Source organism: Tateyamaria omphalii (assembly GCF_014651375.1).
Lineage (GTDB): Bacteria > Pseudomonadota > Alphaproteobacteria > Rhodobacterales > Rhodobacteraceae > Tateyamaria > Tateyamaria omphalii.
In genome coordinates this window covers 114,557-172,227 of sequence record NZ_BMWT01000007.1, presented here as the reverse complement: position 1 = coordinate 172,227, position 57,671 = coordinate 114,557, and the positions used below count along the sequence as shown (strand labels likewise).

The following is a 57,671-nucleotide window of genomic DNA, read 5'->3' as shown; positions in this document are numbered from 1 at the left end:
TTCGAAGCGACCGGGGCCCGGCACGCGTACCATATGTGTCCGGTTGTTGCCGGTCCATGTGACCGTGTTCGGCGCCCATGTGGCCCCCGACATCGTACGGGGGGCGTTGATGCGCTTGTAGCTGTTGACTGTCGGGTTGGTGATCGCTGCCAAGGCGCTGGCGTGTTTCATGATCCCGCCGAGGAAGTGACGGCCCTTTTCGGACAGGCCCAACTCAGCCGTCTGGCTGCTGTCATTGGGTTCCATCGCGAACACATTGGTTTTTGCGTCGGCGCCGGCAGCGTCCCAGACAGAGATGTGAGCGTGACAGCCGTTGCCGGTCAGACCTTCAACCGGTTTGGGCATGAAGGTGGCGCGGAAGCCGTGTTTTTCGGCCACGGATTTGGTCATGAACTTGAAGAAGGAATGCTTGTCCGCAGTGCGCAGAGCGTCATCAAACTCCCAGTTCATCTCGAACTGGCCATTCGCGTCTTCGTGGTCGTTCTGATACGGGCCCCAGCCCAGATCGAGCATGTAGTCGCAGATCTCACGCACCACATCGTAGCGGCGCATGACCGCCTGCTGGTCGTAGCAGGGCTTGGCCGCGGTATCGTATTCGTCGCTGATCTGCTCACCGTCTGGTGTCATAAGAAAGTATTCAGCTTCGATCCCGGTCTTGACGTGCAAACCCTCGGCCGCGGCCTCGTCGATCAGACGGCGCAACACGTTGCGGGGGGCTTGAGCGACGTCTTCACCCTCCATCACGCAATTGCCTGCCACCCATGCCACTTCGGGCTTCCACGGCAGTTGGATGACCGAGGACGGGTCCGGTACGGCCAGCATGTCGGGATGAGCGGGGGTCATATCGAGCCAGGTGGCAAAGCCTGCAAAGCCGGCACCGTCTTCCTGCATGTCGGCGATGGCTTGAGCGGGCACCAGCTTTGCCCTTTGACCGCCAAAGAGATCGGTAAAGGAAATCATGAAGTATTTGACGCCGTTATCCGCGGCGAACTTTGCAAGATCAGTCGTCATCTGTCCGTTCCTGTTGGTCTTCTTTTGTGATGAGGGCGCGTGCCGTGATGGCCGCGCCCTTCGTTTTGGTGGTCAATATGAGGTGCCGGGTTTGCCGGGGTACCAGTCGGTACCCGCCAGCGGGATTTTCGCCATCGCCGCCGCTTCTAGTGTCAGCGCGCAAAGGTCCTCCGGTTCGAGATTGTGTAGATGGTTCTTGCCGCAGGCCCGTGCGATGGTCTGGGCCTCAAGCGTCATGACCTTGAGGTAGTTGTTGAGCCGCCGCCCACCCTCGATAGGATCAAAACGAGCCATCAGCTCCGGGTTCTGCGTGGTGATCCCGGCGGGGTCTTGGCCCTCGTGCCAATCATCATAGGCGCCCGCAGTGGTGCCAAGCGCATTGTAGTCGGCTTCCCATTTGGGATCGTTGTCCCCCAGAGCGATCAGAGCGGCGGTGCCGATGGCGATAGCGTCCGCACCGAGGGCCATAGCCTTGGCAACATCCGCACCCGTACGGATACCGCCTGACACAACAAGCTGAACCTCGCGGTGCATGTTGAGATCCTGAAGCGCGCGGACGGCTTCGCGGATACAGGCGAGGATCGGTTGGCCGACATGTTCGATGAATACGTCCTGCGTGGCAGCAGTGCCGCCCTGCATTCCATCCAGAACAACCACGTCGGCGCCCGCTTTGACCGCTAGCGTGGTGTCGAAATAGGGCCGCGCCCCACCGACCTTGATGTAGATCGGTTTTTCCCAATTGGTGATTTCGCGTAGCTCGAGAATCTTGATTTCCAGATCGTCGGGCCCCGTCCAATCGGGGTGACGGCAGGCGGAGCGCTGGTCGATCCCCTTGGGCAGGTTGCGCATCTCGGCCACGCGGTCGCTGATTTTCTGGCCCAAAAGCATGCCGCCGCCGCCGGGCTTCGCACCCTGTCCCACGACGATCTCGATCGCGTCGCAGCGGCGTAGGTCGTTGGGGTTCATGCCATAGCGCGAAGGCAGGTATTGATAGACAAGCTTGTTGGAATGGCCGCGCTCTTCCTCTGTCATGCCGCCGTCGCCGGTTGTCGTTGACGTGCCCGCCATCGTGGCGCCACGACCCAGTGCTTCTTTCGCCCCGCCGGACAGAGCGCCAAAGGACATGCCTGCGATGGTCACGGGGATTTCCAACTGGATTGGGTTTTTGGCAAAGCGGGTGCCGAGGGTCACGTTGGTGTCGCAGCGTTCGCGGTAGCCTTCGAGCGGGTAGCGCGAGATGGAGGCCCCTAGAAACAACAGATCATCGAAATGTGGCAGCTTGCGCTTCGCCCCACCGCCGCGGATGTCGTAGATGCCCGTTGCCGCCGCGCGCCGGATTTCTGCGTTCACCGGGTTGGAGAACGTGGCTGACTGGATCGGAACCGTGCGCGGTGCGCCGTTGTGGTCGTCTTTCATGCTCTGGCCCCCTTAATACGCGTTGTCGATGTTGAAATTGTAGAGCTGCCGCGCAGAACCGTAGCGTTTGAACTCGGATGCCTTGGCGTCGCATCCACCCCGTTCGAGCAACTCTTCGAGAATGGCGATGTGTTCTGGCCGCATCTCTTTCTCGATGCAGTCGGCACCCAGCGATTTCACCGAACCGCGCACAAACAGGCGCGCTTCGTAGAGCGAGTCGCCCAATGCCTCGCCCGCGTCGCCGCAGACAACGAGATTGCCCGACTGTGCCATGAAGGCCGACATGTGCCCGATATTTCCGTGCACAATGATGTCGATCCCCTTCATCGAAATTCCGCAGCGCGACGATGCGTTGCCCTTGATCACCAGCGTGCCACCATGGCCCGTGGCCCCGGCATATTGCGAGGCATCCCCTTCCACGATGACTGTGCCGGACATCATATTTTCGGCCGTACCCGGACCGACGGAGCCATGTACATGCACGGTCGCCTGCTTGTTCATGCCCGCACAATAGTAGCCGGTGGAGCCTTTGATGTTCACCTCAATCGGTGCATCGAGGCCCACGGCGATGGCGTGGCTGCCCTTGGGGTTCACGATTTCCCAATGTGTCTGGTCGGTGTTGTCTGCCTGCGCGTGCAGGGTGGAATTGAGCGCACGAAGCCCCTGCGCTTCCAAGTCAAATGTTTGCATTTATGCCGCTTTCTCTTGCGCGGTTGGGGCCGCATTGTGCGACCAGAAATAGACGGTTGCAGGCTCGGGTTCCCACACCTTGGCGGTGTCGATACCGGGCAGGTTCACGAGTGCCCGGTATTCCGACCCAAAGGCCACGTATTGATCGGTTTCGGCCATGACTGCCGGTTTGCAGGCAATCGGGTCACGCACGACGCCAAACCCGTCCTTTGTGCCCACAACGAATGTGAAGAACCCGTCGAGATCATCAAGGCTGGAGGTCAGTGCCTCGCCCAGGGTCGAGCCGGTCTGCATTCTCCAGGTGAGGTAGGCCGCACCTACTTCGGTGTCATTTTCGGTTTCAATGTGGACACCACGGCGGCGCAGTTTGCGGCGCAGCGAGTTGTGGTTGCTGAGCGATCCGTTGTGCACAAGGCACTGGTCGATCCCGGTGTTGAACGGGTGCGCGCCCATCGTCGTCACCGCCGACTCGGTCGCCATGCGTGTGTGTCCGATCCCGTGCGTTCCGGACATTTTTCGGATGTCAAAGCGCTCTGCCACATTTTTGGGCAGTCCGACCTCTTTGTAGATTTCGACGGTGGTGCCGTGGCTCATGACCCGTACATCGGGGCGAATTTCAGACAGGATTTCACGCGCGTCTTTCACCTGATCGGCTTGGAGCGACAGGACTGCATGGGTGTCTTTGATGTCCATCGACACCTTGCCTTTGACCCGCTTGCGCAGGTCATTATCGAGCTTGTCAAAGTCAATATCCGGCGTGTTCGATTGAACCGTCAGCTTTGCGTTACCCGTTGTTTCATAGCCATAAATTGCGATCCCAGCACTGTCAGGGCCGCGATCCGTCATGGTGATCAGCATGTCCGTCAGCATGTCGCCAAGTTTCGGTTCCAACGCGGTGTCTTTCAGAAACAATCCGACAATCCCACACATGGCGAAGGCCCTCCTAAAAAGTGATCTGTCGTTCGAGTCGAACGCTAGCATCGTTGGATACTTCGCTCAACCAGAGGGAAACTAATTTGCACACCAGTTAAAAGTGAGGCCGCGAGTGCGTCATCCCACGTTGCGTGGCCCTAGCCTGATGGTCCCTTGATCGGTGTAGATTTTTTGGGGTTTGCTCGCCGGTCTGCCGCTTGCGAAGGGGTCTCAGGCGTTTTGGGGGTAGCTGATGATCGACAAGTATCGCGCGGGCAGGGTGACGAGAGTCTCTGGTCCGTGCGGCGCGTCGGCATCGAAAAACAGGGTGTCACCGGGTTGCAGTGGATAGACGTGATCGCCGTGACGATAGTCCACTTGACCTTCCAGCATGTAGATCGTTTCGATGCCGCCATGTTGGAATGCCGGAAACACGTCGGACTCGGCTGTCAGAGTGATCAGATAGGGTTCGACAATGACACCTGACGTGTTCGACCCGATGTGACCCAAAAGATTGTATTGATGATTGGCGCGTGTTCCTGCGCGGTCGATCTTCACGCCTTCGCCTGACTTGGTGTGAACCGCCGGGCGGCTTTCTTCGAACCGTCGGAAGAAGCTGGTCAAAGGCACCGACAATGCGTTTGCCAACAGTTGCAATGTGGTCAGAGAAGGCGACGTATTGCCGTTCTCGATCTTGGACAACATACCGATGGACAGGCCTGTCATCTGGGACAGGTCGGCCACGGTGATCTCCTTTTGTCGCCTGAACGTGCGCACTTCGCGTCCAATGGCGACTTCCAGCACTTTTTCCCGGTCGCCATCGCGGGGGCTGTGTGGATCTTGCGTGAGCTTGGTGACCATGTTGGCGTCTGTCTTTTCTATGTTCACAACGTCCACCCTTTGTGGGGCCTTAAAGTGCTGAGCACTTCTGTTCGCGGCCCATGCGCACGTACCATATTTCGGCTTTCCTGAGAGAGCAAAAGTATTGAACGTCAGTAATAGGTGGCGGTCGCTGAGCAACCTTTTCAACTTGGCGGTGGCGTGTCTGATGATGATCGTCAAACCGCTGTGTTGGGCGAGCGATACGGTCCTCGGGGTTTCATACGCAACCTCGTCGACCATTGCTTTTCACAGCGGTTTTTGTTGACGCGCAGTCGGGTCTGCCATGCTTTGCCGGATGCTTATTGGATGTCCCGGTTCCGCTGCGGGATCAGTGCACGCGGCAACGGGTATCCGGACAGATTGGGGTGCAGGTTTTTAGTAGAGGCGTGCGCCTTGGGTGTTGAAGTGATATGCGCTTTGCGGATCGAAGCCGAGGCGCAGATCCTGACCTTCCTCTACCGCGTGCTGACCGAAAAGTCGGGCCGTGATTTGGTGATCGTTCAGATGCGCAATCACGTTGGTATCACCGCCGAGCTTTTCGACATGACTAACGCGGGCAGACAGGATGCCGTCATCGGCAAGAAACAGGTCTTCGGGGCGGATGCCCATGATCCGGTCATCACCGCTTTGAACGATGCCAGCCGGGAAGAAGTTCATTGACGGTGAGCCAAGGAACCCCGCAACAAATTGATTTGCCGGATTGTTGTAAAGTTCCATTGGGCTGCCGATCTGTTCGACCCGCCCGTCGCGCAGAACAACAATCTTGTCTGCCAGCGTCATGGCTTCGGTCTGGTCGTGCGTGACGTAGATCATGGATGCGCCAAGCTGGCGGTGCAGGTTCGCAATCTCGATCCGGGTGTTCATCCGTAGGGCAGCGTCAAGGTTCGATAGCGGTTCGTCGAACAGGAACAATTTGGGTTCACGTACGATGGCCCGACCGATGGCGACGCGCTGGCGCTGTCCGCCGGACAGTTCCGAGGGGTAGCGGTCGAGATAGGGTTCGAGGTTGAGCATCTTGGACGCCGTCTGCACCCGCTCTTCGATCACCGACTTGGACTGGCCTTCTTGTTTGAGCGCCAGCGTCATGTTTCCCCGCACGTTCAGATGCGGGTACAGCGCGTAGCTTTGGAACACCATGGCGATGCCACGTTTGGACGGCGGTGTAAGGTTCATGACCTCTCCACCGATGCTGATTTCGCCCGATGTGGCGTCCTCCAGACCTGCGATCACCCGCAGCAGCGTGGACTTGCCGCAGCCTGAGGGACCGACAAAGACCACGAACTCACCTTCCTCAACATCAAGATTGATGTCTTTGAGGACATGGACCTTGCCGAAGGACTTATTCACGTTTTTCAGCGACAGGGCGGTCATTTCAGGGACTCCTCAAGCGAAATGGGTTGGCCGGACCGGATGCTTTCATCCGCGGCCAGACAGATGGCGAGCGATTGCACCGCGTCATTCATATGGCGGGTCAGGTCGATGTCCTCGGCAATGGCGCGCAGCGTATAGTGCTGTTCGGCATCGCAGAGAGCCTGGTGGCCGGGTTCGTCAGGCATGTCGATTTGCCGGTCTCCGGCAGGTGTGTGCACCAGAATGCCGCCCACCTTCGTGTGCCCGTCGATGTCTGCCGACGCACCCTTGTTGCCATCGGTGATCGAAACGGCGCCATTTGGGCTGACGATGTCTTTGACGAAGAATGCCGTCTCGGACATCATCGGGCCCCATCCAGCCTCGTACCAGCCAACCGATCCGTCGCTAAAGACGACCTGAAATTGGCCGTAGTTGTACATGTCCTCAGCGATTTCCTCCGACAAGCGCAGCCCCATTCCGTGCACGCGGATCGGGCGTGCGTCTGTGATCTGGCACATCACGTCGACATAGTGGACGCCACAATCGACGATCGGGCTGGTTGTTTGCATCAGCGCCTTGTGGGTTTCCCATTCGGCGCCGGACGACTGCTGGTTGAGGTTCAAACGGAACACGTAAGGCCCGCCAAGATCACGCGCTTCCTTGATCAGCCTCATCCATGATGGATGGTGGCGGAGGATATAACCAACAACGAGTTTGCGGTTTGTCCATTTCGCGGTTTCCACCACGCGCATTGCATCCGTGACTGTGGTTGCGAGCGGTTTTTCAACAAAGACATGCGCGCCGGTTTCCATGGTCTGACACGCCAGATCCGCGTGGCTGTCCGAGTATGTTGCGATCACGACCAGATCGGGGGCCGTGGCCAAGCCTTCCTCGAAGGTTGTGAACCTTGGATAGGTAGCGAGCTCTTGCGGCAGGGCAACGTCAGACCGATTGACCAAGCCCGTTATCTGCGCGTCTGGGTGATGATGGTGCGCCAGCGCGTGGCTCAGGCCCATATTGCCAAGACCCACAATCAGAACTCGCATCATTTGACTGCTCCGGAGGTGATGCCGCGGATCAGCTGCCGCGAAAAGATGATGTAGAGGATCAGCACCGGTAGGATGGCCATCGACAGGGCGGACAGGACAGCATTCCAGTCTGTCACGAACTGTCCGATGAAAACCTGAGAGCCGAGCGTCAGTGTTTTCGTTTCTTCGGCAGGTGCGAGGATCAACGGAAACCAAAGGTCGTTCCAGATCGGAATCATGTTGAACACCGCAACCGTTGCCATGGCGGGGCGCACAAGGGGCAGGACAAGGCGGAAGAAGATCGTGTATTCGCTCAGTCCATCGATCCGCCCGGCATTCTTGAGGTCATCCGAAACCTGCCGCATGAATTCGCTGAGGATGAAGACTGCCAATGGTAAGCCTTGGGCGGTGTAGACAAGGATCAAGGCCCAGAGCGTGTTCACAAGACCGGTTGCCACCATCATCTCGAGTATCGCAACGGTGCCGATGCGGATCGGGATCATGATGCCCAATGCAAGGTAAAGACCCATCAGCATGTTGCCTCGGAATCGGTATTCGCTGAGGGCGTAGGCCGCCATCGCCCCGAACAGCAGCACGAAGAACAGTGAGGCCACGGTGACGATCATGGAGTTCTGGAAGTAGAGGAAAAAGTCCCCTTGCTGCAGGACGGTTTCGTAGCCAATGGTCGAGAAGCTTTCGGAGTTTGGCAGGGCCAAGGGCTCACGAAAGATAGAGCGGCGGTCCTTGAAGCTATTGATCAGGATGATGAAAACCGGAAACAGGGCGATCAGGGTGTACAGGATAAGCGCCCCGTGCATTGCCACGGTGTTCAGAGGATTGGATCGTACCTTGTTCATCGCGGGGTCCTCAGAGCTGGTACCGGCGCATGCGCGTCTGGATGCCGAAAAGGTAGATGCAGACACCCACGAGAATGATGGCGAACATGGCGCCAGCGATGGCTGATCCCATATGCGGGTCCCCAAGCTGGAGCTGGAAGCCAAAGAAGGTGCGGTACATGAATGTACCCAGGATATCGGTCGAGAAGTCCGGCCCGGCCAGCGCACCTTGCGCGGCATAGATCAGGTCAAAGGCATTGAAGTTGCCGACAAAGGTCAGGATCGAAATGATCCCAATGGACGGCAGGATCAGTGGTAGCTTGATTTTCCAGAAAGCTGCCATGCCGGTGATGCCGTCGACCTCGCCCGCTTCCAGGATTTCTTCGGGAATGGTGAGAAGTGCCGCATAGATCAGCATCATCGGAATGCCGACGAACTGCCAGACCGAAACAAGCGCAAGTGTCGTCAGCGCGTATTCCTCTTTTCCGAGCCATGGGGCGTAGAGCGAGCCGAGACCCACGGCATCCAACATCGACGGTGCAATGCCCCAGATGGGTGACAGGATCAGCTTCCATGCAAAGCCGATGATCACGAATGACAGGATTGTCGGAATGAAGATCGCCGAGCGGTAAAGCGCGGCGAACCGCAATCTCGGATGACTGAGCAGCGCGGCAAGCGCAATGCCAATTGGGTTTTGAACCAGCATGTGGATCAAGAAGAACCAGAAGTTATTGCCCAGAGCGTTCCAGAACTGTTCGGCCCAAATCGGGTCAAAGAACAGCGTGCGGAAGTTCTCGAGCCCAACGAACACCCTTTCCTGATCGACCCGCGTGTAAAGTGCGAGCCGCAAGGTGTTGAAGAGCGGAAAGATCATCACGGCGGTGTAAACCAAGATGGCAGGCGCAAGGAACACGAGGATATGCCAGCGAATGCGGGCCTGTTTCATTGATCTCACTCCGGGAAATGTGCCCCGGGCTGTCTGATGTGCCCGGGGCTGTGCAGCAGGGGAGGTTACTGCTGCGGTTCGTACCAGCTGGCCAGACCGTCTTGCAGGCCCTGGCCAAGTTCTTCGGGCGTTGCGGTGCCCTTGATCGCGGCAACCGATGCACCCCATGTTTCGTTTTCAAGGTTTGGCGTGCCACGTGACAGGATCTGGTAGGTGGACCGGATCGTGGATTCACATTCGCCGCGCCAGCTTACGAATTCCTTGGCAAGCGGGTCTTCCAGCTCGACGGGCGTTTTCGACAGGGGGAAGAAACCCGGAAGCGCGTTGCCGAAGATGCCTGCGAATTCAGGGCTGGCAACCCAAGCCAGGAAGGTGCGTGCGGCTTCAGGATTGTCGGTCGCCGCATTCATACCAATCCCGATGTCGGTGTGATCCGAAATGTAGCACGTGTCGCCCGCGTTCTGGACTGGTGGCTTGAATGCGCCCATCTCGAAATCGGCCTGTGTGTTGAAGCCAGAGATTTCCCACGAGCCTGCCGGATAGATTGCCGCGCGACCCAATGTGAAAATGTTCTGGCTGTCGGGATAGGTCTGTGCCTCGTATCCCGCGCCGAGGTAGTCGCCCCAACGGGCAAGTGTGGCATAGGGTGCGACCCATTGCGGATCTGTCAGTGTCTGTTCGCCTGCAATCAACGCCAGGCGGCCTTCTTCACCTTTCCAGTAGTTCGGACCAATGTTGTTGTAGCCCATTGTCGCGGCTTCCCATTGGTCGTTGGTGCCCATCGCCATCGGGATATAGCCGCCGTCTTCCTTGATTGCGTCCAGAGCTGCAAAGAATTCAGCTTCCGTTTCCGGGATGCTCAGGCCCAGCTCTTCGAAGGCGTCCTTGTTGTAGATAAATCCGTGGATGACGCTTGCCATCGGAACACAGAAGCTGGCGGAGCCGTCGTCGGTCTGCCATGCAGACTTGGCCACATCCGAGAAGTTCGACATCGCTTCGAGGTCGCTGAGATCAGACAAATGGCCGGCATCGTAAAGGGCGAGGGACGCATCGAAGGGGCGGCAGGTGATCAGATCGCCCGCCGATCCCGCATCCAGTTTGGAGTTGAGCACGGCATTGTACTCGGCGGGTGCGGACGGTCTGAACTCCACTTTGATGCCGGGGTGTTCTGCTTCGAATGCCGGGATAATCTGGTCTTGCCAGAGTTTCAGGTCGTCGTTGCGCCAACTTTCGATGGTCAATGTAGTATCCTGCGCGTAAGCGCCTGTTGCCACCAACGCGGTCGTTGCAAGCGCCAGCCTAAATATGTTGCGTGTCATTTTTGATCTCCCCTAGGTTTTTTCGTCAAATTTTTCGCGCCAGTGCAGCGCGCAGGTTTCCTTCGGTTTCTCGAAGAATTTGTTGTGCCTGGTCCACCGAAATGCCGGTGGCGGCGATCAGAGCGGCTGGCTTGACCTCTCCCTGTGTCAGCGCCAGTGCGGATTCAGCGGCAAGCTGTTCGACTTTTGCGATCTGGCAGACCATGGACTGCGCGCGTGCGCGCAGTTTGATGTTGTCCGCGCGTACGTTGACCATCATGCCGTCGTGGATGTGGCCAAGTTCGGCGGCCATCAATGTCGACAGCATGTTCAGCGTAATCTTTTGTGCCGTACCAGCCCCCATGCGGGTCGATCCCGAAATCACTTCGGGCGGTGTGGCAAGGCAGATTGGATGGTCCGCAACATTGAGCAGCGCGGAGCCAGCGTTGTTCGCAATGGCCACAATCGTTGCGCCCGCCGCGCGGGCAATCTGTGCGGCAGCAAGGGTGTAGGGTGTCGAACCGCTGGCTGAGACGGCGATGATTGTATCCCGCGTGGAAAGATCCGTGAGTGATGCGTGAAGGTTGTCTGTTGCGTCTTCGGTATCGCCGGGCATTTCGACGCCCGTAGGTAATCCGCCTGCCATGTGGATGCGCAGCTGTGTCGGTTGAATAGAGAATGTACCGCCAAGTTCCTGAGCATCCGCAGCGGCCATTAATCCCGATGACCCAGCGGCCACATAGTGCAGGACGCCACCCATTCGGATCGTGTTTGCCATCGCGGTTGCGCCGTCCGCTATCACTGAAGTCGCGGCGCGCACGACTTCAGCTGCGGCGATCTGCCCGTTCGCTAGCACTCCGGCAATGTCAGTCAGAGGGCGCATGTCTAGCCCTTCTGCCATGTCGTGCAGTGCTTCCGTCTGTGGTTTGGCCATGCGAATCCCCCGCCTTTCGAAAAGAATACCTATATAATACCTTTTGTCTAGAATTTTCTTAACTAGCGGGAATTCAAGAGATATTGGTGCGAATTTGGGTTTAAAGGTACTATTTAGGCCTTTCAAATCATAAAAGGGTATTGTATTGGCATTACTATGAGTAACCCGCAAGAAACCCTTGTCATTGCCATTGATGGTGGAGGTACGCGATGCCGGATGGCATCGATGCAGCGCGGAAAAGTCGTATCTGTTGAAACCGGTTCGGCCAATGTGTCTTCGGATTTTGAGGGAGCAATCCAAGAGATCGCGCTGGGACTTCAACACCTTGCCGCGCGTATGGCGTGCCCTGTTGAGCAGCTGTCTGCCGCACCGACCTTCGTTGGTCTTGCCGGAGTTACCGGGCCGGATATGTCCGAGCGGTTGCGTGCAGAGTTGCCATTTCAGCGTGTTCGAATAGCGGATGATCGTCCCGCGGCTGTGCGCGGCGTGCTAGGCCAGAGGGATGGTGTCATCAGTCACTGCGGCACCGGTTCTTTTTATGCGTCGCAACTTGATGGCAACATCACACTGGCAGGTGGTTGGGGGCCCGTTCTGGGCGACGAGGCGTCTGCCCAATGGGTGGGTCGCAGGGTTCTTCAGCTGACGCTTGAAACTGTTGATGGCCGGGTTGACGCAACCCGGCTGAGTCGATGCCTTTTGACCGAAATGGACGGTGCTGGCGGCATTGTTGCTTTTGCGGGTAAAGCGCGTCCGTCTGATTTTGGTGGGTTGGCACCCAAGGTGACCCAGGCCGCAGCAGAGGGCGACTCCCTTGCACAAGGGATCATGCGGCAGGGGGCTGGCGAGATCGCCCGAGCGATCCGTTTTCTAGGATGGCATCCAAGTGTGCCAGTTTGTTTGACAGGCGGTATAGGCCCGTTTTACGGGTCTTACCTTCCCGACGATTTGCGTGCCTGTCTTGTGGGTGGCGAAGGCGAGCCGCTTGATGGCGCAGTGTCCCTTGCGCTGGATTTTGCACGGGAGATCACCGATGAGCACTGTTGAATTCCTGCGCCCTGACGGTTGGCTGGCGGCCAATGGCGGGCCAAGGTACGTGCAGCTGAGGCGACGGTTGGAAGAAGGAATTGGTTCAGGCGTCCTGCCGCCGAACTCGTCGCTCCCGCCTGAGCGTGAATTGGCGGACATTACAGATCTGTCTCGTGTGACGGTGCGCAAGGCAATCCAGGCGCTGGTTCAGGACGGGCTTGTCGAGCAACGGCAAGGGTCCGGTACATTTGTCCGAGAACCGGTTGCGCGCATGGAGCAATCGCTGTCGCACCTCACGTCTTTCACCGAAGACATGTCGCATCGGGGTCTCGATACCACGTCAAAATGGCTGGAGCGGGGTGTATTCGCCCCGACGGAAGAAGAGGCCCAAGCGCTTGATCTGGGTGACGTCAACGAAGTTGCCCGCATCTACCGTTTGCGCGAAGCTGGAGGGAGGCCGATGGCGCTGGAGCGGGCTTCGTTGCCGCTTGATATCCTACCGAATCCGTTGGAGGTCAGGACGTCGCTATACGAAGTCCTCGCACGTCACGGTATGCGCCCGGTCCGTGCTGTTCAGAAAATCTCGGCCATCAACATTGACGCGCCCGAAGCGGACTTGCTTGGCGTCGCTGACGGCGCTGCAGGATTGAGAATTGAACGTACATCATACCTGGAAAGCGGTCGGGTCGCCGAGCTTACCCGCTCTCTATACCGTGGTGACGCCTATGATTTCGTGGCGGAGCTGCGTTTGTGACAAGAGGAAGGTCATCCCACATGTCTACCGAACCCACTCAGATGCGCCGGGAAATTCTCGAGATTCCAGAGGCCGTTGAGCGTCTTTTGGCGGAGGGTGGCAGCGCAGTCACATCCGCCGCTGAGAAAGCACGTGCGCTGGACCCACGTTTCATGCTGTCGGTGGCGCGTGGATCGTCAGATCATGCCTGTACCTACCTTAAGTATGTCAGCGAACTGATCCTCAAACGGCCAATGGCGTCGGTAGGCCCGTCCGTCAATTCAATCTACGGAGTTGAGCTTGATGCGCCCGATGCACTTTGCATTGCCGTTTCGCAATCGGGGCAAAGCCCGGACATCGTGGCCATGACCGAAAGCTTGCGGAAGAATGGGACGTTCACGGTTGCGATCACCAACAACAACAGTTCGCGCCTTGCGGCTGCCTCGGACGTCACTCTGCCCATACATGCCGGTCCGGAGTTGAGCGTCGCCGCAACCAAGACATTTGTGACCTCTCTTGTCGCCGGTTTGTGGATGCTGGCCGAAACCAAGCGCGATCAGGATCTGATCGCTGCCATCCGCGCGTTGCCGGATCACCTTGATGCCGCGACCCAATGCGACTGGTCTGAAGCAGCCGAAGCGATCGACGGGTCATCGCTGTTTACACTGGGGCGAGGGCCTGCCTGGGCGATCTCGAATGAGGCTGCGCTGAAGTTCAAGGAAACCTGTCTTATTCATGCTGAAAGCTACTCGTCTGCCGAAGTTCTGCATGGGCCTGTTTCTATTGTCGGACAAAGGTTTCCCGTCATTGCATTTGCCGGAGGGGACGCCGCCGAAGACAGTGTCGCACAGACATCTGACGCGCTGGCAGAGAAGGGAGCACAGGTGTTTACATTGGCCCGGAGTGCAAAACGCGCGACACAACTGCCGCATGTGCGGACGGGACATGGATTGACTGATCCAGTTGCGGCGATTGTGTCATTCTATGGCATGGTCGAGGCGGTTGCCGTTCGGCGGGGCATCAACCCGGATGCGCCGCGGCACCTGAACAAAGTGACCGAGACGGTATGACCCAAGGCGCGATCATTTATCGGAATGCACGGGTTTTCGATGGGCAAACCTTGCACGATTCATGTGCAGCCAGCTTTCAAGATGGTATTCTGACGGCCTTTGGTTTGGATGTTGATGTGCCATTGGGCGCATCCGAGATTGATCTGGCCGGTGATATTCTTTCCCCAGGCTATGTCGATCTACAGGTCAATGGCGGCGACGGGATCATGTTTAATGATGACCCGTCTGTCGATTCATTGCGCAGGATTGCATCGGCCCACAGGCGGCTCGGGGTGCACGCGCTGTTGCCGACACTTATCACTGACACGTTAGACAAGACCCGCGCGGCAATTGCCGCTGCTGTTGACGCGGTGCGTCAGAACGTTCCCGGCATTGCGGGGCTGCATCTGGAAGGACCTCACCTGTCCGTGGCGCGCAAAGGGGCCCATGACGCGGCGCTGATCCGGTCGATGGAGCAGGAAGATCTTGACGCTTTGTTGGCTGCGGCAAGCGCCTTGCCCGTTTTGATGGTGACTGTCGCCCCCGAGAACGTGACACCCGAACAGGTTCAAACATTGTCGACAGCTGGCGTTGTCGTGTCATTGGGGCACACGGATGCAGGTTTTGAAACCTGTCGCCACTATTTTGCCAGTGGTGCCCGCTGTGCCACGCATCTTTTCAATGCAATGAGCCAGTTGGGCAATCGCGAGCCGGGGTTGGTCGGGGCAACGCTTGCGACGGGCGGCGCATCCGCTGGCCTGATCGCAGATGCCGTTCATGTTCATCCGGAAACGATGCGTACGGCGTGGCAGGCAAAAGAGGGGCCTGGGCATATCTTTCTGGTGAGCGATTCCATGGCCGTTGCCGGGACAGACCATGCATATTTTGAGTTGGGTGGGCGGCCCATCCAGCGCAAGGATGGTGTTCTTACCCTTGCTGACGGAACCCTTGCAGGTGCCGATCTGGATTTGACCACGGCTATTCGCGTATTGGTCGAACAGGTCGGTGTCTCGCTCGAGGACGCATTGCGGTCGGCCATAAGCCATCCCGCTCAGCTCATAGGGCGCTCAGATTTACGATTGGACTCTGGCCAGACTCAGCAAGCCGATATGATCCGCATTGCCTCGGACCTGCGTCGTACATCTGCTTTGATGTGAATGAGTTTCGCCTGCATCCGTTGCGGTTCGAGATAAGCACTGCAATCCACTGACGGGGCGCTACCCTATCGCGACAGGGTGGTCCACGCAGCGGCGAGGATTATCAGGCCAGCGCCAAACGCAAACGCGACTGTGGGTGTCTCGGAAAAGATGAAGTATCCGACGGCGGTTGAGATGACCAAGCTGAGGTAGCCAAGCACCGAGAGAAAGGCGGCTTCGGCACGGAAATGCGCTTGCAGGAAACAGAATTGGGCACATTGTGCGAAAAGGCCAATCGCCAGAAGTGGCACTAGGTGATCAGATGCAATAGAGGCCCAGGTTGCAATAGCGAATGGTGCCGCCAGAATTGCCAACCCTCCAGTGTAGAAAACCATCATCACGATAACCGGCGTATTGGCGAGTGTGCGGGTCAAGATGATGGCGGTTGTGCCAAACAGAACGGTTAGGAATGCGGCGGGAAGCCCCGAGTTTAAGGTCACCAGTGCCGGATCGACAGCAACATAGACACCCGCAAACGCCAAACCAGCTGCCCACCAGCGACGTCGAGGCACCACCTCTTTCAAAAGAAGAAGCGCCAGGAGCATCGTGATTATCGGTCGGGTGAAACCAATGGCTGTGAACAGTGCAAATGGCAGGTGGGCGATGGCAAAGAAACTTGTTGTCAGGGCCAGTGTTGAAAGGATTACACGCAGTGCATGAAGCGGCAGCCGGTCGACGCCACTGAATGCCTGCCGATCCCGCCATAGGAACGGAGCCATCACACCCAATCCGATGATTGCCCGCAGAAAGACCAGCTGTATCGCTGGGTAGTCCAAGCCCAATGCCTTTACGATACTCAGCGCGACGATGTTGAGCGCCATATCGGTGATCAACCATGCGCCGCCTGAAAGGTTTCGAGGGGGGGAGGTGTCAACGTGGTGCAAGAAGGTTTGCCATCAGGCGATATGCGCCCGGTACTCCATGTGCGAGTTGGTGATGCAAAATCAGGGCGCAATGTGTGTGGCGCCCTTTTCCGATATCCGCTGTCAGCAGGGCGCCGGTTAGGGGTGCCTCATCAGGGTCGGCCATGGAAAGCAAAGAGGTGTACGCGCTGTCCCAACTCTTTGCAAAGTACAGCCCGCGTTCCTTGTCCCATCCATCCCAATCGGCTTTGGTGATGGCATTGGGGTGTGAGAGAATTGGATGTTGAGCGATGTGCGTCACGGTGGCGTGCTGGTCTGTGACGCGCCAGCGGAGTGACGGTTGACCAATCTCGATCGGCTTTGGAGGTGTCGTGTCAGGAGCCCAGTTGTCCCAGGGTCGATGATACAGTGTCAGGAGGGTGCCACCCGCGGCGGTCCATTCATGAAGGATGGGCATCGCCTGAGCGAGGCCGGGGCGAAACTTGACGGCAAAGATACCGATGACCACGGCGTCGAATTCTGCGAGGCCTGCGGCTGATATCTGATCATCTTCGATGGCGACGATGTCGAACCCCGCGCACGCCAACCAGTGATCTACCCGGTCGTTGCCGCCGCCGATGTAGCCGATCCTTGCGTTCGGTACGGCGCAGTCAATCACGTGCACAGTCATTTGCGCGGGTCCTGTCAGCGCGCGTGGCGGTACATGTGGGTGGTGGACGATTTGGGCTGTGTGGGCCTGCTCGCCATTCAGCATGATGGGGATGGCGTAGCGGCCCAATTCCGTATCGTCCGGAAGCGCAATGTCAAACCCATCCGACATGCGTGACCCCGTCCAGCCGTCGGGTAGAGCAACGGTGACCTGTGCTGCTTCGGGGCGCAGTGTTGGCACTTTTAACGACAGGCGGCGCCGAGGCGTGCGCATGTTTACAACGTCGGTCACAGGATCAACTGAAGCCCTTGATCCGGGCAGGGTCAGCGGTGGAGTTTCAAATGGGTGGTGGGTTTGGCTGACCACGTCGCCCGTTTGCACTGTCAAAGTGACAAAAGGCGGTGTGGGTGCGTCCGGCAGATACGTGTCTGGCATCGAATGGCTGGGGGCCGCATCATCGGTGTGTAGAACCATGCTGTTTCTACTCCAACCCTCAGGAAGAGTGATCTCGGTTTCGACGCCTGCACCATTTGTGTCGATCTCACACGTGACCGTGGTTGTGTCGCCGGGTGTCAGGATATCTGCGTCCAGAACGATGTGCGCCTCTACACCGGCTGCGAGCTGAATTACCTTCGCGGCCTGTGTGATCTTTCGATTGATTTTGTGCGCAATATCCCGGTCAGGATGGTCAGCTTGCAAAAGGGCGAGCCCAGCGGCTGTTTCTGCCCGAACTGCCGCGAAATCGGGAAAAGCTGCGCGTGCGCAATCAAAATGTTCCTGCGCTTTGGCGTAGCCAAGATCGGCAAGTGTTGACGGCAGGCCAGATGACAGGGTGTCATCCGGCCCCTCAACATGGCTTTGCGCCAGATGTAGAGGCCAGTCGCGTGTCTCACTAGGCGGAACCCAGCGACCCATGGCTTGTGTCAGGTGGAACGCACGGCTTTGTTGCCCGATTTGTGCATAGGAGAACCCGGTGATCAGGTCACGCCCGCCGGGAACCGTTAGTGTTTCGGGCGGCGGGGGCAGATCGTCATCATAGGCCTGTCCGGCACCGGACCAGGCGGGCAAATACAGCTTTGCAACCTGCCAGGGGGTCTGCCCCGTTTCGAACGTGGGATCGGCGGCAAGTGTCATGACCTCGTGCGCGGCGGCTGTCATTGCGCGGTGATGACCATGCTGCCCCGGAACATCAAGGAAGGTTGGACACAGGATATCGGGGCGCTCGGTTCGAATGATTTCGACAAACCGACGCAGCGTGCGCTGGTGGCCCCACTCGCCCAGAGTTTCATGACCTGATTTTGAGAAGCCGAAATCCCGGATTGGATCGTCCAGTGTTTGGCCCAACCAATAGAGGCGCAAATCCAGCACGTCGGCTGCACGCTCCATCTCAGCCGTGCGCAGGACGCCAAGGGCGGCGCCGGTTTCGGTTCCGATATCGTTTTGTCCGCCATCGCCGCGCGTGGAACAGGCATAGCTGATGTCAATTCCGTCACGCACCCCGAGTGCTGCTAGCAAATCGGATATCTCATCATCTGGATGCGCCCCTGAGTTCATGAAAGACACAACGGTCTGAAGCCGACTGAGCGCGCGGTGAAGCGCCACAATCCGGGGGGTAAGGCGATGGCGCAGGATTCGGGACTGGTCGGACAGCGGCACGTTGGTCAGCTTTCTCAGAGGGTGGTTGATTGCGATGTGAAGGCACAGTTCAAGATCAAGGCGGCAGCGCCAAAAGTTGCTGCCATCCGCCCGGCAGTCCCCCGTTGCAGTCGTGGCAGGCTTGCATCCGGACGGTTGGATACGGACAGCTTGGGCAAGGGTGTTGCCCGCGCAAGGTGGTCGAGGATTGATGCGGGCATTGCGCCCCCAAGTACTACAGTTTGAGGATCGAACAGATTTTCGATCACGCCCAAAGCCTGTCCAAGTGCGTCTGACGCTGTTGCTAACCATCGCATCAACTCAGGATCCTCGCAGCGGCACAGATGATCGAGCGCGTCGATGTCTAAAACACCATGGTTGGCCAAGGCCGATTGAGCCGAGAGGCGGCTGACCGTTTGCTCAAGCGGCCCCAGTTTTCCATCGATACAGACGGGCAGGCGCCCGATCTCACCAGCGTTGCCAAAAGCGCCTTCGACCAGCTGTCCGCGGTTCACGATACCCAACCCGAGACCTGCACCGAAGTAGAGAAAGGCATAATCAGTCAATCCTTGCGCAGCGCCAAACCTTTCTGCCAGTGCAGCGGCATTTGCATCGTTTGACACAACAACCGGCCGATCGAGTGCATCAGAAAACAGTGCAGCTGCATCTACAGTTTGCCAGCCTGGCAAATCCGAAGCCTGTCCTGAAAGGCCCGTTGCGCCAAATGGGCCCGGCATCACAATCCCTGCGCCGAGCAATCGATCAGGTGAAATGCTGCAATCGCGCAGCATTTGGTCACGCAATTTCAGAACCTTGTTTGCAATCTTGTCTGGTTTGACGTCTGTCAGCACCTTTCGTCCGGTTGCGCGTGGTTGGCCGCTCAGATCGACCAGTGACGTCAACAGAGCATCTGGCCGTATCTCGACCCCCAAGGCAAAGCCGCCGTTGGGGTTCACGGCGTATTGGACAGCAGGCAATCCGCGGCCAGCGCGGTGCGAGCCGCGTTCCAGCAACAAGCCATCCGCTTCGAGATCAGCGATAATGTTGCTGACCGCTTGGGTGGACAAACCAAGCGAGCGTGCAATGGCTGCGCGCCCCATTTGGCCGGCGCTGTTGATCTGTCCAAGCACCGCTTTTTTGTTTCGTTGTCGTGATCGATCAGGGTTGGCGCCGGGGCGTGAATCGAACAGGAAATCGGAACTGGTCATGATGTGGCTTTAACTCAATCAGCTTAATAACTCAACTTACTTGAATATTAAATTTACTTGGCTTAATCCTTAAAGGAATCGGCGACGGACACTCGGCGCCGTTCAATAGAAGAGGTCTTTCATGACACGTTATTTGAAAGGTGTTGCCCTGGCTGGAATGACCAGCGCGATGGCATTGTTTAGTTCTGCCGTGTCGGCGGTCGAAATCGAGTATTGGCAGTACTTCTTTGACGCCCGCGTGACGGCGATGGAGCAGTTGATCGAAAACTTCGAAACGGCCAATCCCGACATCACCGTCAAGATGACCCATTTCCCATATGCTGACTATCGCACAAAGGTTGCCGCGGCGATCCCGGCAGGGGAAGGCCCGGACGTTGTTCAGCTGTTCTACGGCTGGCTGAATGACTACGTTGCCGCCGAGCTAATCCAGCCCCTGCCTGCTGAAACGTTTCCTGCGTCTCAGATCGACGATGATTTTTTTCCGATGGTTCAGGCCATGAAAGATGGTGATCATTATTGGGCTTTGCCGACAGCAGTGCGGTCACTTGCCCTTTTTTACAACGAGCGTCTGCTCGACGAAGCCGGTGTGGAGCCACCCACCAACTTTAACGAGCTGATGGCGGCAGCGAAGGCAATGACCAAGCGCGATGGTGCTGGCAATATCACTCAGGTCGGGATGACGGCAGGGATGACAGCACAAGATCACCATTGGTGGCGCGAAGGTCTGATCCGTCAGTTCGGCGGTGAGCCATATTTGGATGACTATCAGACGGTCAACTATAACACTGATGCTGGGCTACAGGCGCTGGAGTTCTATGCCAGCCTGTTCTCAGGCGATGATGCAGTTTCGGCCATCGGGTTCATGGACGAACCTCAAGCGGCTTTTAAAGCAGGTCGTGCCGGTTTTCACATCGACGGGTCGTTCCGTATCGGATCGCTGGACAAGACGCGCGGACTGAAGTGGGGCGTGACAGAGCTGCCGGCGACGGCAGAGGGTGCGCGGTCCAACTATTCCTCGTATTGGGTGAACGCGATCACAACCAAGGCGGAAGGCGAGAAGTACGACGCTGCAGTCAAGTTCATGGAATACGTCACCTCAGACGAGGCGATGCAGATATGGCTTGATGTCGTGGGTGAGTTGCCAGCGAAACCGTCGGTGGGCCTGACCGACGCCAATGCCAGCAACGAGACGTACGGCCCGTTCATACGTGGTTTGGCCTATGCCAACACGACGAAGTTCGCCAATGAAAGTGGTCAGCGCCAGCTTATGGTTGAGATGGTAGAGCGCATGACCCTCGAAGGAATGAGCGCGGCCGACAGCCTCGCCATCGCGGCCGAAGCCGAACAAAAGATACTCGACGACTACTACAAGTAACGGCTCTCCCCCCAGCAGGTCGCCCGCTCCTTTCTTTTGTGGCGGCCTGCACCCTTATCCTTCGGGTACCTGATGCGGCTGTATTCCAACCTCTCGATCAAACAGAAACAGATCGTCTGGGCATGGGCGTTTCTTGCGCTGCCGGTGCTGTTTTACGGGATCATTCGGTTTTATCCGACTGGCACGGCATTCGTGATATCCTTTCAGGAATGGAACCTGCTCGGGGACCGCACCTGGATCGGGTGGGACAACTATGTTGAGCTTTGGAATGACCCGGTTTTTTGGAAGGTGTTTGTCAACACGTTTGAATACCTGTTGATCGGCACACCACTGTCACTGGTCCTTAGTTTTATCATTGCCTACCACCTCGACAAACTGCGCTTCATGCATGGTTTCTTGCGGATGTTGTATTTCTTGCCCTTCATGACATCTGCGGTTGCCATGGCTTGGGTTTGGCGCTGGTTTTACCAGGACGTTCCGATTGGGCTGTTCAACAATCTGCTGGCGTCGGTCGGTATCCCTCAGATCGCCTTCCTGAACTCGACAACCAACGCATTACCCGCTGTTCTGGCCCCGGCTGTTTGGGCGGGGCTTGGCTTTCAGGTGATCATTTTCATGGCGGGCCTGCGGGCCATCCCGCAAAGCTATTACGAAGCGGCCAAGATTGATGGGGTTGGCTGGTGGACGGTCCTCACGCAGATCACGATTCCGCTTTTACGCCCCACGATCGTGTTCATCGTTGTCTTTTCGTCCATCGGATTTCTGCGGATTTTCGACCACGTGTTCAACATGACCACGAACAATCCCGGCGGGCCTTTGAATTCGACCAAACCGCTGGTTTTGATGATCTATGATACCGCCTTCAACGGCTTCAACATGGGGTATGCCGCCGCGCAGACCGTGGTTCTGTTCCTGATCCTTCTGCTTGTGTCACTCGCACAGCTTTGGCTCTTGCGGAGTGATTGAGTATGACGACCACTGATATTCGTGCCTCGTCTGCCACGCTGGACCGGTCCGCGGTCAACAAGCCCCGAAACATGGGTCAGATCATGCGCTGGCTGCTGTTGTTTCTGGGCGGGATCCTGATGGTGATGCCCATCGCCTACATGATCTCGACCTCGTTGAAATGGCCGCACGAGGTGTACAACATCAATCTGATCCCGGACGAGCCGACGATAGAGAACTATACCTATGTCCTTGAGGACGGGCGGTTTTACTGGTGGTTCGTGAACTCGATCATCATCGCGACAATCACCACCATCTCGAACCTGCTTTTTGACAGTCTTGTCGGCTATACGCTGTGCAAATTCCGGTTTCCGGGGCGCATGATTGTTTTCATCGCGATCTTGTCCACGCTGATGATCCCGACCGAGATGCTGGTAATCCCGTGGTACCTGATGAGCCAGAGCCTGGGGTGGCTGGACAGCTATTGGGGTATCATGTTTCCCGGCCTCATGACCGCTTTCGGCACCTTCCTCATGAAGCAGTTTTTCGAAAGCGTCCCGGATGATTTTATCGAAGCAGCCCGCATCGACGGGCTGAACGAATTGCAGATTTGGTGGACTGTGGCCATGCCGCTGGTGAAACCGGCTTTGGCCGCCCTTGCCATCTTTGTCTTTCTTGGGAATTGGACAGCGTTCTTGTGGCCCCTGATCGTCACCAACTCGGTGGAGATGTACACAATCCCGGTGGGCCTGTCTGGCTTCGGGGACGAGGCGGATGTGGCGTGGGAACTGATCATGACGGGCGCCGCGATTTCAACCATCCCCACATTGGTCGTGTTCCTGATCTTCCAGCGTTTCATCATTCGGGGCGTTGTAATGGCTGGGTTGAAAGGGTGAGAAAATGCCGGGTAGCGAAACCATGACCGATCACACCGTTTTTCCTGACCCGACATACAAAGACACGGTGTTGCAACCGCTGTTTGACGGCGTCAAAGCGCACTTTGCCCACGGCATGGCGCAGATCAACCGGGCCCATCTGGTGATGCTGGCCGAAACCGGGATTCTACAACCGCCAGACGCCAAAGCACTGGCAACAGCTCTGAAAGAGATCGAGCACGAAACCGATATCGCGACGCTGACCTATACAGGTGAGCATGAGGATTACTTTTTTGTCGTCGAGGCGGCGTTGCGCACAAAGCTTGGCGATTTGGGAGGGGCGTTGCACACGGCCAGATCGCGCAACGACATGGATCATACATTGTTCAAGCTTGCGTTGCGCGTGCGCGTACAGGAATTGCTGAAACTCCTGGCGGACCTCGCCCAGTCCCTTCTGGATAAGGCCGAGCTAGAGAAGGAAACGTTGATTGTCGCCTATACTCATGGCCAGCCTGCGCAACCCACAACATTTGGTCACTACCTGTCAGCGGTGGTCGAGGTGCTTCTGCGTGATATGGCCCGTTTGGATGCGGCGGCAGATGGGCTGGAGCACTGCCCGATGGGTGCTGCAGCGATAACCACCAGCGGTTTTCCCATTGATCGGGAGAGGATGGCGGACCTTCTGGGATTCGAAGGCCCGCTTTTGAACGCCTATGGATGCATCGCCTCGGTTGACTATGTCACGGGTCTCTATTCCGCGCTGAAACTGCCCTTCGTGCATCTGGGTCGCGTCGTACAGGATATGGGCACCTGGGCGTCTTTCGAAGTTGGCCAACTGTATGTGCCGAACGCTCTTGTCCAGATTTCTTCGATCATGCCGCAAAAGCGCAACCCGGTTCCGATTGAGCATATGCGCCACCTTGCCAGCGTCACAGCAGGGCGTTGCGACATGGTCGTGAACACGATGCACAACACGCCCTTTACCGATATGAACGACAGTGAAGGTGAAGTGCAGCAAGCCGGGTTTGCTGCGTTTGACAGTGGTGGGCGGATGCTCCGTTTGCTTCGGGCGTTTCTGCCTGCTTGCAAGATCAATGAGAAGAATGTTGCGCGCAACACCGACGCTGCTTGCATTACAATCACCGAATTGGCCGACACATTGGTCCGGGACGAAGGTCTTTCGTTCCGACAGGCGCATGACATCGCAGCAATGACGGCAGAGGCTGTGATTGCTGCTGGCGCGCCCCTTGGTCGCGGGTTCAACGCGTTCGCAGACGCCTTCAAATCCAAGACCGGGCGCCCCACCACACTTTCGCAAGAGCGTTTCGAGATTGTTACTTCTGCCGATCACTTTGTCGCTGTCCGGGATCGCCCTGGTGGTCCTGCACCCGCAGCTTTGAACGCTGCTTTTGCGATGTACCAGTCAGATCTGCATCGCCTGACCGAACGCGCGACTGTTCGCACTGACCGCCATGTTGCGGCGTGCGCGATGCTTGATCACAGCTTCGCTGTCCTTCTGGAGACCTGATCCATGGCCAATCTGTCCTTGCGCGCGCTCACGAAGGCATATGCCCAGACTGAAGTCCTGCATGGTATCAACCTCGATGTAGAAGATGGGGAATTCATTGTCTTTGTCGGCCCGTCGGGTTGTGGCAAGTCCACGACGTTGCGCATGATTGCAGGGTTGGAAGAGGTGACGTCCGGCGAGGTCGTGATTGGTGATCGTGTCGTCAATCACCTTGAACCCAAAGAACGCGATATCGCGATGGTTTTTCAGAACTATGCGATCTATCCGCATATGTCGGTGAAGAAGAATATCGCCTTCGGTTTGCGATCTTCCAAAATGTCCAAACAGGACAAAGAAACGCGGATCGACGAGGTTGCTGGCATTCTCGATATGACTCACCTTCTGGATCGAAAACCGGCCCAGCTTTCGGGCGGGCAACGCCAGCGGGTCGCAATTGGGCGGGCGATGGTGCGTGATCCGGCGGTGTTCTTGTTCGACGAGCCATTGTCGAACCTGGATGCGCAGTTGCGGACTCAAATGCGGTTAGAGATCAAGAAGTTGCACCAGCGCGTGGGCAACACGATCATTTTCGTGACCCATGATCAAGTCGAAGCCATGACCATGGCCGACCGGATTGTCATCATGAAAGATGGCCACATCCAGCAGGTTGGCACACCGTCCGAGGTCTACCATTCTCCGGCAAACGCATTTGTTGCGCAGTTCATTGGGGCGCCATCCATGAACATGTTGCCTGGCAGATTGAATGGCGCGGGTGTCAGGCTCGAGTCTGGCCTGCAGGTTGTCACCACTCATGTCAGTGCGACCAATCAGGATGTTTTGCTGGGGGTTCGCCCCGATGATCTGACTTTGGATCAATCGGGTCAGATGCTGGTGACCGGGCAGGTCACAGTAAGGGAACCGCTTGGTGCTGAAACGTTGATATATGTTGCGACCGAGTCCGGCGAAGTGATCGCGAAAGCTGACGGGCGGAGCCCGCCTGACGTGGGCACCCACGTCAGGCTGTCGGCTGATCCGGCCAACGTGCATCTCTTTGATGCTGATAACGGGGCGGCGCTCGCGTGACGGACCTGTCCCATCCTAGCGTCCTTTGCGTGGGGCGGCTGTATTGCGACTTGATCTTTACCGAGCTTCCCCATCTGCCGCGGCTCGGAGAAGAGGTGTTTGCCCCCGGCTTCAGCATGCATGCCGGGGGCGGTGCTTTCATTACCGCGGCGACAATTCAAGCATTGGGACATCGGGCCGGCCTGTGCGCGACCTTTCCGGCGGCCCCGTTTACCGATACTGTTTTGCGGGACATCGAACGGGCTGGGGTTGATGCCACTCTGTGTGATGCTGCTGCAGAGGGGCAATCGCCGCAGATCACCGTGGCTTCAGTACTTGATGATGATCGTGCCTTTCTTACCCATGCAAGTGGATCGGCCTTGCCGGACACTCCGTGGCCTTCTGATTGGAGCCATCTTCACATCGGGGAATTGCGGACACTGGCAGAGCATCCGGACCTGGTGGCAAGGGCGCGGGCACACAATATGACAATATCGCTTGATTGCGGTTGGGATGACGCCTTGGTTCACAAGGGTGCGGAGATGGAGCCCCTCATTTCTAAAGTAGACCTGTTCCTGCCAAATGCGTCTGAAATCGCTACGCTTAGGAGCAGTGGCCTTCGTCACGATGCCGCGCCGATTACGGTCACAAAAGAGGGGGCGAAAGGCGCGCGTGTCGAGAGTGAGAGTGGCACATATGAATGCCCGGCCCGGCCCGTCAAAGTGGTCGATACAACTGGGGCAGGCGACGCCTTCAATGGCGGTTTCCTGGTGGCCTGGTTGTCCGGTGCGGATTTGCCCCATGCATTGTCCGCTGGTGTTTCTTGCGGAGCGGTTGCGGTTGGCCATGTGGGTGGAACCGGTGGATTGACGGGTTTGCACCATATCCCAATCGAAGCCGCTGAGTAGCAGGTTCGTCTGCCGGTTTTTCAATGTTGAAGTATCGCGTTCCCCGGACACGTCTTAGGTCTGCTTCCACTGGTGCTGTAGTGAGCCGTTTCAGCGTGACGCGATTGAGTTGTCACAGGATGGAACACCGCTGGCGAAGAAAGACTCAGAAACGTGGCGCGCTTCGGTCACGATGAGATTGCTGTCTTCGTCCCAGACCATGTCGTGCGTCCATACAACATCACCATTTGTAGATACTTCGAGAAGGCGACCATGCTCGGCTTCTGTCAGAAGAATATTTCCATTCGGAAGCGTTTGGTGCTTGCCGCGCCGCCACGTATAGAAAGGTTCGTCTTCAGACCCTTCGAAGTCGACCGAAACAGTGTTGTCCCGTGGATCAATGCGCAGAATGCGGGACGTCATGGCCCCGGTCGCATTATCGAATACGGTAATCGTGCCATCCGGCTCAAAGTCGGGATCATGTTGTTTGAACCAAGGTCCATGTTGCCACCATTTGAGTATACCCGTTTGCGGATCAACGACGGCAACCAGATTTGGCTCGCGCAGGCTGAACATTAGATCGCCCGCCTCAAACATCGGGAAGGCTGGGGCAAGTTCAGGGCGTAGCATCTCGACATCATTTGGATGAAATGGATCGTCAAGATAGCTGATTTGCCCATTTGCATCGTCAGGCATACGGACACGAATGTCGAAAATACCGCGCTGATCACCACCGTCGGCTGCGATGACATCGTTGCGCAGATTCAGTGAGAATGTTTTCTCTCCTGTGTTCTCATCCAAGCGCACCATATCCTCACCGTACCAAGTCCAGATGCCTCCAGCACCATCGCGCGTGATTGAATGGTGAAAGCCTCCACGTACGCTCCACATGGTTTGACCACATTGATCGACCCGCGCAATTGCGTTGCCCACGTCGAAGGTCACGACAACGGAGCCGTCTTCGAATACTTCCATTCCGTGCAACATGACGTTTTGAGGCGGCGTGTCAGGATCGAAATTTTCGTAATTTATGGGCCAGCGGTGAATCTCATCACCATTGGCATCCATCAAGCGAACAGCAAAAACCGAAGTCTCCTGATCGTCGCTGAGCCCGGCAATGAGGATGTAACCGGGCGCACGTTCTGTTCCGGGGCGGCGTTCATACCCTCGGTCCGGTGATGCCTTGCCCTGAGCATTCGGGGCGACCAAGTGGCGTGTCGGTTCGAGGCCGATGTCATTGCGCCAGTTACGCGAGACGTCCAGATATGTGCGATGTGCTTCGCCAATCTGCGGGGCGGGAAACCACCCCCACCAAGACGACACGATGCCATACACCATTGCGATCAGGGCAAATGAGATAACGAAGAAGCCTCGGGCAAAACGATCTGATGATGGCAGTTTCATTGTATGATCTTTCCTGTCGACGAAGAAACGTACCCGATCGCCTGGCCACAGAGTTCTTCGTGAAGAATGTCGGCCCTCTGCAACAAACTGTGAGACGCAGTGGGAAGTTCCGGGGCAGGGTGGGGAGCGCGCAAGATGTCTGCCATCGTAGAAACGCTATGATGGTCATCAAGACCGATCGCCGAAGCAAGCTTGGGTAGAAGCAGATCGGGGGCTGCACAAAGGGCGTCGTGATCGACAAAGACGGTGCCTGGTCCCGCAGTAGACAACACGTGTTGGTAGGCATCAATCCAGTACCGCAGCCAGAAATCGACATGCTCCGGAACGGGCAAAGTGCTTGTCTGAGCGTTGAATGCTATCTGCCGCAAAGCTGAGCCAAACTCGAAATGTCCAATACCTTCCATGTAGCGGCGTGCGAAAGGTTCACGCGCATGCAAATCTGCAAACCGTAGGTGCTGCGCCAAAAGGGACCGGACCTGCGCGCGTGGATTGCGGATCGGGACGACAATGGAAGCGTCCGGAAACATGTGTTCCAAAAGAGGCAAGCGCGCGATGTTGGCGTTGTTTTTGGAAAGATAGCGCGAGGCACCGGCCTTGGTCGCGACTATTTTGGTAATGTGGGTGCGGAAAAAGGCTTCAAACTCTGGATTGCGGTCTTCCACCGTCCACGGTTTGATATGGTTTTTTGTGTAGTGATCTGGCCAGAAGGCCATCCAAAGCATTTCCTCAAAAGCCTCAGGGCTTTCTATCCCAACTTCGATACCATCTCCGTGTGCCCTTTCATTCTTGTCGCCCGTCTTGCGAAAGAGGGTGGAGAAACCACCCCAAAGTAGGGGGGACAGAGTGAACGGCATATGTTTGTAAGTTGCCGACGCGAATTGCGGAAAGCTGGCCATCCCTTCGAGCATGATTGTTGTCCCGGCGCGCGGCAGCGATGTGATGAACACAGGTTGGCAGGCTGGTTCGGAAGCAAGGCGGCGCCGGTACAGCCTGTTTTCCAAGGCACCCAGGCGGATTTGCCTTTCCGGGGATGCAAAGGCGAAATCGTGTAGTGCCTTTTCGAGTGGGCTATAAGGCACCTCATCAGGCTTGGTGGTGTCGCCGGGTGCTTTGCGCAACTTGTCAAGCATGACCCAAAGCGCAATGGCGGCCGCAGTTGAAGCAAGGATGAAAGGCCAGCCAAGTGCGACCGCAACGGCGTGGTCAATTGTATAAAGCCCAAGGGCTGTGCCGCCCCACACGACGAAGACTGATGCGCCAAGCGATGCCGCGCCGATGGCGGAAATTCGAAAAAACCCGCCCAGCAGTTGGATGGATGCGTGGCGCACCTGTCTTTCTTTGTCATCATCCGTGATATCGTTGTTCATCATCACGGACATCGCTTGTTGCGTGGTGCCTATGATGCCGCCTGCGACGCGCCGCGCATTCAGAATTCGTAAAGCAACGACAAACGCAACAAGGCCCATCGCAAGGGCAATGACGCTCAACTTTCGGTCTCGCGCGGTGCCTGAATGTCGGTTTTGGCTTTCCGCGCGCGCACCATTCGCTTGATCGGGTACCAGACGAATCCGACAACAGCGAGCACAAGCGCGGCCACGAGCGCGATCATTGTACCAATAGCTGTAAGGCCTGCTCCCGGCCCGACATATGCGTGTGCTGTGGCCGGCACCAATGCCAATGAGACGGTTAGAAATGTGGATGTTCGAGTGACACCCGAAACCCATGTGTAGCGCTGCATGACGAAATCCTCACTTCTGATAAACGAGTGCGACCCGAACATTCGGACGATCGGTGGGATCGCTTGTCGCTGTTTTCGCAACACAGGTGTGAGTTGCCGATGCCGCGGCAAGGTTACGGACATAAAGTGGCGAAAGCCTGCCAGAACACTCGATTAGAGCGGAATATTATTGCCCGTTTGAGGCGGCGACGGCCGCCAATTCCGAAACACTGCCTTGGGTCTCGGTTGTTTCGACGACTCCGGGTCCGAATAGCCGATAGTGCCGGACTGTGGCCCTGCACTATCGGCTATTCGTTGGCCGGTTGTTCTTCGACTTCAGATATCGGTGTCTCGACCGCTGCCAAGTCCACACCCTGCGCTTCGAGTTTGCCTTTCATCAGAAACACGTTGTAGACGGGTTTCCAGCGCGACATGGTGAAATAGACTGCATCGTCAATTTCCAGGCCCGGAACTATGTAGGGGGCGTAAAGACCGGGATATTCGTCCGCATGAGCAACGATCTGGGCGGCGCTCCATGGGCCTGTCATCGTTGGCGCGCTGCGTAGTATGACGGCTCTCTCCACGGGCTCGAGATACATCATCAACCACGCCTGATGTGCATTGCTCCAAGCGACGGACAATTCCCCCGCCGGCGCGGGAACCACGGCCGTGGCGCGCTGAATGTTTGCCGACCACCCTTGACCATCCCAATATGTGTATGCGCGTGGGTCAAATACGTCCTGTGGCGCAACCCGCCCGAGCCTCACGCCACCAAAACGCCCCTGCGGAATACCAAACACGTAGATCATGCCGTCATGCTCGACATAGGCCACCTGCTCAAAACCCGAGCCTGCGGGCCATATCGCGGTGTCCGACCTTTTCCAGTTCTGACCGTCGTCGTCCGAATAGGCAAGGCCGGAACGGCGCACATACCATTTGTCATCCGCACCCCACATGCGCACGGACATGTAGTGGAGGACCATCCGCTCGCCGAGCGAAATGCCGTTTGTCGGAATGACGGTCCATTCCAAGCCGGGAACTTTCGCTGAACGGATGATTTCCTTGGCCGCTCCTGTCGCACTTTCGATCATAGAGGAAATGGAAAAGCCGTTCGCCGGATCGGGGTCGGCGATCCGCGCTATGGTGTTGCTGCGCCAATCCCCACCATCTGGTCCGTAGGTATCACCGAACACCATGTAGATTTCACCCTTGTGGGTAAACATATGGCCCAGGTCTGTACCGTGCACGTTCCAACGCGTGTCTGTCGCGTTCGGAGATTCAGCCCCCGTTAGCTGACTGACGATCTCGGTTTCGACGATCTGCAACGCGCCCGGGGTCGATGTTTCCAGCACTTCATTTTGTTGCCCCAAGTCCGATAACGCCATCGTATCCAGTGTCTCAGTCCCTTCCACATCGGCAATCGCCATGGGCAATTGGCAAGCGCAGAAGAAGATGAAAGCCGAAAAGGAAACGCCAAGCAGAGCCGGGGATATACGCATCACAGAGTACCTTCTATAGCCGGAAAGCGGTCGTAGTCGGAACGTCTTGGGCGCCTCAGAGAATCAGTTGAGTGCCCGTCGCCTATACGTGCGGTGCGCCTGTCAAACGATCAAGCGGATTATCGCTCATGTGACGTAATGTAGGAAATTTTGACGCTGCGTCAGGCCGGATCATTTCACCCGCGCGGCGCCAGCTGCTTAATCTTTTGGCAACTCTTGTGATGTTTGCGACGGATCGCAGAAAAAACCGTATGCCGGCCACGTCACCGGTTCGGTTTGACTGATGGGCAGCATGCGGCACGACAAGTGCGGGTTTTTATGCTCAATCCAACGCAGCATCTGTTCTCCATCGGTGGGAATGACAATACCTCCGACTGGGCCAAGATCCGAGATTGCCTCCTCTGTGCGCCAGGTAACGCGATAGGTTGCGGGCTGGGGAACTTCGCCACGCAATTCGTGATAAAGGGTTGCCATTCTCAGCTCGTAGGACATCGACACCACTGGATGATCCACCGGGGATTGCGCCATCACGACGTCCAAAGTGTCGACCAAGTCGGCGTAGTCCGGTTCGCGTGCGCTTAGGTAAATAGCCATTTCACTTGCGCGGAAAACACCGATGCCGATGAGCAGCATACCCAATCCCGTTCCGAGTCTGGGCCAACGGGTCATCCACCAACCGATGGCTGCAATTGCACCGATCAGCAGAGGACCCAGAACGGGAAGGTGAAAGGCTTGGATGTCGTAAGCGCCGTACCAGATCATGAAAGGGAGAAACGCGAATGCGGTGCCAAGAAGTAGGGCAACACCAAGCCAAGCGGCATTGCGGTGGCGCCAACCTAAGGCGAACGCTACCAATCCCAGCCCCATGATGGGCAGTGAAACCAATGGGTGGGCTTGGCTGAGTGTCCCCAACAAGACCGAGGCAGTTTGCATGGATTTGAGGCCAGAGCCATAGAGGTCACCGAAATAGGTTCCTGCGATGTAGTCGATCAATTCGGATTTTGTCGGGGGCAGCGGGAGGTATTCCGAATATGCAGTTGTCGATCTGTGCGTGACCCACGCAAGGTAAAGATATTGACTGGCTCCAACAGCGAGCAGCCCCAGAACGGCGAGCAGAATACGGGGTCTCAGCAGAATACGGTGGTGCGTTGCCATAACCAAAAGGCCGACCGGCGCGAGCATAATCATCATGAGATGATTGCCAAAAGACAGCGCATAGATCGCACAAGCGAGAACAAAATAGTGCGCGCGCTTGGTTTCGACGAAAAGGATCAGGGCAAAGACAACGGAAAGAATGAAGGCCAATGCCAACGGATAGACCTCGGCCTCGGTTGACTGTACGGCCATCAGACCGGCACTGCCCAGAAGAAATGCCGCCGCCAAGCCAAAGAGCACGTTGCGTGTCAGCCTGCCTACAATCAGAAACGCCATCACAACTGCGAATGCACCCGGCAAAGATGCAAGCGCAATGGTCATGACACGCCAAGGTTCGAAGGGCAGATCGATAGCGCGGACAACCGTCCCGATCATCAAAACGAATGGGTACCCGGGCCCATGGACAAGAATCGAGGTGTGACCAAGCGTTTGAAATTTCGCAGAGTCACCCGCATTCAACATGCCACCCAGTCCGGGGAAAAGCAGGCATGCGTAGTAGCTCAACCAAACCAAAAACACTGTGATTGCCAGCCACGGGTTTTGATAAGCGGGTTGGTATGCGCGGGTTGGTTTGGGCATTTTATCTCAATTCGCATGCCGCTTTCGGCTGCCGTTTCGACGGCCAATAGCCTTGGAGCGTTGGAAAATCCTATTTCTGAATGATGTCACCCGGTGGTCCAGCCGTTGCTGCCACCTCAATCTGGGGGACACCAGCCGCGACCAAGGGTGAAAAGAGCGTCCCACCGACCCCAAACGGCAAGTCAACATGCCCAGCGATCTGATCACCGGTCGTCGACGGTTCCATGGACAATTGGGCATTTCCTTTTACAGACACATCTCCGCTTTTGAGACCGACTTCGCCCAACATGTCGATATCGAGACGGTCGCCCGCAATGTTCAAGCGCGCGATGCGCGCGGAACCAGCCGAAATGCCAACCTGACCGTAGATCAGATCAAAGTGTGTGCGGCCGGCAGCAGGAATAAGTGGGCCTTTCTCCTTGGTCATGAATTGGCGCCCGTTCGCCAAAGTCTCCAGTGTCGCGGTAACATCAGCGCCTGAAAGGCTACCATCCTGCATTGAAGCAGTGATGGAACCATTGAGGGTGTCGAACATCTCTCCAAGTGTTTGTCCGCGCGCCTTAAGATGCAGATCGAAGTCGAGCACACCCTTTGGCAACTGGGGTATCCCAATCAGGCGCTTTTGCATCCTGAGCGATATCGGGTGCAGGAGTTCGGAAACGGACGCATTGGATGCATTGGCAACCATGGTAACAGCCCGGTCCCGATCAAGTGCAATGCTGGCATCGATCGTACCCAGCGCATCGCCTTTCGTGGCAATGTCCAACAACAGGTTTTCATCGCATGCACGCAGTGAAATGTCCACGGTGTCAAAGGTTACACCGCCAAGGGCAACGTCCTGACCTTGCAGATCAACATCCAGTTCGATGCCCTCAAGCCAGTGCGTTGTTACGGGTGCGGAAGCCCAATCATTCCGCCCAATCCTGTCCATCACGTCGGAAATGGCTTTGTCCGCCGATACCTGCAATGCTTGCAGCTGGCGAAGGATGAGGTTGTCTGACGGTGTGTGTAAGGACAGATCACCCTCGAGTGTTGTGCCACCCATTGAAAACGTCGCGTTGGACACATGGATGGTGCCGGGGGTAACGGCAAAGTGGCCGTCGATCAGAAGTTCTCCGGGTCCGAAAATGTTCAGATGTCCGAGACCGCGCACCAAATCTGGGAACAAGCCGGTATTGGTCGTGTCGTCAGACGGATTGTTGGCCGCGCCGTGGTCCGATGTGTCAATGCTGAGGGCAAGAATCCCTTTGCTGCCCTCTTTCGATAGAAAATCCTGAGGATCATCAATTTGGAGGTCAACGAACATGCGATGCGGCCCGACAGTGAAGTCTCCGCGCAACGCTGTTCCCGGCGCTGCATCTCGTCGCAAGACAGACAGATTAAGGTTCGAGATGCTTGTCTCGCTCGCGAAATCGAGAAAGCCATCCGTTACAAAGATATCGGCGCGTGGTTTCGGGCTTCCTGAGGCATCAGTTTGCGTAGACATGATGTCCGTCCAGACGGCATTTGCGAGGTCGTCCCGCTCCAACAGGACGTGGGGGTGGTATACATGCAGGGTGGCGACTTCGCTGCGCCCAACAAGTAGGGGTGCTACTGCGAGTGTTGCTTCGAGCCGGTCCGACGTGAGGACCTGTTCGGTGCGGCCAGACCGTTTGGTCGTGAAAACCGGTTTTGCAACGACAACGCGGAAATTCGGACGGACAGTTACGTCGGACGTGTCGTGCAACATGAAGTCAGAACTGGCCAGACGGCCCAGTTCGTGATTGATGCTCGCACGTGCCTTATCCCTCAACTCGAGTTTGAGCGATAGCGCGAAGGCCGCAGCACACATGGATGCCAGGCCGACAGCGACCACTGCCCATCGTGGGGCAGAGCCGAACCATTGTCCGAGGCGAAGTGCCATCGCATTCCTCCCAACCGCCAAAACGCAGCGGCGAATTGTGTCTTCGGACCACATCCTCATCATGCGCTGTACGGCGCGCGACAGGTTCCTTTGAAGCCATGCACGCCAGCCAAAATGATCGGTTATCGCAACCGAAGTGATTCCTGAGGCCCGGTGTTCTAGGTACGTTTCGGTATACAACGCAGACAACCGTGTCGGTGTAGGTCATGGTGTTCGCGGGGCAATTCCCGGCCTTCTGCCGCCGATCCCCCCGTGAATTGGGCGCATCCCTGCCGATGCCAAAGTCGCGTTGGAAACGGATTTGCAACCTTTTTGCTTTTGCACCCACGTTTTCCAAACCGACCAGTCAGTGGCTTTGTGTGACCAGCGTGAACACGACTGTCGACGGTCGGGCGGTCAGACGCATGGCGCAAAGCGGAAAAGGAGCCCGAGCAAACCGCCAACATATCGATCGCTCAAATACGTGTTTCCCAGAAGGAACAGCCAGAGAGAGATTTACGGATGTCAGCCAAGCACCACGCCGAAAGCATGTCTAACTCTGATTTGCAGCAGCTGCGCAAAGGGCAACGCGATGCGTTTTCCGGGGATGGCGCGGTATCCAGCGCGCATTTACCCGATCTGGAAACTGCCATCGACACACCGCTGGTGGTTGACCTTGATGGCACTCTACTGCGCTCTGACTTGTTGGTTGAAACGGCATTTCGCCGGATCGGGCGCACTCCGAGCGCGATCATTGGCATGCTGAAGTCGCTTCGCAAGGGAAAGGCGGAATTCAAGCATTTCCTATGTGCCGGTGCCGATTGTGCACCTGAAACCTTGCCCTTTGACAAGACGATTCTCTCCATGATCCGCCTTGCGCATCTTGCAGGTCGATCCGTTTATCTTGCGTCAGGTTCACACGAAGACCTGGTGCGGGCCGTGGTTGATCATCTGGGTATTTTCACCGGTTACTTCGCCACGACGTCTTCGGTGAACTTGTCTGGCAAGGCCAAGGCAGACCGGCTCGTCAAGGAATTTGGAACCAAGGGCTTCGATTATATCGGAAATGATGCTGCGGACATACCCGTCTGGGAGCAAGCGCGCCGACCCATTGCAATTCGGACAACCGGTCGTGTCTCCGCCCGTTTGCGTGATATGGCTCCGCATGCGCAGTTTGTCGAACACAACTCAGCGACCTTGAGCGATTGGGCGCGCCAATTCCGTGTTCATCAATATGCGAAAAACGCCCTTGTGTTCGTGCCGATGATCGCGGCGCACGCACTGAGTTTCCAGAACCTAATCATCACGATGATTGCGGCCATTGCATTCTGCTTTGCCGCGTCTGCCTGCTACATTCTGAATGATCTGGTTGATCTTCAGGACGACCGCGCGCACCGAACCAAGAAGGATCGGCCTCTGGCGCGAGGCGACATTCCGTTGATCCATGCTATGTTTGCCGTGCCGATTTTGCTGATACTCGCAACACTGACGGCATTGTCTGTGTCACCGTCCTTCACCCTGATCTTGGCAGTCTATTTTGCCATGACGAGCGCGTATTCATTTTTCCTGAAAAAAATCCTGTTGGTCGACGTACTGACCTTGGCAGGCCTGTACACCATCCGTCTGCTTGGCGGCGCTGTGGCAATAGGGGTTGTTCTATCAACTTGGCTCATGGTTTTTGCGCTTTCGATCTTTGTGTCGTTGGCTCTTATGAAACGGTTCGTTGAGTTGACGGCCTGTGCCGATGCAGACCGCGCAACCCCAGAAAATCGCGACTACGAAAGTGTGGACCTAGGCATGCTTGCGGCCTTGTCTGCGGCGGCGGGGTTCAATGCGGTAACGGTGCTGGCGCTGTATGTATCTGGCAGCTCGGTTACGAGGCTCTATAGCAATCCCGAGTTCCTTCTACTGGCATGTCCAATCATGACATATTGGATCGGACGGGCGCTCATTCTGGCGCAGCGGCGTCAGATGCAGGATGATCCTGTGGTGTTTGCCATCAAGGATCCGATGAGCAGGATCAGCGGTTTGGCAATGCTTGCAGTGTTCGTTTCGGCAATTTGACGGGCACGTCATGCTAAGAATTTTATCAGAAGGTCACCCGATCGGGCGCTATGTGGCAACCGCAGTCCTGTCCGTGCTGGCGAACCTTCTTGCCCAAGAGATGACGGTACGTGGCATGCCAGATGCGCACCTTATGGTTTCGATCGTGGTCGGCACGTTGGTCGGCTTTTTCATAAAGTACGTTGTCGACAAGACTTGGACGTTCCGCGAACGATACACGACACCCTTTGGCGAAGCACAGCGCATCACCTTGTCCGGTCTGTTCAGCGTTTTGACGACGCTGATCTTCTGGGCATTTGAACTTGGGTTTCATGCCATCTGGCAGACGGATTTCGCCAAGTATCTTGGTGCGGTCATGGGTCTCAGTATAGGTTACATTCTCAAGTTCTGGCTTGATCGGCGCCATGTCTTCAGGGAGAGCACCGTTTGAAAGACCTGAGCGGATGGGGCCGATATCCCCGCGTGTCAGGGCAGCTTGATGCGGCGTTTGACATCCGTCCGGCTGCCAAGGCAACGGCAGCCCTACCGGGGGTAATTGCGCGGGGACTTGGGCGGTCATACGGGGACGCCGCCATCGGGCGCAACAACACTCTTGATGCGACGGGACTGAACCGGATGCAGGGCTTTGATCCGGACACGGGGGTGTTGGCCACCGAGGCGGGTGTGTCGTTGTCGGACATCATCGCGACCTTTCTGCCGCGTGGCTATTTTCCAAGCTGTGTCCCAGGCACCCGATTTGTCACGGTGGGCGGCATGATCGCGTCAGATGTGCATGGAAAGAACCAGCACAACGATGGCACGTTTGGCGATCACGTCGAATGGCTGATGCTGGCGCTGCCAGATCACCGGGTTGTGCGGTGCAGTCGGGATGAAAACGCAGAGCTTTTGAGGGCCACCATTGGCGGTATGGGATTGACTGGAACAATCCTGTCGGCTGGCTTCCGGCTGAAGCAGGTCGAAACCGGCTGGATTCGTCAGAACACGCATGTTGCGCGCAATCTGAGCGAGGCAGTTGCTTTGCTGCGCCAGACCGGACATTCGACCTACACGGTGGCTTGGATCGATGTGCTGGCTCGCGGCGCCTCACTGGGGCGGTCACTTGTTCTGGAAGGCGAGCATGCCAGGAAAGACCAACTGCCGTGGGGTGATGTTGCTTTTCCGTCGTCACGAAATGGCCGGATCGGCGTTCCGACCGACATGCCCGGCTGGATGTTGAATGCGACGACGGTCAGGGCATTCAATGAGCTTTACTACAGGAACGGCGCTCGCAAGGCTGGCCGAACGGTGCTCGTGCCGTGGGATGCGTACTTCTTTCCACTCGACGGTGTTGCGAACTGGAACCGTATCTATGGGCGTCGCGGCTTTGTGCAGCATCAATGCGTCATCCCGGATGCCAAGGCTGAAAGCGTTGTGTCCGAGATACTCGAACGCTTTTCCAGCCATGGCGCCGGTTCGTTTCTCGCTGTCCTCAAACGTCTGGCGCCGGGGTCCGGGTTGATGTCCTTTCCGATGGAGGGTCTGACACTCGCCCTCGACATACCTGTGAGTGACAAACTGATGCCCTTGCTGGCCGAGATTGACGCGCTGGTCGTGGAAGCGGGCGGGCGGATGTATCTGGCAAAGGATGCCACCCAATCGCCGGAGACTTTTGTGGCTGGCTATCCACAACTTGATCGGTTCCGACGGCTTCGGGACGAGATTGGCGCAACGGGCCAGATGGCTTCGAAATTGTCTGAGAGGCTGGGGATATGAGTGACACTGATCAAGCGCCCGTGCAGAAGAACCTACTTGTGCTTGGTGGTACCTCCGACATTGGTCGGGCGGTTGCGGCGGCTTATGCTGCGATGGGTTGGAAGATCACGCTTGCTGCGCGTGATGTCGAAGGCGCCAAGCGTAACGCAGCCGATATCCAAACCCGAACAGGGGCACACGAGGTCACTGTGCGCCAGCTTGATATCCTGGACACGGGACAGTTCGAAACGTTTCTGGATCAGCTTGATGCGTTGCCGGACACCGTGGTGTGCGTTGTCGGCATGCTGGGAGATCAGCAACGAGCGCAAGAGGACGCGGAACATGCGACGCAAGTGATGCGGACAAATTTCGAAGGTCCCGCCCTGCTGCTTGAAATGGTGGCTGCGCGTTTCGCCGCGCGGGGGCGCGGGTTGATCGTTGGGGTCAGCTCAGTCGCTGGTGATCGCGGGCGCGCGTCGAACTACGTCTATGGCGCCGCAAAAGCCGGTTTTTCCGCCTACCTCTCGGGATTGCGCAACAGGCTTGCCGGCACAGATGTGCAGGTCGTTACTGTCAAACCGGGTTTCGTGCGAACCAGCATGACTGCAGGTATGGATCTTGCTGGCCCGCTGACTGCTGAACCGGAGGCCGTTGCCGAACGCATCGCTGGGCTTCAGACGCGGCCCGCCGACGTGATCTATGTGTTGCGCGCGTGGCGTCTGATCATGTTCATCATCCGGTCCATTCCGGAGGCAATATTCAAGAAGCTGAAGCTTTGAGGTGTCACACGTGTCACGAATAAGCACTCGTCTTTCACCTATCGCCGTGGCGATATGGGCAACAACCGTAATCTGCGCGGCTCTTCTGGTTTTGCCTGGCGTCACTGCAACGTCAATGTACTTCAACGACATCCTGATTTTCCTCGACGGCGCCTATCGCGTTGTTCATGGTCAGGTGCCAAATCAGGATTTTCACACGGCATTGGGGCCGCTCAATTACTACCTGCCTGGGTTTGGATATTGGCTGACCGGGCAGCTTGGTATGGCCATGCCCCTAGGTATGGCGGCGCTGATGTTGGCGACAGCACCGATCATGGTCCATGTTTTGGGCACACGGATGCGCCCGCTGATTGGTGTCCCGCTCGCCATCTTCCTGATGCTGCTTCTCGCGACACCGATGAACACGGGCGAGATACCTGCAAAGATTTCTTTCGCGATGTTCTATAACCGCATCGGCTGGGCGCTGCTGGGCATTTTGCTGGTGATGCATCTCCAGCCTGAACGCCCGGTGGCGCGATGGCAGGGGTGGCTGGATGCCGCTGCCGCGGCGACGCTGACGATGCTGCTGGCCTATACCAAGATGACTTACGGTGTGGTGGCCTTTGGCTTCCTCATACTGATGCTACTGCAATCTGGGCAGCGCCGTTGGGCTGCCGGAGCAATTGCACTTTGCGGGATCATCGGGCTTGTGGTCGAAGCATTTTGGGGTGGTACATGGATGCACATTTCTGATCTGGTCGAGGCCACGAAAGTCAGCGGTGTCATCGAACCCTACATCTATGCACGATCCTTTCTGCTCACTTCCGGTGAGTACGTGGTGTTCGCCCTGATTGCCGGTTTGGCACTTTGGCAACGGCCACGCGTGACAGATTTTCTTTTCTATGGGTTTTGCGGTGCGGCCGGTTTCGCGCTACTCAACCAAAACTTCCAGATGATCGGGATTGTGAGCATGCTAGCGGGCGCTGCCGTCGCGGCAGAGATATTGTCACGTCATCAACAGACGACTTCGCCGACGGTGCAAAGTGTCGTCCGGGGTGCGCCCTTTGCAGTTGTGATCCTGCTTTTGCCCATTGCGCTCTCCTCCGCAGCTGCGGTCGGCGTTCATGCGGCGGTTTCCGCAACCCGGGCGGGCGTCGCTCTGGAAACACCCAACGGTAAGGGTTTGCGTATCGTCAACATCCTCAACAAGGGACAATTCGAGTTTTACAGTGGCTATGGGCGGACACTGGCAAGCGGCTCTACGCTGCTGGCCTCACTCGACACGTCGCCATCCCGTGTTCTGGTCATGGACTTTGTCAGTCCCTTTGCCTCGCTTGCAGGATTGCCACCGCAAGACGGGGGCAATGCGTGGATGCATGACAATCGCAACTTCGATCTTAAGATCCATCTTCCGGCAGAAGAGATGTTGGGCGGTGCGGATGTCGTCATGATCCCGAAGAGACCGGTCGCGGAAGGAACAACCGAGAAGATGGAACAAATCTACGCTCCATACCTTGCCCAGCACTTTAAACTCACGAAGAACAGCGAAGCCTGGTTGCTTTACGAACGGCGTCCAGCGAACAAGACAGGCATTCGTTCCGTTGGACCCCAAAGCAGCTAGTCGGTTTAAGCACCGCGCCTGAACATTGGACAGAACCTATCCCTGTCCCCGTTCCACCCACGCATCTGTCAGCCAGGTTTCGGTTAGCGCGCGATCCCTGTGCTGTAGGTAAGCGCGCAGACTGACGGGTTCGGGGCCGGTCTGTTCGAAATCAAATGTCAGCCGCCAATGATCCGTTCCCACGACGGGGTAGGCATCAATGGGTTCGAGTATACGGCCATTCAAGGCGTCGATGACAGGAACAACACCGCTATCGCGATTTAGGCCATTCAAAGACGGTCCTTCGAAATCGACTACCATCTTGCCAACGCCCTCTGGCAATGGATCGCCGGGTACACCGCCCTGACCCTGTCGTGTTGCTACGACCCAGGCAACAGCTTCTGGCAACGGATCACGTACGCGCCATTCGATCTCGTAGTCAAATTGGAAGGCTGCACCCTTTTCGGTTGGGCTGTCTGGCACCCAGTATGAGACAACATTGTCAAAGGTTTCATCTTCGGTCGGGATAAGCACAAGCTGTACTTGTCCGGGCCCCCAATCGCCGATTGGCTTGACCCATGCAGACGGACGGCGATTATAGAAAACGCCATCATCCTGGTAGTTTTCGAACGTACGATCACGTTGGATCAATCCAAAGCCTGACGGGTTTTCATCCATGAAGCTGGATGTAGTGACACTGGAGGGATTGCTAAGCGGTCGCCACAACCGCTCACCACTTCCGGCTGCCATGGCAAGCCCGTCGCTATCATGAATTTCCGGCCGCCAGTCCTCGCCTCCAGCCCGGTCGCGCTCTGAATACCAGTACATACTGGTGAGCGGGGCAACCCCCAGCCGTTCGACCCTCTCGCGCAGGAACAGATGCGCCGAAACCCGGGTCAGATGCCCGCCATACGCTGCATTGCGGACAACGCCGAAACGGTAGGCCCCTGTGATTGAGGGGCCGTCCAATTCGGCCCAGATCGATAGTTCTTCATCATCTGTTTCAGGGGGGCCAAGCCAGAAAGCGGTGAAACGTGGAAACTCTTCCGGAATATTGAGTCCGGTATTGACCGCGATACCACGCGTGGACAGTCCGTATTGTGCCTCGGGTCCATCGGTTCGAAAGTACGATGCACCCAGAAAAGATATCCAATCCGGCTCAAGACCCGGTCGCATAACCCTGAAACCAGCAAAGCCGAAGCCTTCGGGCAGGTCGAGCGCTGGATTATCCTCGGGCATCGAGAAAAAGTCGCGGATGAATGGCACTTCATGTGCTGTACCCGCCTCGTCACGGACGTAAATCCGAACAGGTTCCGGAAAGTAGCGGCCTGGATGGAATAGCTGAACAGGTGCCTTGTTTTTGCCGATGTAGAGCGTTGCATCTTCTCTAAACTGGATCTGCCAGTGCGCGCTGTAGTTTATTTTCTCGATGAGGTCCGGAGCCGGGATGTGTGCCGGTTCAAATGGGCGGGCGGCGGCATCGCGAGCTTTGTCTACCAGCTTTTCAAAGGTCATAGGCTCTGACGAGCCTGCCGCAAGTGACCTCGCTCCATTCCAAAGACCGACGGTCAGAAATGCGGAAGACCCGACAAGTACAGCGCGCCGTGAAGGTTGCGAAAACAGTGTGGACCGCCCCTTGGTTTCCCCAGCGCATGTCGTGGATGGCGAAGTATCGATAGATCTCATGCAAAAGCCTCAACGCATTCGAGTTTGGAGGTTCGGATGGTCAGTCGTTGCCCGAGTCTGCAGGTCCGTTTAAAGCGCCAACCTTTTGTCGTTTCTGAAACGGCACAACCTTGCCGAGTTTCTCGAGTATTTTGCGTATTACCGCCTGTCCGTATCGGTAGCTGTGGGCAAGACGCCACCTAAATGGACGGTCAGGATAAGACCAAGCGTTCGTCACTTAAGGTGCTGGTGCAAAAACAGTGCCACCGCCTTTTCCCGACAAAAACACTTGTGTTTAAGCAAGGGCCATGATGTATGAACCCGCCAGCGCGATGCAAGCATAAGAATCTGCAAGACAGGACATGCTTCGCCGGTGCTTCCCAACTCAAAGATTTCTGTTGCCCTGCTTGGGCTTTATTTAGCGCAGGCGGTGCCGCTTTATTTGGTAGCGGCAGCTTTGCCGCCCATCCTGCGCGCCAACGGTGTTGGTCTGGATGTGATTGGCGGCCTTGGCGTCCTGCTCGCGCCTTGGGTTTTGAAGGTGCTTTGGGCCCCTTGGGTTGACCGGTTTTGCCATTCCCCGAACGTCGGTCGAAAAGCAATCGTCACGGGCTGCCTGACGGTGACGCTTGGCGGCATTGTGGCACTGTCCCTGTTTGACCCCGTCAAAGATGCCGCGATTTTCTTCCCCATCTTGATGGCAATGTCACTGTCATCCGCCACGCAGGATATCGCCTCGGACGGATGGGCAGTTGAGCATCTGGAGCCGAGCGATCAACCTGGCGGAAATGCATTGCAAGGCAGCGCCGTCGCACTGGGCGTTGTAATTGGCGGATCGGGTACACTCGTTTTATACGACCTTCTGGGTTGGACACAGACGTTGTGGGTCATGGCTGGACTGACAATGGTTCTCGTTCTGCCGTTCCTGAACTTACCGGAGGAAGCGGGCCAAAGAACACTTCCCGCTGAGCGAGGTAAACCTTCTCTGTTGCGTTTTCTGAGTGTTGAGGGCGCTTGGGCGATGCTTGCCTTTGCGCTGATCATTCGTCTTCCAGAAGGTCTGGTGAAAGCCTTGGAACAGCCCTTCCTTGTCGATCAGGGTTTTACCCTGGCAGAGGTTGGCGCGATATCAGGTGGCTCAGCCGCTGCGGTGGGCTTGTTTGGCGCGTTTGTTGCTGCGTGGCTCATCCGGCTTTGGGGTTTGCTGCCCTTTCTCATTTTTTTGATCTGTGGCCGTACTTTGGTTTTCGCCGCATTTTATGTCGCAGCCACTTCCGGCACGACACAATGGATGCTCGTCGTCCTGTCGGTCTTTGACACATTCCTGCGCTACATCGAAATCGTCGGGCTGTTCACCGCGTTCATGCGCTTTGCCTCGCTCAAGCAAGCAGCCACAGACTTCACATTGCTCACAAGCGCGACCCTGCTGATGTACATGATTGGCGGCATCGTTGCCGGACAGTTGGCAGAAGCGATTGGCTACGGTCCCGTTTTCCTTTCTGCTGCACTGCTCTCAGGGATCGCGGGCTGGATCGCGCTGATCCTGCTGCCGGCACGCATCCGCTCTACTCAACTCACTACGGCTACGGAGACGTCCTGATGATTTTGACCCGCCTTCTCACGGGGACCAGCGCCATGGCGCTCGCCACCACCGCCCCCTTGTTTGCCCAGGAACAGGAAGAACCCGTTGAACTGGGTGAAATCATCATTCAGGCGGTGCGGACCGGCGCGACTGAAAGTTCTATTCCCGGGACAGTACAAGTCGTTGAGGGTGCTCAAATCATTGACCGGGTTCGCCGGGGTCAAACGCTCTCACGCGCTCTATCGGACCTCGTTCCGGGCTTGGCGCCTGCGAATGGCACCATCGGCGGAGCGAGCCAAACACTGCGGGGCAGGACAACACAGATCTTGATTGATGGTGTTGCACGGACGTCGGAATTGCGCGGTTTTGATCGGGAGCTTGCTGTCCTCGATCCGAATTCCATCGAACGGATCGAAATCGTCAAAGGGTCTACTGCTCGGTTTGGCAACGGGGCAACGGGTGGGATCATCAATATCGTCACCAAGAAACCATCAGAAGAGCCACGAACCACTTTGGAAACCCGGTTCTCGGCCCAAGACGGAGGCGGTAGTCTCAGCAACGAGCTTTTCCTGTCGCATGATACACGCGCCGGTGATCTTGGGCTCCGGTTCGAGCTGTCTCGCAGTGAAACAGGCAATTCCTATGATGGGAACGGCACTCTGCTTCCATCCGATCCGCTGGTCGGGCAGGGAGGGGGCGACAACATCGAACGTTACACCTTTGGGGTCGCGGCGAATTGGTCGCGGGGGCCGCATGAGCTGGATGTTCGCCTGGACACCTATCAGCTGGAGCAAGATGTTGACTATTTCACGGACTACAGCACCAACCCGGTACGTGTAACAGACAGACCCTATACTGGAGCTCCGGTAGAGGATCGGGGCACAAGCGCCAACGTCACGTATCGCTACGACAACACGGCTTTGGGCGACCTTGAGATAAACGCTTACTTCACGGATATCGAACGCCGCTCCGCGCTGGCTGAGCCAGGGCCGGCCAACCTGAGCTACTACACGACCAGCACCACTGATTTAAGTCAGGACCCGCTGTCACAGGGCGAACTTTTTACCAGCACATACGGTGTCTCACTTACGATGCGGACGCCGATCGAGTGGGTGGGCCCGGATGCGGTTCTGACCTGGGGGCTTGATCTCGGGCGTGACGAGGTTGAACAGAAAACCCTTGATGGTCGCGACCTGCTGGCACCAATGACACAGGACAGTGTCGCTGTGTTTGCACAGGCAGACATTCCAATCGGCGACCGGTTGGACCTGAGTGCCGGACTTCGTGCCGAGCGTTTCTCATTGAGCGTCTCGGACTTTAACCGCCCGGCAGCTGCTCAAATTACCGGCAGAGGCATCATACCACTGGTCCCCGTTGATGTGATCGGGGGCGATTTTGACTATGATGCCGTCGTTGGTAACCTGGGACTTGTTTATCACCTTACGCCGAGCACTTCGATCTATGGTGGGTTTAGCCAAGGGTTTTCGCTGCCTGACGTTGGTGCCTTTACGCGCCGCGCCATTGCGCAGCCCGGACAGACAAGCGTATCTTTTTCAGACATCCAGCCAGAGGCACAAATTGTCGACACTTGGGAATTGGGCCTGCGTCACAATTCGCAACGGATATCCATCGATAGCTCTGTCTACTTTTCGACATCGGATGAGGGTGTGGTCTTTGACGCGGCAACCAACACGATAACTCAACAGAAAGAGGAAGTGTGGGGCGCGGAATTCAGCCTGGATTATGACATTCGCGATGATTGGAGCGCCGGGGCGCAGCTTGCCTATGTAGAAGGGCGGTCGGACAGCAACAATGACGGTGATGTGGACACATGGCTGCCCAACAACCGCATTCCGACACCTTTCACTGCGACGTTGTACACTGACAAATCCTTTGAAAATGGTCTGACGCTGTCAGGCGAACTTGTGTTCTCCGCAAAACGGGATCACCCCGAATTGCCAAAGCTGGAGAATATGTTCCGTGTCAACGTTGGCGGGTCCTACCCTGTGGGACCTGGACTTGTCACATTCGGGGTCACCAACCTGTTTGACCGGCAGCAGGAAAACAGCGCCGCAAGCAGCGTTCGCATCAATCCATTGACGGGTGACGCAGTTCGTATTGCTGATGAAGGCCGCCGGGTTTCTGTAGGCTACACCGTTTCATTCTGATATTTTGCCTGCCGCGCACCCAACAGTCGTGCGCGGCAGGACAATTCTCCTGTCAGGCCGGAATACGCAGCACATCCTCGTCCACGTGACCGGTTGCCCAATCTACCAACCCTCTGGACGTTTGTCTCAGCGCTTCAAAGATATCCGTCCCGGTAAAGTCTTCCAGGATTGCCGCGCTCCGCCAAGCTGTAAGACTAAGCTGTGGATCGACGATGCCATGGGATTGGCGCCCATGGTTCATGCCATAGATTGGTGCGTCTTCGGGGCCATCCCATCGAACCCGGTAGCGGCCATCCAAAGTCAATGCGCCACCTAGCTCAACATCCAAACGACTGCGGATCGGGTCCACGCATTGCGGCACCTCTATTTTAAAACCCGTAGCGAGAATTACGATATCGGCATTCAGTTCTTCTACAACACCCACCGGGGTTGTTGCGTTCAAATAGAACCCGCCGAACCGTTGCTCGATCCGTGAGACCGTTCTCCCGGGCCGCAATGAAACAACATCTCTACGGTTCACATGCCGGTGACGATACAGTTGCCGATAGATTTCATCAGCTGTGGATGGCGTCAGTCCATCGCTGCTGTATTTCTGGGCCTTCACAGCCGCCTGTTTTGCACCTTCAGTCAATCCTAGGAACACGTCATGGTAGGCTGGGGTGTAAATCTGGTCGACCAAGCCACCTTCTTGCAATTGCCAGAATGCACTGCGTCGGCTGAGCCATGTCAGTTCCGCAGGCATAGGATCATGGCGCAACAAATCCAGAACGATCTCTGCTCCGGTCTGCCCGCCGCCAACGACCGCAACGCGCTTACCTGCGATGTCGGGGCACTTTGCAAGATACTCAACTCCGTGGAAGCAGTTTTGCCCAAGTGGCGCACCCTCAGGTATCTGTGGGACTGGACCGGTGCCGATCGACAAGCCACGGGCTGTCACCGTCTCTCCGCGATCCATGTGCAAAACAAAACGATGACCGTCGTGTTCTACACCTCGCACTTGATTGCCGAATTGGCAGGTGTCCAGACTATGTGCCACCCATGCCATGTAGTCAGTGAACTCTCGGCGCGATACGGTATCAAAGCGGGCTGCCATGAAATCGTAGAACCGTCCCTGTTGAACGAGATAGTTCAAGAAGCTCCATGGGCTGGTCGGCAGGACCGGCGTGACCATGTCCTTGAGATAAGAAGTTTGCATGGAGCTGTCTTCGAAAGCGAGGCCAGCATGCCAAGAGAACACTGGTTTTTGGTCGAGGAAGCGGGTTCTCAGTCCTGTCACGCCATGCGCCAGCGCAGCGAGGCTGAGATTGAAGGGACCAATGCCGATGCCGGCAAGATCCGTTGAATAGGTATGCGATGTCATTTCAGGTCCTTTGTGTTGAGGGAGGAGCAAAGGCCAGAGCGGCACCAGACAGTGCAACAATGGCAAAGGGTGCAGCCGGAGAGAGCGCGAGCAACGCCGATCCTGATGCCACCCCGCCGGCAAGTGCCGCGATTTGGATCGCGCCATTCCAACCGGTGACCTGAAGCTGGGCATAGTCCTCGCGGGTCATGATTTCGGATAGGTTGAGAGTAAAGAGCAGCCCGGTGGAGCCGCCGATGACAAAGCTGAGAAAGAGAAACGTGGCCAGCCGATCTGCAAACGGGACACATGCTGCAGCCAGCACCAACAACAGGCCCGCAAGCCGCGCACCGATTTGGCCGGTACGATGTGCAAGCAAACGGAGGGCCAAGAACAAGCCCAGGTTTGCAGCAGCCAGGCAAAACCCGGCATTGCCTGCAGCGCGCATTGGTTCCGCTTCGAGTTGATCAAGGATCACCGGCGCAAGGCCGATTTGTGCAGCCCCGACAGCGACTTGGGTCAGAACCGTTACCCGAAATGCGGTTAACCTTGGCGGCCGCATAGTGGCGCGCAATTTTGGCGCAGGCTTGCCGTGGTTCATCATCAGACTGACCATCGCACCCAAGGCTGCCGGTAGCAGTGGCGCCAATTGCGATACCAGTAGAAGTGGTCCGATCAGAGCTGCGGAAAAGATGCGCCCGACACTGCCCATTGACTGGACAATGCCAAGGCCCTTGAGGCTGTTTTCTTGTGCCACACCCTGTGTTTGCGCGGCCATCATCAAGCCTGCCGCTGACACACCCTGTACTGATCTAATCACCGCCAAAAGGACAAAAACAAACGTCGTGCTCCAGCCCTGCACCCCTGTTCCGACCACATAGAGCAGCACAAGGTTGGCAAGCAGAAGTCCGCCGAGACCACCAAGCACGACTATCCGTCCGCCCAGCAAACTGACAAAAGGTAAGGCAACGCCCGCTGTGACCAAACCCATGGCCACCGCCAGCCCAATCTCACTTTCATGCAAGCCCAAAGCCAGCGCGAGCAACGGCACCATACCGATCAACGCCGTCTGCTGAAATGCGTGACCGGCAAGAACCGGCAAATAGATCGAAAGAGGTGACATCGGGGGCCTTGCGAATCCTGACTAAAATAGTCAGTAATATCTGAAAGGCTGACAGTAAACGCCAATAATCCTGTTCGGCGAAAGGGCGCACATCATGACTTATTCTCAGGTATCAGGCGATCTTGCAGCGCTGGATGCTTTTCTCAACTCTGCGATGCGCGAAGGGCAACTCGCCGCAGCACAGCTTGATGATTCCAGTCTGTGCTTTGCGGATCAGGATGGTCGCAGCATCCAAGTTTCGGTTAGAAAAAGATCGAAGCTCCGCACACTTTTTGGCCCTGACATCAGGCGTGAAAGCCCTCAGGGATGGGAGACCCTCAGCGTGCCCCAACTGTTGGCGCATTTGTCAAAGCCAGGTGGCAGTACGTTTTGCAAGCGTGTCATGGACAGCTTGGCGGCGCTTCAGAAAACAGCGCCAATGAGCGACAATGCCACCTCTTGGAACTTCCTTGCTGCGGAACAGGCGTTAAAGGCAGGGCATCCGTTTCATCCCAATCCCCGCAGCCGCGACGAGATGACCACGGAAGAGACCAGACGCTACGCACCCGAGCATGAAGAGACATTTCAATTGCATTGGTACGCCGCTGACCCCGCTCTGGTGAGTTCGAACAAAGGTGCATCAGGATGTTTGAGGTTGCTGGCTGAGGCGGACCTTGGCGCGACGGATCCCGGCAAAATTCCTCTGCCTTGGCACCCTTGGCAAGCGCAAAAGCTCACCGAGCAGAACACCATGAAGGAGCTGTTAGACAGTGGATCGCTCGTGGACCTTGGTCCTGGCTCGGGTGTGTGGGGGGCTACCTCGTCGATGCGCTGCATACATGGTTGGCACGCGCCATTCATGGTCAAGACGTCCCTGTCCTTGCGTCTCACTAATTCCATTCGACACTTGTCATTGCGCGAAGTGGTGCGTGGCGTGCACATATCTGATTTGCTCAGATCGGACCTTGGTGCTCGGATCAAACATGACTTTCCAACGCTGAACATTTTGGGCGAACCGGGCTATGTTGCTTTGAATGATGGGGACGGTACAGTCCGGGATGACACAATTGTCGTTCTGCGCGAGAACCCGTTCCAGGATGCGTCAGTGCCAGGACCGGTGATGCTGGCCTCACTATGTGAAACACCCGCCCACGGCCAGTCCCCACTCGGGACACTTGTGCATGCTCTTGGGACAGATGCAGCACCTCTTTGGTTTACGCGCTTTCTGGACGTTGCGATCAAACCGCTGCTTGAATTGCGCGCACGTTATGGGTTGCTGTTTGGTGCACACCAGCAAAACCTGATGCTTGGGCTTGAAGATGGATGGCCTGCAGCAGTTTGGGTTCGCGATTGTCAGGGCACTGGTCATCTTGACAGTTTTCACGAGATGCTGACGCAGCATTGCCCAGGCATTGGTGAAGGTGCTGAAAATGTCGTGGATGCCAAGCTCGGGGACGGGTTGGTGACGTACTATGTTGTGATCAACAGCGTTCTGAACACACTGTCCACCCTGGTTCTCGATGGATTGGCCAGCGAAGATCACTTGACTGGCTTGTTGCGGGATTTCCTTTTCCGGTCCCGCGCGGAAACACCGGGTGACACAGCGCTTTACACCCGGCTTCTCGAACAACCGACCCTCACCTGCAAAGGAAATTTCGCGACCAGCCTCAGCGGCGTGAACGAAGCCGATGGCGACGCACGCGGACAGGTAGCCAGCTTCCTCGACCTTCCCAACCCTCTTTTGGAGCCCGTCTACGCATGACACCCGATGCTGCTACGCTGATCAAACCCTCGCACCCTTCACCCAAAGAGCAGGGATCGTTTATTCAATGGGTCGAAGACCGCTTTGTCGAAAACCCTGAAGCCACATTTATTGATGTGCCTCCAGAGATGGACGGGGCATATTTGGATCCCAGACTGCCTGGATATGCGGTCGCAAAGGACGGGGCCCAACGCATTCACCGTTCCGGCTTTTTGCAAGCCCCCGAACCTTGGCTCAAACATCCGCAGGCCCGCTACCAACGGGCGGCATTGGTAGCGGGCCCGGATGGACGGGATCACCCACTAAGGCCTGCAAATCCCCATGGTGTTGTCTATGAAAAGTTCTTTGTTGACGCGGGTATTGCCGTGTCGTTTAGGGAAGTAGATATCGAACGCGATTTGGATACGTTTCATCGATGGCAGAATGATCCACGCGTTGCCTATTTCTGGGAAGAAGACCGATCGCAAGACGAACTGCGTGGTTTTCTTGAAGACAAGTTATCTGACCCGCACAATTTCTCGGTCATCGGGGAATATGACGGTGTCCCAGTCGGATACTTCGAGATTTACTGGGCGAGAGAGGATCGACTTGGCGCATATTATGATGCCGGGCCTTGGGATCGCGGCTGGCATGGATTGATCGGCGAAGTCAGTGCATTGGGTCGCGCCAAGACTTCCGCATGGATTCGCGCTTTAACCCACTACATTTTTCTCGATTGCCCCATGACGGACCTCGTTGTCGGGGAACCTCGTGTCGATAACGCAAAGCTGCTGCGATATGCAGACGCTCTCGCTTACCGAAAGATCAAGGAATTCGACTTTCCTCACAAACGTTCGGCCCTGATGCATTGCGCCCGGGATGATTTTTTCGATCGGGTGCCACTATGATTGATGCACTGGATGCACCACGACGGCGCCTTCTGGCTAAGATGATCAGTGAACTGACTTGGGAGGAAGTCCTGCACCCGGAAGGTGGTGAACACTACCAACTCAAACTCGCGTCGAACCGGGTCTATCTTTTCGACGCGACACGGCGCATCTGGAACAATCTGGATGTCGATCCGCACAGCATATCCGTAGATACTGGCGACTTTCCTTGCCCGCTGCGATTTGTTGTCGACGCCCGGCATGAGTTGGGCATGACACCCGATACAGAAGCGATGTTTTTGCGCGAACTATCGAACACTTTGCGGCAGGACATTGAACTGTTGCGACTATTTGGTGATCTGGATGCGCAAGCGCTTGTAACAATGCCTGCACGCAAATTGCATGCCACACTCGAAGGACATCCCAAGGCCGTCGCCAATAAAGGCCGGCTTGGCTGGGGCACCGCAGATTTGAAGGCATATGCGCCGGAATACGCAGAACCCATTCGTCTGTTTTGGCTGGCGGTCGATCCAACCTTGTTGCGAAGTGGTAAGTCCGGCGATGTGAACGAAGATGATCTTCTCGGTGACATTCTTGGGCCTGATTTGAGGAATTCACTTAGGCAAGAAGCGCAGAGAGCAGGGGCGACTGACGCGCATATCTTGCTTCCGGTTCATCCCTGGCAATGGCGCAACCACCTCGAACAGTCCTTTGCTGTTGAAATTGCGCGTAAACGTTTGATCCCGCTGGGTCAGCGCGGACCAGACTACGTCGCGACACCCAGCCTTCGGACACTGACACCGGTGAACGGAGAGCCGTATGACGTCAAACTGTCGCTGGGTATTCTCAATACATCGGCATGGCGGGGTATGCCCGGCAAATACATCGAACATGGCGGCGCATTGTCAGATTGGTTGACTGACATCGTTCGTGACGACCCGCTTCTGAATGACAACGTCGTGGTTTTGCGGGAAGCGTTGGGTCATTGGGCAGCTCATCCGATACTAACGGATTGTCCAGATGCACCCTATCGTCACCATGAGATGCTTGGCGTGATCTGGCGCGAGAACGCGGATGCAAAGATCAACTCCAGCCAAAAAGCTGTGATGGCGGCCGCGCTGTTCCACGAGGGCGCGTGTGGAACACCACTGGCCCTCGCCTATGCAAAGGCGGCGGGTGTCGACATCGTCACTTGGCTAAAGGCTCTGTTCAAGGTCACTGTTGTACCCCTATGGCACATCCTGTGCCGCTACGGGGTTGGCTTTATCGCGCATGGCCAGAACATTACGGTAATCTTGGAAAATAATATGCCTGTTGGCATGGCGCTCAAAGATTTTCAGGGGGATCTGGATTTGGTTGACCAGGATTTTCCCGAAATGACGGGTCTCGCCCCTGAAATCCGCAAGCTGTTGCCACGCAAACCAACCGCATACATCATCCACGACATTCAAACGGCCCATTTTGTGACCGTATTGCGGTTTCTGTCGATGAGTTTGGCCCGAACCGGACAGATTGAAGAAGATTGCTTCTACGCCGTTCTGAGGGATGTTTTACTGGGTTACAAAACATCACATCCAGAGCTCGCACCGCGCCACGCGATGTTTGATCTGTTCCAAAGGACCATGCCCAAAGTCTGCATTAACAAAGTGCGTCTTGCTATCGGGTATGGTGACAGTGGCGAGCGGCCTTTGCCTGCACGAGGAACCGACCTTGAGAATCCGCTGGCTTTTAACACTGTTGCAGCAAGCGTTTCAAAGGCTGATCTGATGGCGGCTGCGCCTTAGGTCTCCAGAACAGTGGTCTGATGGCGAAAGCGGGCCAACCCGTCGACGGGTTGGCCCGCAGGGCTCTAAGGGTAAATCTCGCCCGCGAACCAGGTGTCAGCCGGCACCCAGTCATTGCCGCTGCCGCCCCAGCCCTGGTTCACCCAGAACCAGCGGTCATAGACCGTTTCGTTCCAACAGAAGATGAAGCACTTGCGCACGATGCGTGATTGCCACGCATAGCCGTAGGCCACCGGGTAGTGGCTGAGCCAGCCTGTTCCGATCACAGCCGGTGTATCGCGATCGCGGATCGAGTTTCGTGCATATTCGCGCAGGCGGGTTTCGCTGACACCAAAGATGTTGTGGTGTTCGACCAGTGATGTGCCTGTCCGGCCGGAGAAGTACCGGCTGGCCTGACCCATCGTAGCTGGGTGTGTTGCCCCCTGTCCGAAGGCGCAGAAAGTGTCAACATCGTCCGCGATCTCTTCGATCACGTTGTTCACGCCCGCCGTTTGCGAGGTTGGAGACACAACGTCTGCCCCGGTTCCACCGTCCTGACGGTACAGGCCCCAGCGCGGTGCCCAGTAGCTGTTGCCGGTTCCGGCCTGTCGGTCACCCCACAGGAACAGAATGGTCCATGCAAGGCTGCCGCAGCCAATCGCGCATCCGTTCACGGTGTACTGGTTGTAAGGTTGCTGAGATGCGGAGCCATCGGCCCAATAATATGTATATGCCATGATGATTACTCCTCGAACTCGGCCATGCCGCTGTCAGGCTTGGTGTTGGATGGGGTTGTGGGTGAAACGGCAAAGAAACGCAGGTGTTCCTGAAGGCCAGAGCGATACGAAACGAGCAGGTCGAAGGACACCTCCTCACGCAGCTTTTCGTCTGCCACGTGTAACACGACACACCCGCCGGTCTCCGTGGTTGGCATGACCTCAACCTTGACCAGACCGGCACCATCGCCGGACACTTCGACGCTTGCGTCGGCTTCGAGCAGGGCAACCTTATGGCTGGTACCGGTCATGACGCCTTCGCCCATTTCCCCGACCAGATTCTCGATTTCCCAAGCTGGTGCAGCTTGTTGTTTGAGGGCGACAAGCAAGGGGCCAAACGCATCGCCGTAGATCTCGCGCAGTTCTTTCCACGAGCCAACCGACCCGATCTTGGTCTGTTGACGGCGTTGACCACGATTGCGGACCTCATGCGGTTCCTTGCTGGCCTCTTCATCATCCTTGGAGGCTGCACCGGGTCGCGCCATTGTACCCGAGATCTTGCCGCGCATCTTGTCCACGTCTGACAGCAAGCCCTCAATGGGCATAGGCAATTGACCGGTTTGTGCAATCATTTCGCCGTTTTCCGCTTCGCCCGCATAGGACAGAGCATCAAGCTTGAACAAGCGCGCGACCTTTGCTCCTTTTTCCTTTGCCGCAGTCGACAGCTGATGGCTTGGCGGTTCGCGGTCGAGTGACCAGTGCGACACGGGATGATCATGAGCATCACTTGACGCAATGATGAAACCGTGCCGGGCAGGGGTGCGTTTGAGCTCTTCCCCGCGACCTGAAATCGCCACCTGACGCCCACGTTCACGGCCAAGCTCCACCACAAACTCGAAGTACGCGATGTCTTTCAAATCGGGGCGGAAAATGGCGTTGACCTCTCCCGACAGGGCAGCGTGCCCCTTGGTCGGGTCCATATCTGTGCCACGGATGTTTTCAAGAAGTTGGGATGCGCGACGTCGCGCCCCCAAAGGGACTTCGTCCAAGTTCATTCTCATTTTAATGCTCCAAAAAAAGGACTTTTTTAAAAAAGTGAGCGGAACGCCCACACGCTATGAGTGTGAAGCGATCGGAGGGTGCCGACAAGTAAGGAATTCCATGCGTTTTGCCGGTTTAATTGCCAACAAAGGAATTCGGGGGGCTTTTGTTGGAAACATTGCACCGGCCATGACAGGGTGTACCGCTCTGTTTAGACCGGACCGAGGGGCAAACACCCTAAAACAGCCGTCACTCCGCCGCTTCTGATCGCCTGAAAGAATCCCGCAAAACCGAAAGCATTTTAGCGACCCGCGACTCCCAGTTGTAGGCTTCGCTGTGCTTAGCCGACAACGGCGCAGGCCCATAGGCATTCTTGTCTTGTATGGCTTGAGCAATTGCAGCACGCATCTCGGACGCATTCGCGGCAATTGCGATTTCGTCCCGTAGATCATCGATGTTCTTAATCGGCGTACTGACCGTGCGCACGCCATGCGACCGGTACACGTAGAGTTTCAGAGGGTTCATCGCCTCTGACAGCGGTGTATTCAAATGTGGGATGATTGCCGCGTCCATGCCCGCCAGCCAGTCCGAAACCTGATCGGCCGGAACCACACCAGGCATCAACACGTTAGGAAGATCAGCAAATGCCTGGAAACGCTCGGTCCAACCATTGGGTGTCTTTCCGATAAACACAAACTGCCAACTTGGTTCAGCGACAGCAATCTCGTGAACCAAGGCCCAATCAATGCGGTCGCTCATGTTGCCCACATACCCAACAATTGGTCCGGTCAAGCGTTTGATTTCGCTCGGAACTTTCGCCTTGGATTTGAGGTCGGGCACGGTCAAACCATTTGGCACAAGTACTGGTGCCAATCCCTCACTGCGCAACCATTCGACAACGGGTTCGCAATTCGCAAAGACGCAGGAGCTGCGGTCAAAGATGTGCGCATAACTGCGATTGATGCGCCGCCGCATCTCGGTTTTCATCGGCCAAAGACGTTGATCATCAATGACGTCGCAAACAATATGCTGGAACTGAACAACCTCTTGAACCTTGTCGAACTCGGGGACCACAGGGCAAACCCAAGCCAGCGCATTGGGGCCAATTTCAAGCTCCTCCATCCACCGGGCGACTTGCGGTGCAAAATCACCCTCGGATGGCAAAGTGCGACCAAGTAGGGAGGTGGTCCGGCCTTTGTGAACAAAACTACGGTAGTGAACATCTGTGCCGTCAGCTACGCCAAGAAAACGGGCAAGTGTTTTGTCGGTTATGCGTCGGCCCTCGGATGTGCTGTTCGGCCCATGAGCCAGAGACATAAGCCGATCTGCGTTGATAGGAGCATCAATGTGCAGAACTTTTCGTACATTGGGCAAACCGGCCAGGGTCTCGTGAATGCAGTCCTGTCTACGGTTGTAAATACCCGTGTCGTTTTGTTTCCAGAAAAAAACAATATCGAGATTATCGTCGAAGTTGGTTACGGCAACAGCGCGTTTCGGAGACTTCACGTGCTTGTCCCAAAACGCGTGAATGACCGGATTGTCATACATGGGAAGGCGCGCGCGCATCAGCTCCAGCAATTGCACAAACTGTACTGGAAGATCCTTTTGTTGACGTTGGGCATCTTGAAACGCCGTTTTGGCTGCCGGTACGGCGGAGGCAACAGAAAGTGTTTCGGAGAAGAATGATTTGATCACTTGGGGCGTATCTGGGTTTGCGGCCTGCACAAGTGCCCGTCTGAGCAACGCAACCAGACTTTCATTCGCGGCAGGGGTCAACGCTGCCCCAGCCTCCACAAATGGCGCTACGGTTGAGAGTTTGGATGTTATGGCAAGTGTTCCTGCTCCGGCGGCATCGGAGAGTTTCGCCGGTGTCTGGGATTGGGCAATTCGATCATCAGTGTGCTGGACCGCGCATGCCAAGTCCGCCATTGCATTGAATACGGGCGCACTTGATAGGGGCTGATCCTCAAAGTGTTTCCACCTCAGATTCGCCATCCCATCCAGTTCTTCCTTCAACTTGGTATCGGGGAAGCTGCCCACCACTAAAAGAAGTGCGGCCGGGTCGGACAAATTTTTTACGGCCCTTGCAATATCCAAGATACCCTTGTGACGCCGTGGCGTGCCCATGAAAAGAACGACCTTGTCGTCCGCCGCAATCCCGAAATCTGCACGCAAGTCGGATTTTCTGCCATCCAACGCAGCAAAGGCTTCGCCACGACGCACATGGGGGATGATTTCTCCACCATGCACGTTTTGGAGTACACGGTTGCAACACGTGGTGCCGTCGGCCCAGGACACCATGTGCTGCGCTAAGCGCCCCCAGCAGGCCGCAGCAGGGTTGACCCAATCAAGGTCTTGTTCGTCTGCAAGTGCCTCATCGACGGTTAAGGGCAGCGTTTCTTCGACAAACGCCAATTCATCGTCGTCGATGTCAACGATCATCGTCGTCCCATGAACAAGCTTGTAAAGGCATCCCATGAACAGGCTGGGAAAGCGCGCTTTCGAGACCCAGACGTGATCCACCGGATTGTCCATGACGTGTTGGATCGCGCCGTTTACAAAATCTGCAAAGCCATTGGCCGCCCAACTCGTCAGCCCGTACCCGTATTGCGGCTGGGCCAGTGGCGGCCAGACCAAATCCGCAGTTCTGGTGAATGAAGGCCCGACAAGATCCGTTTCGGTAAACTGTGTTGCAACATCTGCCAAAACTGCGGCCCGACCGGCAGGGTTGTGGGAAACATCCCAACAAATCACTTTTGTCCGCCCGTTTCGAGGTTCAGGAAACTCCATGGGAAGCGGCGAAATATGTGCCTCTGTTATGCCAACGGCTTCGGTCAGGGCCAAACTTGACCATCTCTCAAGGCTGCGTTGAAAGTGCCCATTTTCAGGATCAAGACCAACCGCTCGCTCACCGTAGACCAATGCCGCTTCCAGGTCGTCGCGGCATTCCGCAACAAGGCCAAGC

General features: G+C 56.7%; 46 protein-coding genes (2 of these 46 running past the window's edge). 20 read left to right on the top strand and 26 right to left on the bottom strand.

What is annotated here, in order from left to right; genetic code table 11:
- The 11 genes from glnT to IE087_RS20410 form a co-directional block, all read right to left on the bottom strand.
- Positions 1–1,011 carry the 5' portion of a type III glutamate--ammonia ligase gene (gene glnT / locus IE087_RS20460; RefSeq protein ID WP_189371249.1) on the bottom strand. The gene continues 324 nt to the left of window position 1, outside the view, so 1,011 of the gene's 1,335 nt are visible here — the first part of the coding sequence; the start codon lies at positions 1,009–1,011; its stop codon lies beyond the left edge, outside the window.
- A 72-nt stretch (positions 1,012–1,083) separates the two neighbouring features.
- The gene (locus tag IE087_RS20455) at positions 1,084–2,427 is read right to left on the bottom strand and encodes an FMN-binding glutamate synthase family protein (RefSeq protein ID WP_189371248.1); all 1,344 of its coding nucleotides are present in this window, start codon (positions 2,425–2,427) and stop codon (positions 1,084–1,086) included.
- A 12-nt stretch (positions 2,428–2,439) separates the two neighbouring features.
- A complete protein-coding gene (locus IE087_RS20450) occupies positions 2,440–3,117 on the bottom strand; it encodes a GltB/FmdC/FwdC-like GXGXG domain-containing protein (RefSeq protein ID WP_189371247.1) in 678 nt (225 codons plus the stop codon).
- Entirely contained in the window at positions 3,118–4,047 is a 930-nt protein-coding gene (locus tag IE087_RS20445) for a class II glutamine amidotransferase (protein WP_189371246.1), read from the bottom strand.
- Between the two features lie 213 nt (positions 4,048–4,260).
- The gene (locus IE087_RS20440; protein WP_189371282.1) at positions 4,261–4,890 is read right to left on the bottom strand and encodes a helix-turn-helix domain-containing protein; all 630 of its coding nucleotides are present in this window, start codon (positions 4,888–4,890) and stop codon (positions 4,261–4,263) included.
- A gap of 396 nt (positions 4,891–5,286) precedes the next feature.
- Positions 5,287–6,282 (bottom strand): ABC transporter ATP-binding protein, encoded by a 996-nt coding sequence (locus tag IE087_RS20435; RefSeq protein ID WP_189371245.1) that lies wholly within the window; start codon positions 6,280–6,282, stop codon positions 5,287–5,289.
- Positions 6,279–7,310, bottom strand: a complete 1,032-nt coding sequence (locus tag IE087_RS20430) for a Gfo/Idh/MocA family protein (protein ID WP_189371244.1) — start codon at positions 7,308–7,310, stop codon at positions 6,279–6,281. Before IE087_RS20430 ends, IE087_RS20435 begins: the two co-directional genes overlap by 4 nt.
- On the bottom strand, positions 7,307–8,146 hold the full coding sequence (locus IE087_RS20425) for a carbohydrate ABC transporter permease (protein ID WP_189371243.1): 840 nt from the start codon (positions 8,144–8,146) through the stop codon (positions 7,307–7,309). Before IE087_RS20425 ends, IE087_RS20430 begins: the two co-directional genes overlap by 4 nt.
- A gap of 10 nt (positions 8,147–8,156) precedes the next feature.
- Positions 8,157–9,071 (bottom strand): carbohydrate ABC transporter permease, encoded by a 915-nt coding sequence (locus IE087_RS20420; protein ID WP_189371242.1) that lies wholly within the window; start codon positions 9,069–9,071, stop codon positions 8,157–8,159.
- Between the two features lie 65 nt (positions 9,072–9,136).
- Complete coding sequence (locus tag IE087_RS20415) at positions 9,137–10,390, bottom strand: ABC transporter substrate-binding protein (protein ID WP_189371241.1); 1,254 nt, start codon at positions 10,388–10,390, stop codon at positions 9,137–9,139.
- Positions 10,391–10,415: 25 nt separating this feature from the next.
- Positions 10,416–11,303 (bottom strand): N-acetylmuramic acid 6-phosphate etherase, encoded by an 888-nt coding sequence (locus IE087_RS20410; protein ID WP_189371240.1) that lies wholly within the window; start codon positions 11,301–11,303, stop codon positions 10,416–10,418.
- Positions 11,304–11,459: 156 nt separating this feature from the next.
- On the opposite strand from IE087_RS20410, the gene IE087_RS20405 reads away from it, so the two are divergent.
- From IE087_RS20405 to nagA, 4 genes are read left to right on the top strand one after another with little or no spacing between them, the layout of a single operon-like run.
- Positions 11,460–12,347, top strand: coding sequence for a glucosamine kinase nucleotide-binding domain-containing protein (locus tag IE087_RS20405; RefSeq protein WP_189371239.1), 888 nt, complete (start codon positions 11,460–11,462; stop codon positions 12,345–12,347).
- Complete coding sequence (locus IE087_RS20400; protein ID WP_189371238.1) at positions 12,334–13,083, top strand: GntR family transcriptional regulator; 750 nt, start codon at positions 12,334–12,336, stop codon at positions 13,081–13,083. Before IE087_RS20405 ends, IE087_RS20400 begins: the two co-directional genes overlap by 14 nt.
- Positions 13,084–13,103: 20 nt before the next feature.
- A complete protein-coding gene (locus IE087_RS20395) occupies positions 13,104–14,132 on the top strand; it encodes an SIS domain-containing protein (protein ID WP_189371237.1) in 1,029 nt (342 codons plus the stop codon).
- The gene (gene nagA / locus IE087_RS20390) at positions 14,129–15,268 is read left to right on the top strand and encodes an N-acetylglucosamine-6-phosphate deacetylase (protein WP_189371236.1); all 1,140 of its coding nucleotides are present in this window, start codon (positions 14,129–14,131) and stop codon (positions 15,266–15,268) included. Before IE087_RS20395 ends, nagA begins: the two co-directional genes overlap by 4 nt.
- Positions 15,269–15,333: 65 nt before the next feature.
- Here nagA and IE087_RS20385 read toward each other — a convergent pair whose 3' ends face one another.
- From IE087_RS20385 to IE087_RS20375, 3 genes are read right to left on the bottom strand one after another with little or no spacing between them, the layout of a single operon-like run.
- The gene (locus IE087_RS20385) at positions 15,334–16,128 is read right to left on the bottom strand and encodes a DMT family transporter (RefSeq protein WP_189371235.1); all 795 of its coding nucleotides are present in this window, start codon (positions 16,126–16,128) and stop codon (positions 15,334–15,336) included.
- Between the two features lie 49 nt (positions 16,129–16,177).
- Positions 16,178–18,475 carry a PIG-L family deacetylase gene (locus tag IE087_RS20380; RefSeq protein ID WP_189371234.1) on the bottom strand — a complete coding sequence of 766 codons (2,298 nt, stop codon included), beginning with the start codon at positions 18,473–18,475 and terminating at the stop codon, positions 16,178–16,180.
- A gap of 14 nt (positions 18,476–18,489) precedes the next feature.
- Complete coding sequence (locus IE087_RS20375) at positions 18,490–19,662, bottom strand: ROK family transcriptional regulator (RefSeq protein WP_189371233.1); 1,173 nt, start codon at positions 19,660–19,662, stop codon at positions 18,490–18,492.
- Between the two features lie 121 nt (positions 19,663–19,783).
- Here IE087_RS20375 and IE087_RS20370 point away from each other — a divergent pair, with 121 nt between their 5' ends.
- The 6 genes from IE087_RS20370 (at position 19,784) to IE087_RS20345 (ending at position 26,334) form a co-directional block, all read left to right on the top strand.
- Positions 19,784–21,037, top strand: a complete 1,254-nt coding sequence (locus IE087_RS20370; protein ID WP_189371232.1) for an extracellular solute-binding protein — start codon at positions 19,784–19,786, stop codon at positions 21,035–21,037.
- Between the two features lie 72 nt (positions 21,038–21,109).
- Complete coding sequence (locus IE087_RS20365) at positions 21,110–22,003, top strand: carbohydrate ABC transporter permease (protein WP_189371231.1); 894 nt, start codon at positions 21,110–21,112, stop codon at positions 22,001–22,003.
- A 2-nt stretch (positions 22,004–22,005) separates the two neighbouring features.
- Entirely contained in the window at positions 22,006–22,878 is an 873-nt protein-coding gene (locus IE087_RS20360) for a carbohydrate ABC transporter permease (RefSeq protein ID WP_189371230.1), read from the top strand.
- A gap of 4 nt (positions 22,879–22,882) precedes the next feature.
- Positions 22,883–24,385, top strand: a complete 1,503-nt coding sequence (argH, locus tag IE087_RS20355) for an argininosuccinate lyase (RefSeq protein ID WP_373296541.1) — start codon at positions 22,883–22,885, stop codon at positions 24,383–24,385.
- Positions 24,386–24,388: 3 nt separating this feature from the next.
- The gene (locus IE087_RS20350) at positions 24,389–25,447 is read left to right on the top strand and encodes an ABC transporter ATP-binding protein (RefSeq protein ID WP_189371228.1); all 1,059 of its coding nucleotides are present in this window, start codon (positions 24,389–24,391) and stop codon (positions 25,445–25,447) included.
- On the top strand, positions 25,444–26,334 hold the full coding sequence (locus IE087_RS20345) for a carbohydrate kinase family protein (protein ID WP_189371227.1): 891 nt from the start codon (positions 25,444–25,446) through the stop codon (positions 26,332–26,334). Before IE087_RS20350 ends, IE087_RS20345 begins: the two co-directional genes overlap by 4 nt.
- A gap of 90 nt (positions 26,335–26,424) precedes the next feature.
- Here the strand turns inward: IE087_RS20345 and IE087_RS20340 are convergent, their stop codons facing one another.
- The 6 genes from IE087_RS20340 to IE087_RS20315 form a co-directional block, all read right to left on the bottom strand.
- Positions 26,425–27,717, bottom strand: coding sequence for an arylsulfotransferase family protein (locus tag IE087_RS20340; RefSeq protein ID WP_189371226.1), 1,293 nt, complete (start codon positions 27,715–27,717; stop codon positions 26,425–26,427).
- Positions 27,714–29,204, bottom strand: coding sequence for a sulfotransferase (locus IE087_RS20335; protein WP_189371225.1), 1,491 nt, complete (start codon positions 29,202–29,204; stop codon positions 27,714–27,716). The genes IE087_RS20340 and IE087_RS20335 overlap by 4 nt, the downstream gene beginning before the upstream one ends.
- Positions 29,201–29,455 (bottom strand): hypothetical protein, encoded by a 255-nt coding sequence (locus tag IE087_RS20330; RefSeq protein WP_229801499.1) that lies wholly within the window; start codon positions 29,453–29,455, stop codon positions 29,201–29,203. The genes IE087_RS20335 and IE087_RS20330 overlap by 4 nt, the downstream gene beginning before the upstream one ends.
- 287 nt (positions 29,456–29,742) lie before the next feature.
- Complete coding sequence (locus IE087_RS20325; protein ID WP_229801498.1) at positions 29,743–30,933, bottom strand: glycoside hydrolase family 183 protein; 1,191 nt, start codon at positions 30,931–30,933, stop codon at positions 29,743–29,745.
- Positions 30,934–31,131: 198 nt separating this feature from the next.
- Entirely contained in the window at positions 31,132–32,667 is a 1,536-nt protein-coding gene (locus IE087_RS20320) for a protein O-mannosyl-transferase family (RefSeq protein WP_189371223.1), read from the bottom strand.
- A gap of 70 nt (positions 32,668–32,737) precedes the next feature.
- Entirely contained in the window at positions 32,738–34,570 is a 1,833-nt protein-coding gene (locus IE087_RS20315) for an AsmA family protein (protein WP_189371222.1), read from the bottom strand.
- A 501-nt stretch (positions 34,571–35,071) separates the two neighbouring features.
- Here IE087_RS20315 and IE087_RS20310 point away from each other — a divergent pair.
- From IE087_RS20310 to IE087_RS20290, 5 genes are all read left to right on the top strand, one after another.
- Positions 35,072–36,613, top strand: a complete 1,542-nt coding sequence (locus IE087_RS20310) for a UbiA family prenyltransferase (RefSeq protein ID WP_189371221.1) — start codon at positions 35,072–35,074, stop codon at positions 36,611–36,613.
- A 10-nt stretch (positions 36,614–36,623) separates the two neighbouring features.
- Complete coding sequence (locus IE087_RS20305) at positions 36,624–37,043, top strand: GtrA family protein (RefSeq protein WP_189371220.1); 420 nt, start codon at positions 36,624–36,626, stop codon at positions 37,041–37,043.
- A 32-nt stretch (positions 37,044–37,075) separates the two neighbouring features.
- The gene (locus tag IE087_RS20300) at positions 37,076–38,365 is read left to right on the top strand and encodes an FAD-binding oxidoreductase (RefSeq protein WP_229801497.1); all 1,290 of its coding nucleotides are present in this window, start codon (positions 37,076–37,078) and stop codon (positions 38,363–38,365) included.
- Positions 38,362–39,123, top strand: a complete 762-nt coding sequence (locus IE087_RS20295; RefSeq protein WP_189371219.1) for an SDR family oxidoreductase — start codon at positions 38,362–38,364, stop codon at positions 39,121–39,123. The genes IE087_RS20300 and IE087_RS20295 overlap by 4 nt, the downstream gene beginning before the upstream one ends.
- A gap of 115 nt (positions 39,124–39,238) precedes the next feature.
- The gene (locus IE087_RS20290; RefSeq protein WP_189371218.1) at positions 39,239–40,723 is read left to right on the top strand and encodes a hypothetical protein; all 1,485 of its coding nucleotides are present in this window, start codon (positions 39,239–39,241) and stop codon (positions 40,721–40,723) included.
- Positions 40,724–40,759: 36 nt separating this feature from the next.
- Here IE087_RS20290 and IE087_RS20285 read toward each other — a convergent pair whose 3' ends face one another.
- Positions 40,760–42,217 (bottom strand): OpgD/OpgG family glucan biosynthesis protein, encoded by a 1,458-nt coding sequence (locus IE087_RS20285; protein WP_189371217.1) that lies wholly within the window; start codon positions 42,215–42,217, stop codon positions 40,760–40,762.
- Positions 42,218–42,740: 523 nt separating this feature from the next.
- Between IE087_RS20285 and IE087_RS20280 the strand changes: the two genes are divergently transcribed.
- Together IE087_RS20280 and IE087_RS20275 are read left to right on the top strand one after the other, a co-directional pair.
- Complete coding sequence (locus IE087_RS20280) at positions 42,741–43,967, top strand: MFS transporter (RefSeq protein ID WP_189371216.1); 1,227 nt, start codon at positions 42,741–42,743, stop codon at positions 43,965–43,967.
- Positions 43,967–46,117: a TonB-dependent receptor gene (locus IE087_RS20275; protein ID WP_189371215.1), complete on the top strand. Its 2,151-nt coding sequence runs from the start codon at positions 43,967–43,969 to the stop codon at positions 46,115–46,117. Before IE087_RS20280 ends, IE087_RS20275 begins: the two co-directional genes overlap by 1 nt.
- Before the next feature lie 52 nt (positions 46,118–46,169).
- Here IE087_RS20275 and IE087_RS20270 read toward each other — a convergent pair whose 3' ends face one another.
- Together IE087_RS20270 and IE087_RS20265 are read right to left on the bottom strand one after the other, a co-directional pair.
- Positions 46,170–47,477 (bottom strand): lysine N(6)-hydroxylase/L-ornithine N(5)-oxygenase family protein, encoded by a 1,308-nt coding sequence (locus IE087_RS20270; protein ID WP_189371214.1) that lies wholly within the window; start codon positions 47,475–47,477, stop codon positions 46,170–46,172.
- A 1-nt stretch (position 47,478) separates the two neighbouring features.
- Positions 47,479–48,579: a hypothetical protein gene (locus IE087_RS20265; protein ID WP_189371213.1), complete on the bottom strand. Its 1,101-nt coding sequence runs from the start codon at positions 48,577–48,579 to the stop codon at positions 47,479–47,481.
- A gap of 94 nt (positions 48,580–48,673) precedes the next feature.
- Here IE087_RS20265 and IE087_RS20260 point away from each other — a divergent pair, with 94 nt between their 5' ends.
- Genes IE087_RS20260 through IE087_RS20250 form a run of 3 tightly spaced genes read left to right on the top strand, consistent with a single transcriptional unit; the run spans position 48,674 to position 52,970 of the window.
- Positions 48,674–50,320 (top strand): IucA/IucC family protein, encoded by a 1,647-nt coding sequence (locus IE087_RS20260; RefSeq protein ID WP_189371212.1) that lies wholly within the window; start codon positions 48,674–48,676, stop codon positions 50,318–50,320.
- Positions 50,317–51,207, top strand: a complete 891-nt coding sequence (locus IE087_RS20255) for a GNAT family N-acetyltransferase (protein ID WP_189371211.1) — start codon at positions 50,317–50,319, stop codon at positions 51,205–51,207. The genes IE087_RS20260 and IE087_RS20255 overlap by 4 nt, the downstream gene beginning before the upstream one ends.
- On the top strand, positions 51,204–52,970 hold the full coding sequence (locus IE087_RS20250) for an IucA/IucC family protein (RefSeq protein ID WP_189371210.1): 1,767 nt from the start codon (positions 51,204–51,206) through the stop codon (positions 52,968–52,970). The genes IE087_RS20255 and IE087_RS20250 overlap by 4 nt, the downstream gene beginning before the upstream one ends.
- Before the next feature lie 65 nt (positions 52,971–53,035).
- On the opposite strand, the gene IE087_RS20245 is transcribed toward IE087_RS20250, so the two are convergent.
- The 3 genes from IE087_RS20245 to IE087_RS20235 form a co-directional block, all read right to left on the bottom strand.
- The gene (locus tag IE087_RS20245) at positions 53,036–53,686 is read right to left on the bottom strand and encodes a hypothetical protein (RefSeq protein ID WP_189371209.1); all 651 of its coding nucleotides are present in this window, start codon (positions 53,684–53,686) and stop codon (positions 53,036–53,038) included.
- Positions 53,687–53,691: 5 nt separating this feature from the next.
- Positions 53,692–54,720 (bottom strand): hypothetical protein, encoded by a 1,029-nt coding sequence (locus IE087_RS20240; RefSeq protein ID WP_189371208.1) that lies wholly within the window; start codon positions 54,718–54,720, stop codon positions 53,692–53,694.
- 235 nt (positions 54,721–54,955) lie between these two features.
- Positions 54,956–57,671, bottom strand: the 3' portion of a protein-coding gene (locus IE087_RS20235) for a glycosyltransferase (protein ID WP_189371207.1). The gene runs 605 nt beyond the window's last position; 2,716 of the gene's 3,321 nt are visible here — the last part of the coding sequence; its start codon lies beyond the right edge, outside the window — the gene reads right to left on this strand; its stop codon occupies positions 54,956–54,958.

What these genes read in the sequence shown, in the direction of transcription:
- IE087_RS20455 (WP_189371248.1), bottom strand. Translation starts at nt 2,427, where the DNA reads ATGAAAGACGACCACAACGGCGCACCGCGCACGGTTCCGATCCAGTCA.
- IE087_RS20450 (WP_189371247.1), bottom strand. Translation starts at nt 3,117, where the DNA reads ATGCAAACATTTGACTTGGAAGCGCAGGGGCTTCGTGCGCTCAATTCC.
- IE087_RS20445 (WP_189371246.1), bottom strand. Translation starts at nt 4,047, where the DNA reads ATGTGTGGGATTGTCGGATTGTTTCTGAAAGACACCGCGTTGGAACCG.
- IE087_RS20440 (WP_189371282.1), bottom strand. Translation starts at nt 4,890, where the DNA reads ATGGTCACCAAGCTCACGCAAGATCCACACAGCCCCCGCGATGGCGAC.
- IE087_RS20435 (WP_189371245.1), bottom strand. Translation starts at nt 6,282, where the DNA reads ATGACCGCCCTGTCGCTGAAAAACGTGAATAAGTCCTTCGGCAAGGTC.
- IE087_RS20430 (WP_189371244.1), bottom strand. Translation starts at nt 7,310, where the DNA reads ATGATGCGAGTTCTGATTGTGGGTCTTGGCAATATGGGCCTGAGCCAC.
- IE087_RS20425 (WP_189371243.1), bottom strand. Translation starts at nt 8,146, where the DNA reads ATGAACAAGGTACGATCCAATCCTCTGAACACCGTGGCAATGCACGGG.
- IE087_RS20420 (WP_189371242.1), bottom strand. Translation starts at nt 9,071, where the DNA reads ATGAAACAGGCCCGCATTCGCTGGCATATCCTCGTGTTCCTTGCGCCT.
- IE087_RS20415 (WP_189371241.1), bottom strand. Translation starts at nt 10,390, where the DNA reads ATGACACGCAACATATTTAGGCTGGCGCTTGCAACGACCGCGTTGGTG.
- IE087_RS20410 (WP_189371240.1), bottom strand. Translation starts at nt 11,303, where the DNA reads ATGGCCAAACCACAGACGGAAGCACTGCACGACATGGCAGAAGGGCTA.
- IE087_RS20405 (WP_189371239.1), top strand. Translation starts at nt 11,460, where the DNA reads ATGAGTAACCCGCAAGAAACCCTTGTCATTGCCATTGATGGTGGAGGT.
- IE087_RS20400 (WP_189371238.1), top strand. Translation starts at nt 12,334, where the DNA reads ATGAGCACTGTTGAATTCCTGCGCCCTGACGGTTGGCTGGCGGCCAAT.
- IE087_RS20395 (WP_189371237.1), top strand. Translation starts at nt 13,104, where the DNA reads ATGTCTACCGAACCCACTCAGATGCGCCGGGAAATTCTCGAGATTCCA.
- nagA (WP_189371236.1), top strand. Translation starts at nt 14,129, where the DNA reads ATGACCCAAGGCGCGATCATTTATCGGAATGCACGGGTTTTCGATGGG.
- IE087_RS20385 (WP_189371235.1), bottom strand. Translation starts at nt 16,128, where the DNA reads ATGGCGCTCAACATCGTCGCGCTGAGTATCGTAAAGGCATTGGGCTTG.
- IE087_RS20375 (WP_189371233.1), bottom strand. Translation starts at nt 19,662, where the DNA reads ATGACCAGTTCCGATTTCCTGTTCGATTCACGCCCCGGCGCCAACCCT.
- IE087_RS20370 (WP_189371232.1), top strand. Translation starts at nt 19,784, where the DNA reads ATGACACGTTATTTGAAAGGTGTTGCCCTGGCTGGAATGACCAGCGCG.
- IE087_RS20365 (WP_189371231.1), top strand. Translation starts at nt 21,110, where the DNA reads ATGCGGCTGTATTCCAACCTCTCGATCAAACAGAAACAGATCGTCTGG.
- IE087_RS20360 (WP_189371230.1), top strand. Translation starts at nt 22,006, where the DNA reads ATGACGACCACTGATATTCGTGCCTCGTCTGCCACGCTGGACCGGTCC.
- argH (WP_373296541.1), top strand. Translation starts at nt 22,883, where the DNA reads ATGCCGGGTAGCGAAACCATGACCGATCACACCGTTTTTCCTGACCCG.
- IE087_RS20350 (WP_189371228.1), top strand. Translation starts at nt 24,389, where the DNA reads ATGGCCAATCTGTCCTTGCGCGCGCTCACGAAGGCATATGCCCAGACT.
- IE087_RS20340 (WP_189371226.1), bottom strand. Translation starts at nt 27,717, where the DNA reads ATGAAACTGCCATCATCAGATCGTTTTGCCCGAGGCTTCTTCGTTATC.
- IE087_RS20330 (WP_229801499.1), bottom strand. Translation starts at nt 29,455, where the DNA reads ATGCAGCGCTACACATGGGTTTCGGGTGTCACTCGAACATCCACATTT.
- IE087_RS20325 (WP_229801498.1), bottom strand. Translation starts at nt 30,933, where the DNA reads ATGCGTATATCCCCGGCTCTGCTTGGCGTTTCCTTTTCGGCTTTCATC.
- IE087_RS20320 (WP_189371223.1), bottom strand. Translation starts at nt 32,667, where the DNA reads ATGCCCAAACCAACCCGCGCATACCAACCCGCTTATCAAAACCCGTGG.
- IE087_RS20315 (WP_189371222.1), bottom strand. Translation starts at nt 34,570, where the DNA reads ATGGCACTTCGCCTCGGACAATGGTTCGGCTCTGCCCCACGATGGGCA.
- IE087_RS20310 (WP_189371221.1), top strand. Translation starts at nt 35,072, where the DNA reads ATGTCAGCCAAGCACCACGCCGAAAGCATGTCTAACTCTGATTTGCAG.
- IE087_RS20305 (WP_189371220.1), top strand. Translation starts at nt 36,624, where the DNA reads ATGCTAAGAATTTTATCAGAAGGTCACCCGATCGGGCGCTATGTGGCA.
- IE087_RS20295 (WP_189371219.1), top strand. Translation starts at nt 38,362, where the DNA reads ATGAGTGACACTGATCAAGCGCCCGTGCAGAAGAACCTACTTGTGCTT.
- IE087_RS20290 (WP_189371218.1), top strand. Translation starts at nt 39,239, where the DNA reads ATGTACTTCAACGACATCCTGATTTTCCTCGACGGCGCCTATCGCGTT.
- IE087_RS20285 (WP_189371217.1), bottom strand. Translation starts at nt 42,217, where the DNA reads ATGACCTTTGAAAAGCTGGTAGACAAAGCTCGCGATGCCGCCGCCCGC.
- IE087_RS20275 (WP_189371215.1), top strand. Translation starts at nt 43,967, where the DNA reads ATGATTTTGACCCGCCTTCTCACGGGGACCAGCGCCATGGCGCTCGCC.
- IE087_RS20270 (WP_189371214.1), bottom strand. Translation starts at nt 47,477, where the DNA reads ATGACATCGCATACCTATTCAACGGATCTTGCCGGCATCGGCATTGGT.
- IE087_RS20265 (WP_189371213.1), bottom strand. Translation starts at nt 48,579, where the DNA reads ATGTCACCTCTTTCGATCTATTTGCCGGTTCTTGCCGGTCACGCATTT.
- IE087_RS20260 (WP_189371212.1), top strand. Translation starts at nt 48,674, where the DNA reads ATGACTTATTCTCAGGTATCAGGCGATCTTGCAGCGCTGGATGCTTTT.
- IE087_RS20255 (WP_189371211.1), top strand. Translation starts at nt 50,317, where the DNA reads ATGACACCCGATGCTGCTACGCTGATCAAACCCTCGCACCCTTCACCC.
- IE087_RS20250 (WP_189371210.1), top strand. Translation starts at nt 51,204, where the DNA reads ATGATTGATGCACTGGATGCACCACGACGGCGCCTTCTGGCTAAGATG.
- IE087_RS20245 (WP_189371209.1), bottom strand. Translation starts at nt 53,686, where the DNA reads ATGGCATATACATATTATTGGGCCGATGGCTCCGCATCTCAGCAACCT.
- IE087_RS20240 (WP_189371208.1), bottom strand. Translation starts at nt 54,720, where the DNA reads ATGAACTTGGACGAAGTCCCTTTGGGGGCGCGACGTCGCGCATCCCAA.